The following is a 56,600-nucleotide window of genomic DNA, read 5'->3' on the forward strand; positions in this document are numbered from 1 at the left end:
GCGGGAGTATCCGGCACCGCCGGGGCTGCCCGTGGAGATGAGCGTTCCCGGGAGCAGCGTCACTGACGAAGACAGGTGCGAGACCAGTTTGGACACTGGTCGGATCATCTGCCCGGTCGAGCCGTCCTGCACCATGTGGCCGTCGACGATGGTCCAGATGTGCAGGTCCTGCGGGTCATCGATCTCGTCGGCGGTCACCAGGAACGGACCGGTCGGGGTGAAGCCGTCGAACGACTTGCAGCGGCACCACTGGGCCTCGGAGAACTGGATGTTGCGCGCGGTGATGTCGTTGACCACGGTGTAGCCCCAGACGTGCTGCAACGCTTCGTCTTCGCTCACGTTCTTCGCGGTGCGACCGATGATCACGCCGAGTTCGGCCTCGTAGTCGACGTTTTCGCTCAGTTCACGCGGCCAGCTGGTGGTGTTGTGGTGGCCGGTGAGCGAGTTGGGCCACAGCGTGAACACCGTCGGAGCTGCGTCCGCCTTGAGGCCGAGCTCGCCGGCGTGGGCGGCGTAGTTGAGACCGATTGCGAGGATCACCGGCGGGCGCTGGACGGCGGATGCGAAGACCTGACCCGCCCATGGGAAGCGGTCTGCGCCGGGGAGGGCCTCGCGGATACGGGCGAGAACGTCGTCTCCGCCCTCGATGAGGCGGTTCAGGTCGGACGGCGCGCCGGGAAAGAGCTCGGAGAGGATGATCGCGTCGTCCTCGTCGATGACGCACAGCGTCGGTTCGGGGCTCGCCGGCAGCTGAATGTGGGCGAAGCGCATGTCTCCACGTTACCGGCCGCGCCCGAGAGCCGGGTGAATTCGGGGTATGCGTCGTGCCGGCGCGCGAATGAGCACCGAGGGCATGCTGCCGCGCGGCAGTAACGCCGCGTGGGCCCGACACCCTAGGCTGTCAGCCATGACGTTCGGCCCTGGTCCCCACCAGTCGCCGATGGGGGCGCCTCAGCAATACCCGTCGACGGCTTCGCTCTCTCCTGGTTACGGCGCACCCGTCGGATACGGCACGCTTCCCGCCTACGCCGCGCCCGCACCGCAGGCGGCGGTGCCGCAGTTGCCGGTCCCGACGGTGAAGGGGCGGCACACGGCCGTATGGATCTGGGCGATCCTCGGCTTCGTGCTGCTGCTGGTGGTGGCCTACATGCTGCTTGGGATCGGATCCACCGGTGCCATCGTGGGGATGATTCTGGCCCTCGTTCCGCTCGCGATCGTGGTCACCGCTGCGTTGCTGATCGACCGGTGGGAGCCGGAGCCGCGCTCGCTGGTGCTGTTCGCGCTCGGATGGGGTGGCATCGCGGCCGTCGCGATCTCGTTGATCGTGGGCATTGCGTTCGCGTTCGCGCTCCCGCCCACGGCCGGAGCTGATGCTCTGATGACGGTGATCGAGGCTCCCATCGTGGAGGAGCTGGCGAAGGGTCTCGGCCTGCTCATCCTGGTGGTGATGGGCAAGCGCGCGTTCGATGGTCCGGTCGACGGCATCGTCTACGCGATGCTCATCGCCGCGGGATTCGCGTTCACGGAGAACATCCAGTACTTCGGGCAGGCCCTGGCAGAGGGAGTCGATTCCCTGACTCTGACGTTCTTCCTCCGCGGGATCATGTCGCCGTTCGCGCACGCCATGTTCACCGCCATGACGGGATTCTGTGTCGGGCTGGCGGTGCGTCAGGGCAACCGTGGCAACATCGCCGGGATGTTTCTGCTGGGCTGGCTCGGCGCGGCGTGCCTGCACGCGCTGTGGAACGGGTCTGCGGTGTTCGGCGACCTGCTCGCGCTGTACTTCGCGATTCAGGTGCCGCTGTTCATTCTGTTCATCGTGGGCATCATTCTGCTGCTGCGCGAGGAGTCGAAGCTCACCCGCATGCGTCTGAGCGACTACGCCGCGGCCGGCTGGTTCACGCCGCAGGAGGTCAACATGTTGGCGACGCGCCCGGGCCGACGTGCGGCAATGACGTGGGCCAGGAACCTCACCGGTGGCCGCGGGCGGGAGATGAAGCAGTTCATCGTGGACGCCACCGAGCTCGCCGCGGTGCGCCAGCGCGCGATCTCCGGACGCGACCCACAGGCCGGCGCTGACGAGTGGGTTCTGCTCAACCGTACGGTGGCAGACCGCCAGGCGCTGCTCTCGCGCTGATCCCGAACAGACTCAACGCCCGGGGTCGGGGCGCTGCCTCCGAAACCTGCCGGGCGTTGAGTTGGCGTGCAGCCATGATGCGCTCGTGGCGAACGAGTGTCAAGAGGCTTTGACCGTAGCCGGTCCTCCCGACCAAGATGGAGACATGACTGCAGACCGCACGAAGCCTGAATTCGACGCTCCCTCCGGCCCCGCGCCCAGCGAGCTCGTCATCCGCGACATCATCGTGGGCGACGGTGCCGAGGCGAACCCCGGCGACAATGTCACCGTCCACTACGCCGGCGTGGAGTTCGAGTCCGGCGAGGAGTTCGACTCGTCCTGGGGGCGCGGAGAGTCGATCCAGTTCCCGTTGCGCGGCCTGATCCAGGGCTGGCAGGACGGCATCCCGGGCATGCGCGTGGGTGGCCGTCGTGAGCTGGTCATTCCGCCGCACCTGGCCTACGGCCCCGCGGGAGGACACTTCCTCGGCGGCAAGACGCTGATCTTCATCATCGATCTGCTCGCCGTCGGCTGAGTCGGATCTGTGACGCAGGGCTCGGAGCGCAACGCTCCGGGCCCTGCGGCGTTTCTGGGGCGCGACGTCGCTCTATCGGAGGCTCGTGCGGATGGCTGGGGTATGTCCTCCGCGTCCTGCCCTCTGCCCGCAACTCTCGCGATATCGAGTTATCCACACTCGGGCAAGACTCGTACTTTTGTACCACTGATTCAGTCATGATGAACTCATGACTGGGGAACATAAATCAGAAACTGCGGTGGTTGAGGCGCGCGCCGCGGGGAGCGACGTGAATGAGGGCGCTCATCGGGTGCCCCGCAGCCGCGGGCAGACGACGAGCCAACCGGATATCGATGCGGCGGTGGTGCGGGCGTATGTGGATGCGATTGTGGCGGTGACGCGGTCGCGGGCGGCGACGGATGCGTTGGAGGCGGCGCTGCTCGCGGATCTGGTCGAGCTCTCGGGTGCGACGTTGGGGCGGTCGTCGGAGTCCGATCTGGGGTTGCGGTCGCTTGCTGCGGAGGTGGGGGCGGCGGTTCGTGTGAGTGATCGGACGGTTCAGCGGTGGATGTCGGATGCGTATCAGTTGGTGCATGACTTCCCGGCGGTGCATGCTGCGTTGTCGCAGGGTGATATCAGTTCCCGGCATGTTCGCGAGATCTTGGAGCATGGCGTCCCGATCGAGCCGGGTCCTGCGCGTGAGGAGTATGTGGGGCGTGCGTTGCCGCTTGCTCGGGTGCAGTCTGCGAATCGGTTGAGGGGGATGCTGGCGCGGGTGGCGGAGGAGGTGCGGGATGTGGGCATCACGGGACGTCATCGTGAGGCGCGCCGTGCCCGGGCGGTGTGGGTGACGGATGATCTGGATGGGATGTCGACCCTGCATGCCTATCTGCCGTCCGTGCTCGCGCACGGGGTGAAGGATCGGTTGGATCAGATGGCGCACGCCCTGCGTGATGCGGACAAGGCCGCAGGACGTGCCGGCTCTGATGTGGGCGTCGCTGATGCTGCCCCCGCCTCCACGGATGCCTCCACAGCCACGGCGGCGAGTGCGGGTACGGGTGTGGGTACGGGTGTGGGTGTGGGTGTGGGTGAGTTCCGTGATTCGCGGACGGTGGATCAGATGCGTGCCGATATCTTCGCCGACCTGTTGTTGACGAACACTCCCAGCAGTGTGGACACGGCGATCGGCTCCATCCACGCGACCGTCGCGGTCACGATCCCGGTGCTCACCTTGATCGGTTCCGCGGACGATGGTGCCGAGCTGGACGGTGCGGTCCCGATTGATGCGGACACCGCCCGCCTCCTCACGGGAGGTATGCCGGGGTGGGATCGGATCCTCACCCACCCGATCACCGGTGCTGTGCTCGCCACGGACAGGTATCGGCCGACGGCGGAGATGAAACGCTTCCTCACTCACCGGGATCAGCACTGTCGTCACCCTGGGTGCCGTGTCCCGATCCGGTATACCGATATCGACCACAATGAGGGTTGGGCTGAGGGTGGGAAGACGGACGTCGGGAATCTTGCCCCGTTGTGTCGCCGGCATCACACGTTGAAGACCAGCGCGGGTTGGAAGATCACCCCACACCCTGCCGGGGTTGTGGAGTACATCACCCCGGCCGGATACCACTACATCGAAGACCCCGAACCCCGCACCGTCACCTTCACCACGAACCCCCAACCCGACGGCGGCGGTTCGAGCGGGAGTAGCAGTGGAACGTCACCCGACGGCGAACCACCCTGGTGACCGTGCCAGCGCGGTGCGTAGCGCGGGGCCGAGCTGCCCTCACAGGTGAGGGGCTTCACGGGGGATGCGGGGGAGCGGGATGCTCGCCTCGCCGACAGCGTGCCGGACGGCGCCCGTGACGAGCGTGCGCGGATCGGCACCGTACAGCGGTTCGCCGCGCCAGCGAGCATCGAACGTACCCGCCTCGGGATCCACGACGATACGGAAACGGTGGGGCGTCGACGGGAGCACCACATCGCAGATGAGCTGGCGTTGCGTGCGCGTTGCCTGAGCGGTCACGGCGACAGTGCCTCTTCGGTCGGTGGGATCGGTCGGCAGATCACCCCCACCGAGACCGCCGATTGCACCGGCGATCCACCTGCCGTGTCCAGCGGCTATCGTCGCTGACTCGTTGTCAGCGAAGGTGAGAGTGAAGCGGCGCGCATCGTGATCGGCATCCACACGCAGCGCAGTGAGCGGTAGACGAGCCGGGGAGAAGCCCGTCCACAGGGCGCCGGTGCCGGTGTGGCTCACTGGCGTGTATGCCCGGGACGCGGGGTCGGTGTTGCTGCCGCCGGAGACGTCGATGTCGTTGGCGAGCTCGTCGCCGCTTCGAGGTTCCGGCAGCTCGATGGTGCGCGTGACAGTGCGCTCGACGGGATCCTCGATCACGGGAAGCAGATGTTGCCACACCCGCTCCAGAAGGGCCTTGGTGGTCCCTTCGGTCTGCTCGCTCGTGATCGCGATCACGACGTCTTGCTGGGGAAGGACAAGCACGAACTGGCCATAAGCCCCGTCTGCTCGGAATCCGTGACGTGAACGCCACAGCTGCAGACCATAGCCGGCACTCCAGTCGGGGGAGTCGGGTTCGCCGTTGTCGATCTGGGATCGTGTGAGCTCTGCGACGAGCTCAGCGGACACGATGCGTCGGCCACGCGAAACCCCACCGTCGCGGAGCAGCATGCCGATACGAGCCATATCGGAGATCGTCAGGTGCAGCCCGCTGAAACCCTCGTCATCGCCGGCGGCGCGGAACCACGCGAACTCGCCGATGCCGATCGGCGCGAGTACGCGAGTGCGTGCCCGGTCCGCCAGCGACTCGCCCGTGACATGACGCACCAGTGCACCGAGCACGTACGTGGCACCGCTGTCGTAGCTGAAAGTGGATCCCGGCTCGGTGTCCAGCGGGAGCCGGAACCAGGCATCGACCAGGGGAATGCGCTCCCGCACGGCCAGCTCTTCCATGGGGCCCAGGGATTCGGAGCTGTGCCCGGATGACATCCGCGCCAGGTGGCGGACCGTCAACCGTGCGGCGTCGGGATCGGCGTTTGCGATCCCGAGCACATCGACGGCGATATCGTCGAGTCCGATGAGGCCGTCGTCGATCGCCGTCGCGAGGGCGAGCATCGTCACCGTCTTGCTGACCGAGTACACCAGCCGGCTGTCAGCGAGCGATCGAGGCGTCGCCTCGACCTCAGCGATGACGGCGTCGCCCCGCACGATGAGCATCCCGTGCAGTTCGAGCGCATCGTCACTGAGGCCGGTCAAGAAGTCGTCGAGTGCGGAGTCGAGGTGCGTGGTCGCCGGCATGCGCCACAGTCTACGAGGCTGCGCCACACTGCATCCCAGTCTTGGGTCAGGGCCGGATGGGCTGCGCTGAGAACCTGTCGGGCGCGATTTTCTACGTGATCCAGCGCTAGTTCGAGTTCGAGTTCGAGTTCGAGCTCAAGGCCGGCTCTATGTCCAACTCAAGTTCGCGTGCGCGTCCGCGTTCAGGTCGAGGTCGAGGTCCAGTTCGAGGCCGGCTCTCAGTCCACTCGAGTTCAGGTCGAGGCCGAGGTCGAATTCCAGATCCAGTCCCAGATCCAGTCCCAGTTCCAGTTCCAGTTCCAGTTTGCGTTCGAGTCCGAGTCTGCACCGCGGCGCTGGATCAGGGTTCGGGATGTTCGCCGTCGTAGGCGCGGAAGCGCGGGTTGAGTCGGGCGAGCACCGCGATCAGCACCACGATGATCAGACCGCCGAGCAGCGGCGGGAACCACTCCGCCAGCATGGTTGCGAGCAGACCGCACCACAGTGCGCCCAGACGTGGGCCCCCGGTGACGACGACCGTGAAGATGCCCTGCAGCCGTCCGCGCATGGTGTCGGGAACCGCGGCCTGCATCATGGTGCTGCGGAAGATCGAGCTGATGTTGTCGGCCGCGCCGGAAACGGCGAGCGCCACGCACGCCAGGACGATCAGCACGACATTCGCATGAGCCGCATCCACGGTGGGCGGCGCGAGGAAGCCGACCCAACCGGCGAGCACGATCGCTCCGAACGCCGCGATCGTCACGCCGTAGACGATGATCGAGCGTTCAATGCCACGACCATGCCACCGATAGCGACTGACGGGGCCCGAGAACAGACTCGACAGGAACGCCCCGACAGCGACCGCCGCCGTGAGGATTCCCGTCGTGATCGGACCGCCGCCGAGGATGGTCGCGCCGATGGCCGGGAGCAGCGCCATCGGCTGCCCGAACGTCATCGCGACGATGTCCATGAGGTACTGCAGCCGGATGTTGCCCGCGCGCTTGAGAAAGCGAACACCGTCTTTCAACGACTCCAGGCCAGGGCGAACGATCTCGCCTTCGGGCTTCAGCGCGGGAAGAGTCCACAAGCCGAGGAACAGGCCCAGCATGAGGATGACGTCGATGGAGTACGTCCAGGCATAGCCCGTGGTCGCGACAAGAACGCCGGCGAGCGCGGGACCGACCATCACCATGATCCCGATCGTGATGCCACCCAGGGCGGATGCGGCCGGGAGCAGCTCGCGCGGCAGCAGTCGCGGGGTGATGGCGCTGCGTGTGGCCATCACGATGGAGTTGGCGGAGGCGTTCACGATCGAGAGGCCATAGAGCCACCACTCCGTCTCACGGCCGCTCCACGCCAGAATTGCGAGGGTCACCGTCGAGCAGAACGTGACGGATGCGGCCAACAGCGCCACCTTGCGCCGATCGAACGCGTCAGCGAGCATGCCGCCGTACAGTCCCGCGATCACCATCGGCACGAGCCCGGCGACGGCGATCATCGACACCGCGAACGTTGAACCCGTGAGCGCGAACATGTGCAGCATGACGGCGGCAATGGTGAGCTGACCGCCCAGGCCGCTGAGCGTCGAGCCGATCCACATCCGCGCAAACGCGGGCGAGGTGCGGAATGGCGAGAGATCGATGAAGGCGCTGCCGCTCATGCGCGGCCCGCCCGGTGGGAGGGAATGGGGGCGGCGCACGGCATGATATCCAGCGTATCCGCGCCCACCGACAGGAGGATCAGGTGCGCGGGGAAGGAAGCCCGGCAGTCCCGCAACAAACAGGCGACGGGCGAACCTCGCTGCGACGCTGGAGCGTCCCGACACGGAGTCACGTGAGCCCCAGCGCAGCGGGCGCTTCCGCCGCCGTATCGACAAGGCGAATCCGCTCGCCGAGGGTGCGCTGTGCGCCGAGCGCCCGCAGCAGCGGCCACGCGGGCAGGTCCTGCGTCCACTGCTGGGTGCCGACCAGGACCATCGGGGCGACGTCACGCGCGTCGGCGTAGTAGTTCTCGCACGCGTCCGCGAAGATCTCCGACACCGTTCCCGCGGCTCCGGGGAGGAACACGATCCCGCCATCGCACCGCGCCAAGAGGGTCGCTTCCCGGATGGGATTGGCGAAGTACTTCGCGATCGCGGTGGCGAACTGCCCGGGCGGCTCATGACCGTAGAACCAGGTCGGAATGCCGACCGAACGAGCACCGTTCGGCCACCGATCGCGAACCTCGCGCGCCGTGCGCACCCAGGCATCGATGTCGTCGTGAAAGTCGGGCGCCGTCGCCAGCAGCGCGATGGCCGCATCGAGGACTTGGTCATCTTCTCCGGCCAGATAAGCACCGAGATTCGCCGCCTCCATCGCCCCGGGCCCGCCACCGGTGAGCACGGTGCGCCCGAGACGCACGAGGTCGCGACCGAGCTCCGCCGCGGCCCGGTATTGGCCGTCGCCGCGCTGGACGCCATGCCCTCCCATCACGCCGACGACCGTCCCCCGTGCGCTGCTGGCGAGTTCGTCATCCAAGGCAGCGGAGATCGAATGATCGTGGAGTGCTACCGCGAGAGAGGCGGATACGGTCGAATGCGGAGTGTGGGTGCGCGACCAGGCGTACACGACGCCGTCGAGGCTCGCGGCGTACCCGTTCGCGCCGTACAGCTCGTCCGCCGTGTAGAGCTCGCCGCGGTACGGGTCGAACGGCACATGAGGGATGCGGGGGAACATGAGCGCACCGGCGCGACGCAGCCGTTCAGCCACCTCGTCCACCAACACGCACCCCAGGAACACCGAACCGGAGACGGCGGCGGACAGGAGCTCATCGCTGCGATCACGGAGGTCGAGCGACTCGATCACGCTGCCGCGCAGCGAGGGCCGGCCGGCCACGTCGCTGAACTCCGCATCGAAGGCGGCGAGGGTGTCAATGCGTCGCACGTGCCGGGGCATGCCAGCACCCTAGCCGGTGCGGTATCGAACGAGGGCTGTCTCGGGCGGAGTCTGCGGCGAGGGGGAGGGACACGACGGGCGTGAGTGCGCCCTCGCTGCTGCCGTGCCATCGGCGCATGGCGCCGGTGGCCGGAGTCGCGCTCGCGGTGGGGTAAGCTATTGAGGTTGCCGTTTGATCGGCCGCGGATAAGAGAGCTCACGGATTCACCGATGGGCACCGCGCAACGAGAGAAAGGGGATCGTTTATGGCACTGGAAGCAGACGTCAAGAAGGCGATCATCGAAGAGTACGCGACGCACCCCGGTGACACCGGATCCCCCGAGGTGCAGGTCGCGATGCTGACGCAGCGCATCAAGGACCTCACCGAGCACCTCAAGGAGCACAAGCACGACCACCACTCGCGTCGTGGTCTGTTCCTGCTCGTCGGTCAGCGCCGTCGCCTGCTGGGTTACCTGCAGGATGTCGACATCAACCGTTACCGCTCGCTCATCGAGCGCCTCGGTCTCCGTCGCTAAGCAGCGCTGCCGCGTACAATCGCGCAAAACATTCTTGGAGAGCCGCCCCACGGTGTGGGGCGGCTCTCGCTTTGTCTATCCGGGTTCCGAGAAGCACCACTCCGCTGCCGAACCGCGATGAATGAGCCCGCGTCATCTTGCTTATCGAAAAGTGTTGTCCTGGCCGTGATCGGCATGCTATCTTCTTCGCTACTTCACGAAGTTCATCAACGCTGATGAATGAAAGGGTGACAGGGGCGACGCGCGAGCGGGTTCGCCATGACGGGGACAGGGTCGAACAGGCTGACAGAAAGCGCATACCCTCACACCTCCCGGTAAAAGACGCACCGTCTCTCTCGCGACTCACGTCCCCTCTCAGAAGGTAGACATGTATGCGAAACGTGTATTAGCTGTCATTGCAGTCGTTGCCGTATCGGTGCTGGGCGGCAGCGCCGGCGCATATGGCGCGTCGAAATATCTCTCGTCGCCAATCTATGTGCAGGAGCAACCCAACTGGTGTTGGGTGGCCACGTCGAAGAGTGTCATCAAGTTCCTGACGGGCGCGACACCGTCGCAATGCACTGTTTACAAGTGGGGAAAAGGCACCAGCTCGTGTCCTGACGGAACCGGGAGCTTTGGTGCCGACGTGGCCAACGCTCTGACAAATGGGGGCGTGTGGGTGGGGACGATGCGGTCATCCACGATCTCGTTCGACTCCGTCAAGTTCGAGCTCAACGCCAATCGGCCGGTGATGGCTCGCTGGGCATGGAGCGGCACCGCGGTTGGCCACGTCCTTGTGATTCGGGGATTCAATGACACCGGCAGCGCGCTTTCCTTCATTGATCCGGAGAAGAGCTCGTATCAGGTCGCTTCATATTCGGCGTTCGTTTCGTCCGGGACTCGTTCCTGGACTCACACTCGCGACGGCATCAGTTAGGAGAAGGGCCATGCGTCGGAGAATTGCCTCGAGCATCGCTGCCATCGTTGCCGCGATTGTGCTGGCGTTCGCTCCCAGCGGTGCGGCGACGGCTGCCGAAAACGACATTCCCACGGACATCACGGAGTACGTTGAGTCGGGTGAGCTCGCTCACGTCTCGCAAGCGGTGGTGGCAGAGAACGGGGGATCTGACACGCCGACTCCGGAAAGGACGGAGCTTGTCGGAGGTGGGCTTCCGGACATCCCGGATTTGTCCGGAGATGTCGTATCAGGGAGCATTACCGAGCTCTTCGAATTCACTCCCGCGTTTCTCGCCGGCGAAGACACGAAGGTGATCTTTGCTCCCTTCGAGACGTGGGTGTCTCCCTTGATGCGCGGTGATGAACTCCTCGCCGTCCAGTTCATCACTCGGGAAGCCACTCGGCCCGCCTGGGCGGGTTTCGATGCGGACCCCACCCTGGCCGCTGCGATCGCAGAGCTTCCGGCCGATGCGATCCTCGTCGTGCACTCGGCAAATCGTCAATACTACGCGATCGAGGGCGACACGGTTCGTCCGCTGCCCGATCTGTCTGCGCATCCGCTTCTCACCACGCCTCTCAGCCTGCACGAGGCGCAGAAGGTCTTCGCGCAGCAATGGCAAGTAAATGCTGAGGCGGGCGACGACGGTGAAGCCGATGATCTTGTGGGAGGCGGCGTCGGCGCCGTGCACCAGGAGACGCCCGTCTGGCCGATTGTGGCGGGTGCGGGGTTCGGACTCGTGCTCTCGTTGATTGTCGTGTTCCTCATTCGTCGATCGCGACGCGGGCCGGGAGTCGCGAACACCTGAGGTCTACACCGGCCCCCGCTCGCGAGAAACGCAGGCGGCGGGGGCCGGGATCAGACGTTGACAGACCCCGTCGGCTGGAACAGCGACACGGGGGAGCGGCGCACGGTGATGAGGGTGACGACGGCGAAGGCCAGCGCGAGGGCTGCCAGCACTCCGAGCGTGAGTGCCCAGGAGCCGGAGAGATCATGGACAACTCCGACGAGGAAAGATCCGATGCCGGCCAGGGCGTAGCCGCTTCCTTGCGCGATCGATGAGACTGCGCCAACCGTTTCTTCGTCCACCGCGAGCTGTACGATCAGGGCGAGCGCGAGACCGAAGGCCCCGCACTGAACAGCGCCCAGCAGGCCCACGATCACCAGGTACGGGCCGTCCGCTAGGAGCAGCCACACCATCCCCGCGGCGGTCAGTGCCCCGATTGCCGGAGCGCACCAGAGCAGCAGCGAGCGTCGTCGAGCGATCATCGGCATCGCGAGCGTGGGCAGCAGCCCAGTGATGCTGAACCAGGCCAGGAGCCATCCGGCTTCCGCCGCGTCCAGTCCGCGTTCCAGCAGGATCTTCGGCAGATAGGCCGTCACGGCGAAGTACAGCAGCGCCTGCAGGCCGAACATCGCGGTGACCAGCAGAACGGTGACCGTTCCCGCCGCCGTCCGCGGTGCACGGATGCGCGCGCTCACCGTCGGAGGGGGTCCGCCGCGCATCGCGATCACCATCCCGATGCAGGCCAGCACCGCCGGCACAGCCCAGGCGCCGAGCGCGATCGGGGCGCTGTCGCCGGCTGCCCGAAAGAGGGGCACCACGAGACTTGCGCCGATCGCCGCCCCCACCCCGAAGGACATCCCACTCAGGCCCACCCAGAGGCCTGACGCCGACTGCGCCTTCAGGTACTGCGGCAGGAGGGTCCCTGCCGCCATGATGGCCATACCGGCCAGGAACGTTCCGATCAGCAGCGCCTCGGGAGCCACCACGCGCAGCACCAGCGTGATCGCGAGGACACCCATAGACACGGCGAGGGCTGCCGCCGTTCCGATCCGCCGGGCCAGCAGCGGACCGAGGGGAGCGGTGACGCCGAACGCGATCACCGGCAGCGTCGCCAGGGCGGCGGACCAGGCGGGGGACAGGCCGAACTGCACCGTCGTCTCGTGCAGCAGCGCAGCGACGGACGTGATGGCAGGACGCAGGTTGATCCCGATGAGCAGCGTCACGGTGAGAACGAGGGCGGAAGATCCTCCCGCCCTCGTCGTCACCCTGACTCGCGTGTGATCAGCCGCCGACGACACGAAGTCCCTCGGCCACCACACGACCGTCGTGGATGACCGTGCGGTCCCTGCCGCGGTCCATCACCGCGCTGGTGGGCGTCTCGCCGTCCACCAGGAGCAGATCGGCGCGGTCGCCGACGCCGGTACCCGGGTGCTCCCCGACGCGCGTCAGCCGCGGGGCGTCGTGCGACATGATCGCGGCCCCACCCGTTGTCGCAACGCCCAGGGCCAGCTCTACCAGGTCGTCGCGACGGAAGCCGTTGACGAAGGCGAGCTGCCAGGTGCGATCCAGCATGTCGCCGTTGCCATAGGGGCTCCAGTAGTCGCGCTGGCCGTCCTCGCCGAGACCCACGCGAACACCGGCCTCGGTGAGCGCAGCCAGGGAGAGGTGCTTCGTCGTGGACGGAGCGACCGTCGCCATGGCGATGTCCAGCTCCGCGAAAGTGTCGATCAGGCGTCGACTGGTGGCCTCGCTGACACCGCCGAGCTCATAGGCATGCGACATCGTCACCTTGCCCTGCATCCCCAGCGCCCGCGTGCGCTCGACCACGAGATCGGTGCTGAAGACCCCCAGCTCGCCGGGCTCGTGCAGATGGATGTCGATCTCGACCTGATACTTCTCCGCGAGAGCGAACACGATGTCCAGGTGCTTCGCCGGGTCCCGGTCTAGCTGGCAGGGATCGATGCCGCCCATCACGTCGGCACCCTGCCGGAGCGACTCCTCCAGCCAGTCCACTGTGCCTTCTTCGCGCAGGATTCCCGCCTGCGGGAACGTCATCACCTGCACGTCGGCGTGGTCGGCGAAACGCTCCTTCGCAGCCATGACGGCGTCGAACTTCTCCAGCTTGCAGTCCACGTCCACCTGAGCGTAAGAGCGAACTCGCGTGGTGCCGTGCGCGATCATCTTCTCCAGCGTTCCCGCCACGCGGGTGGGAAGGTCGATCTCCGCATCGCGCCAGTTCCGTCGGTCGTTCATCATCATTCCCCACACCCCGGGCGCGCCCGTGTGCGGTCGGAACGGAAGCCCGATGCGGGTGGAGTCGAGGTGCACGTGCACGTCGCTGAAGGATGGCAGCAGCAACCGGTCCCGACCGTCGACATCACCCTCTGCGAGCGGAACGGACGGGTCGTGTCGGCGGACCGCTGAGATGCGACCGTTTTCGATCAGGACGTCGGAGGACTCGGCACCCCACGGGCGCACGTTGCGGATGATCATGTTCTTCCTTTCGGACGCGGCGAACAGCGCCGCGACGGCATGAGGTGTGTGCTGGTTTCGCGGATGCTGAACGCAGCACGGGGGATCGCGTCAGACGGCGGCGACCTGGGCCGCGGCGGCCGGGAGATGGTGACAGGCGACATCGCCGCGCGGACGCTCATCGATGCACACCTGCTGCTGCGCGGGAGACAGCTGCGCGAAGACGGGGCAGCGCGTGCGGAACACGCAGCCGCTCGGCGGGTTCGACGGGTGAGGCAGATCTCCGGTGAGACGAATGCGGCCGCTGCGATCCGCGTCGGGATCCGGGCTCGGCACGGACGACAGCAGCGCGCGCGTGTACGGGTGCTGCGGCGCATCGAACACCTGATCCCGTGTGCCGTGCTCCAGGATCCGCCCGAGGTACATGACGGCGACATCATCGGCGATGTGCTTCACGACGGACAGATCGTGTGCGATGAACACATAGGAGATCCCGAGATCGGCCTGGATGTCCTCCAAGAGATTGATCACCTGTGCCTGCACCGACACGTCGAGCGCGGACACCGGCTCGTCACAGATCACGACGTCGGGTTCGAGAGCGAGCGCGCGGGCAATCCCGACGCGCTGCTTCTGTCCGCCGGAGAACTCGTGCGGGAAGCGATTCACATGCTCGGGACGAAGACCCACCCGGTCCATGAGGGTCATCACGCGCATCTTCATCCCCTCCTTCGGCTCGATCCGCTGAGCTCGCAGCGGCGCCGCGATGGCAGAGCCGACACTCTGACGCGGATTCAGGGAGGAGGACGGGTTCTGGAACACCATCTGCACCCGGCGACGGAAGGCGTGCAGATCCGCGCCGCGCAGTTCCGACACGTCCGTGCCGTCCACGAGGATGCGTCCGCCCGTGGGGTCGAGCAGACGCATCAGCAGCCGCCCGGTGGTCGACTTGCCGCACCCGGACTCACCGACGAGGCCCAGCGTCTTGCCGCGCTCGAGGGTGAAGGAGACGCCGTCGACCGCCTTCACCGTGGACGTGCCCTTCAGGAATCCGCGTTTGACGGAGAAGTGCTTCGCGAGGTCGTCGACCTGCAGCAGCGGAGCGTTCATGCGGTATCTCCTGACGTGACGACGGTGGGGAGGGATGAGGCGGCGAGCACGGATGAACGAGCCAAGCGATCCACGCGATTCATGAGCTGGTCCCTGAGGCGGCGAGCACCGATGCGGGGACGAAGCAGCGGGCGCGGTGGTCCTCCCCGCCGGCCGGCGCGAGCTGCGGTCGTTCGGTGCGGCACCGGTCGTCGGGAACCAGGTGCGACACCGGGCAGCGGTCGGCGAACAGGCAACCCTGCGGCAGATTCAACAGCGACGGCGGAAAACCGGGGATCGGCGTGAGCCGGCCCGCCGTGTCGGCCATCGACGGCATCGACGCGAGAAGTCCGCGCGTGTACGGGTGTGCAGGGGAGCGGAACGCGTCGCGAACCTCAGCCTCCTCCACGCACTGCCCGCCGTACATCACCACGACGCGCTCGCAGACCTCGGCCACGACACCCAGGTCATGCGTCACATAGATCACCGATGAGCCGGTCTCCGCCTGCAGCGAGGCGATCAGGTCAAGGATCTGCGCCTGCACGGTCACATCGAGCGCCGTGGTCGGCTCGTCGGCGATGAGCAGCTCGGGCTCGCAGATCAGCGCCATCGCGATCATCGCGCGCTGGCGCATACCGCCGGAGAACTCGTGCGGGTAGGCGTCGAACCGGGCCACCGGATCCGCGATGCCGACGCGAGCGAGCATGTCGATGCTCTGCGCCTTCGCCGCTTTCGCACTCACGGCGTTGTGAACGCGGTAGGCCTCGGCGATCTGCTTGCCCACGGTGTAGAACGGGTGCATCGCGGACAGCGGATCCTGGAAGATCATCCCGATGCGCTTGCCGCGATACGGACGCATCTCGTTCTCGCCGAGCGGGACCAGGTCGGTCCCGTCGAAGAGGATCTGACCGCCGACCTGAGCGCGGGTGCCCTTGAGAAGACCCATCAACGCCTGGCTGGTGACGGTCTTGCCGGAACCGGACTCGCCGACGATGCCCACGGTCTCGCCCCGGCCGAGCGTGAGATCCATGCCATTGACCGCATGGACGAGTCCGTCGTCGGTGGGGAAGGCGACACGGAGATCGCGGATGTCGAGGAAAGGTACGGGATCGTTGAGCGACGGAGTCGGGGTATCAGAGACAGGCGCGGTCATCAGTTGACCCTCACTCTCGGGTCGATGCCGGCGTAGGCGAGGTCGACGACAGGTGCGTTGTCGTTGCATGGAAGAGCCATCAGTTGACCCTCACTCTCGGGTCGATGCCGGCGTAGGCGAGGTCGACGACCACGTTCGCCGTGATGATGAAGAAGGCGGCCAGCATCGTGATGGCCATCGTGACCGGGAGATCACCCGCGATCGCGGCGTGCACGGCGGTGAAGCCGAGGCCGGGGACTGAGAAGATCTGCTCGGTGAGCACGGCGCCGCCCAGCAGACCGCCGAGGTCCAGGCCGAGCATGGTGACGATCGGGGTGATCCCTGCGCGCACGCCGTGATGGAAGACGATCCGCTGCGGTGCGAGCCCCTTCGCGCGCGCCGTGCGCATGAAGTCCTCGCCGAACGTCTCGATCATGCTGTTGCGGGTGATGCGGATGTACTGCGCGCTGAACAGGATGGCCAGGGCCACCCACGGCAGCAGGTAGTTGAGCATCCACGCGGCGGGGCCTGCGGGGCCGAACGGCGAGGTGATCTGGTTGCTGGTGAACGGCAGAACATGCAGGGTGCTGACGAAGATCAGCAGGAGCAGCAGACCCGTCACTGGCACCGGCAGGGAGACGCCGACCGACGCGGCACCGACGATGATCTTGTCGGTGGCCTTGCCCTTGCGCAGCGCGGCGAGAAGGCCGAGACCAACACCGACGACGGTCCACAGGATCACGGCACCGACGGCGATCGAGAGCGTGTAGGGAAGGGCGCGGGCCAGGATGTCGGTGACGTTCTCATTGGTCTGGAACGACTTGCCGAGGCACGGCCAGGCGCACAGCTGTTCCGCCCCGGGTGCGCCCACCAGGCGCGAGCCGAAGAAGCCGGAGAGATAGATCAGGTACTGCTCGAGGAACGGCTTGTCCATGCCGAGCGCGATGCGCGCCTGCTCGATGCGATCGGGAGTGCACTCCTGGCCGCAGGCAGCCGCTGCGGGATCGGCCGGGCCGATCTGGAACAGGGTGAAGGTGACGAAGCTGACCACCAGCAGCAGCAGGATCAGCCCGGTCACGCGACGGACGAGGAAGGAGAGCATGGTGTCCTGTACGGGGCCGGTCCGTGGACCGGCCCCGTCCTTTCAGATGAGGCGGGGCGTCAGTTCTCGACGCCGACGGTGGACAGATCGATGCTTCCGAAGAAGTAGCCGACCTGGGCGTTGCGGATCTTCGAGCCGACGACGCTGTTGGTGAACGAGCGCATCAGCGGGACGATCGGGTACGTCTCCATGGCGGTGTTGTACAGCTCGCTCCACTGCGTGTTCAGCTCTTCGGAGCTGCCGTTCGTGTTGCGCAGCTCGTACATCTCGCCCGACAGCTTCGCGTCGTAGTAGCGGGAGATGTTGCTGAAGCCGTACGTGGTGCCGTCCAGGCTCGGGCCGAGCTGCGGATCGACGGTGGTGCGGGTCGAGCCCGATGCCGCGCCGCCGCACCAACCGGAGCGGGCGATGTCGGGCATCTGGTCGCCGGCGAGGGTGGTGTAGTAGTTCGCCGAGGGGATCGCCACCAGCTGAAGATCGATGCCGAGCTCCTTGAGGTTCTGCTGCAGCACGGTGCCGAGGTTCTTGTAGCGCTCGGTGGCGTTGGCGTAGCCGTAGGTGAGCGTCTTCGGCACGTCCTTGCCCTCGAGTAGCTTCTGAGCCTCCTCCAGCTTCGCAGCACCCGACGGATCCAGGTCGATGGTCGGCTCGATCCAGCCGACCTGCGCGTCGTTCAGGTACGAGTTGGTGATCTTGCCGAAGCGCGGGCCGCCGTACTGCACCTGGATGGCCGATCGGTCGATCGCGAGGGCGAGCGCGTGACGCACATCCGGATCGGTGATCGTCGTGGTGTTGAAGTTCAGGATGTCGGTGCAGCCGAGCAGGCCCGCTGCGGTGCGCGGGGCGATGGTCGGGTCCGTCAGGCGACCCGTGTCCGAGGCCTGCAGCGCGCCATTGGAGTCCAGCGTGATCGCCGTGGGGTCGGAGTCGCTGAGCAGCTGCTGACTGATCGTGGCCTGGGCGGTGGACAGCGAGAACGTGAAGGTGTCCGGCAGTGCGGTGCGGTTCGGGTCCGTCTCCGGGTCCCAGTGCGGGTTGCGCACCAGCTTCAGCTCGCGACCGCGATCGTAGGACTCGATCATGTACGGACCGGAGGAGATCGGATGGTTGGTGTAGTCAAGCTGCGTGTCCTTCGCCCGCGGCACCGGAGCGCTGTTGGAGCGTGACGCGAGCGCGGGGAAGTCGGGATACGGCTGCTTGAGGTGGAAGACGATCGTCTTGTCGTCCGGGGTCTCGACCGCAGCGAGGTCGCCCCCGGTGTACGGGCCCGTGTAGGTGTCGGCGTCGAGCACCGCGTTCAGCTCCTGCGGCGCCTGGGTGAAGACGTCGCGGGCGAAGGTGCGCTCGATGCCGTACTTCACGTCGGCGGACGTGATCGGCGTGCCGTCCTCGTACTTCAGCCCGTCCTTCAGCGTGTAGGTCCAGGTGAGCCCGTCCTCCGACACCTGACCGAGGTCGGTGGCGAGGTCCGGAACGATCTCCGGAGGCTGGCCCGCGGTCTCCTTGGCCATCGTCAGCGTGCGGTAGTAGAGCTGCGCCACGTTGGCGGTCTGCACGTAGTTGTTGTTTCCCGGGTCCAGCGTCATGAAGTCCGCGGACATCAGGACGTTGACATTGCCACCGGGAGTGGTGAATCCGGGTTCGACGATCTTCGCCGCGTAGGGGTCGTTGGTCGACGATGCCGTGGAGCCGGCGCCGTTGCCGGCAGTCGAACCGGTGCTGCCGCCGGCGGTGCACCCCGTGATGGCGAGCGCCAATGTGAGGGCTGACGCCGCGAGCAGGGAACTGCGGTGCTTCATGGACTTCTCTTTCATGTGATGGTGAGGGAGGGAAGGGGTCGGGAGCGGTCAGCCGCGCGAGGCCTTGGGATCCAGGGCGTCGCGCACGGCATCGCCGAGCAGGTTGAACGCGAGCACGGTGATCACCAGCGCGGTGCCGGGCACGATGAGGAACCACGGGTCAGACAGGTACCAGTTGCCGGCCTGAGCCGCGTTGAGCATCTGACCCCAGGACGGGGTCGGGTCCTTCACGCCGACGCCCAGGAAGGAGAGCGCGGCCTCGGCGGAGATGTTGGTGGGGATCATCATGGTGGCGTACACCAGCACGACGCCCGAGACGTTCGGGATGACCTGCGTGAAGATGATCGACCAGCGCGAGGCTCCGTACGAGCGCGCGGCCTCGATGAACTCCTGCTCGCGAATGCTGAGCACCTGGCCGCGCACGACGCGGGCGAGGTACGCCCAGCCGAAGAAGCCGAGGATGATCACGAGCGAGGCGATCGGCACGAAACTGCCCTGTCCGAGGGGAGTGTCGCGGAGGCGGGACTGCAGAATCGGCGTGAGGGAGAGCACCAGGAGCAGGTGGGGGAACGCCAGGAACAGGTCGATCAGCCGGCTGATGACCGTGTCGACCTTGCCGCCGAAGTATCCGGCCGCGGCGCCCAGCACGGTGCCGAGCACGACGGATACCAGGGTGGACAGCAGCGCGATGAGCAATGACACCTGCGCTCCGTAGGCCAGCCGGGCGAAGATGTCGCGCCCGAGGCCCGGCTCAACGCCCAGCCAGTGTTGGGCGGACGGATACATGTACTCCGGGAGGGGCAGCCCCGGCGTCATGAAGTTGTCGAGCACGTCGGGACCGGTGTTGGTGGTGTTGGGGTCCTGGCCCTCGATCGCGGTCAGCACCGGTGCCAGCAGAGCGAACAGCACGATGAGCACCACGACGGCGAGGGAGGTCATGGCGATCTTGCTGCGCTTGATGCGCAACCAGGCGGTCGCCAGCAGCGAACGTCCGGTGGCGACCTTCGGGGTGTCGATCACCTCGGTGCGTGGTGCTGTCGTCGTTGTCTCGGTCACGATCGTCCTCTGTGTCGGGGAGCGGATGGTCGAAACGGTATACCAATCTGTACGTGGATGTATACCAAAAGTTCACAATGCGCCGAGAAGTTGCTTTCAGCGCGGCAGAATGCCAGATTTGGGATACCACGCCATGCCAAAGGAGTTCCATGCGCACGCTGCTCACCGCCGACTACGTCCTCGTCCACGCGGACGGGGAACATCGAGAACTGCGTGACGGTGCCGTGGTGGTGGAGGACGGCCGGATCGCCTTCGTCGGCCGACTCGAAGACGCGGTCGGGCCGTTCGACGACGTGATCGCGCTCGGAGCCAGTCTGCTAATGCCGGGACTCATCGACCTGGACGCGCTCACCGACATCGATCACCTGATCCTGGACTCGTTCACCACACCCGAACGGGCACGTCGTCTGCAGTGGTCCGAGGAGTACCTCGCACGGCGGGAGCACGTGTTCACCGCGGAAGAGCGCCGTCGGGTCCGGGAGATCGGCCTCGTGCAGCTGGCGCTGCACGGCATCACCTCGTACATGCCCATCGCCAGCGAGGTCCACTCGGTGTGGGCCGAAGAGGCCGACGATTTCTTCGCGATGGCGGAGTTCTCCCGCACCCTCGGGCTGCGCGGCTTCCTGGGCCCGTCCTATCGATCCGGCGTGAACGTCGTTGACAGCGCCGGTCGGCGCGCGATCCGGTTCGATCCCGCCGAGGGGGAGGTGGGGCTTCAGGACGCGATCCGATTCTTCGACGAGGTTGCGGCCTGGAACGACGACCTACTCACTCCGGTCTTCCTGCCGTGTCGCGTGGAGACGTTGACGCCCGAGCTGCTGCGTGCCACCGCGGAGGCCGCCGCTGAGCGGGGCGCCCTCGTGCGCCTGCACGCGCTGCAGGGAGACTTCGAACGCGACTACATCGTGGCCGAACACGGTTGCACGCCGCTGGAACTGATCGAGCGCTCCGGACTGCTCGGCGACCGCCTGATCATTCCGCACGGCGTCTTCCTCGACGTCAATCCGCGCGTGCACGGCGAGGACCGCGGAGATCTCGCCACCCTGGTGGACGCGGGGGTCTCGATCGTCCACTGCCCGCTGACGAACGCGCGGTACGGCTCCGAGCTGGAGACCTTCGCCCGCTACCGGGCCGCAGGGCTCAACATCTCGCTCGGGACCGACTCCTTCCCGCCTGACCTCATCCGCGGCATCGATACCGGCGTGTCCGTCGCGAAGGTGCAGAACCGCGATCTGTCGGCCGGCGACATCGCGGGGTACGTCACCGCCGCGACCCTCGGCGGCGCGACGGCGCTGAAGCGGTCCGATCTCGGCCGTATCGAGGTGGGAGCGACCGCGGATCTGACCGCCTTCGGCCTCGACGACGTGCGGTTCGGACCGATCGAGGATCCGCTGCGCAACCTCGTCCTCGCGGGTTCGGCGCGCGACGCGCGATTGACCATGGTGGCGGGCCGCGTCGTGATGCGGGACGGGCGGATCCCGGGCATCGACCTGGAGGAGATCCGGCACGATGCTCAGGTACTGTTCAACCGGATGCGGGACGCCTACGCGGGTCGAGACCACCGCGGCGGCACGACCGCCGAACTGTTCCCGCCGGTGTTTCCGCTGGTGAACGAAGGGGGAGGCCGTGTCGAGGACTGACGCCGCCGTGGACGGCAACGCCCTGGCCGATCACGTCTATCGCGCGCTGCTGCGTGGGATCGTCGACGGCACGTACCCGTCCCGAGCCCGCCTGAAGGAGCGGGAGATCTCGGACCGATACGAGGTGTCGCGCATCCCGGTGCGGGAGGCGCTGCAGCGCCTGGAATCCGAGGGCTTCGTCCAGTCGCTGCCCAACCGCGGTGTCACGGTCGCCCCCGTGACACGCGCCGATCTGGAGCATCTGTTCGAGCTCCGGCTCTGCATCGAGCCGTTCGCGGCCGGCCGCGCGGCCGAGCGGATCGCGAACGGCGAGGTCGACCCGGCACCGCTGGTCGAGGTCATGGGGGAGCTGTCCGCGATGCAGGCGGATGAGGCCGACATCCCCAGTCTCGACTTCCACGAAGAGGTGGTGCGGCTGAGCGGCAACGCGCGCCTGGTGCGGAGCCTGGCGCCGCTGCGGGGCCGAATGGAGTGGCAGTTCCGGCTCACGCGCGACGCGCGAGCTGCCGAGCACGCCATCGAGCACCAGCAGATCTTCGAGGCTGTCATGGCGGGGCGTCCGGCGGCGGCGTCGGCGCTGTCGTACGCCCACATCGACCTGGCGCGCGGGCCCATGATCGCCGCCCTCGCCCCGCTCCTGGACGACTGAGGAGGGGCTAGGTCCGGTCCTCGTAGCTGCGCAGGACCCGTGCGCGATACTCCTGGAACCCGGCGTAACCGAGGCTGAGCACCTCGAAGAGCTCATCCCCGCTGCCGACGAACGCCGTGTCCTCCGGGTCTGGAAATGCCTCGAGATTGTGGATACCCGTGATTCCGATGTACATCGGTGAACCTTGCGCGTTCACGATCATCATGCGGCCGGCACGGCAGAGATCGAAGATGAACGCGCACTCGGCTGGGCTGCACGTGGCGTGTGACAAGTACCCCGTGACCGGGTCCGCCTGATCGAGCGGATCCAGGGAGAAGTCACTCGGCGAACCGTCGAAGGAGAGGGGCTCGTCGGTGTCCACGTTGGAGAGCTGTGACCAGCGTCGGTCGATGCGGAGCCGCGAGGCATCGAGGAAGGCGATGAGACCCGCTCGATCGGCATCGATGATCTGGTCCCGGTCGATGACCATGAAGTGCAGCGAGAATCCCATCCGCCGACTCTATTGGACAGGTCCGCCACGCGTCTCGCCACGAAAGGTCGTGACGAGACGCGCTGTGAGCCGGTGTCAGGCGCGGGCGGCGACGAGGTCCGCGTGGTGGCGGGCGGCGACGTCGGGGTGGGCGCGCAGGCGCGACTTCAGGGCGTTCTCACCGTAGAGGGCGTGGATCGGGTTGGTGGGATCCTCCGTCACGCCCCGAGCCTCGGCCGCGAGCTCGGCCGGCAGATCGATGATCGGCAGCCGGGCGTCGAGGGCGGGGTTGAAGAAGAACGGGATCGAGATCCGGTCGTCGGGCAGGCGCGGCGAGACCACGCGGTGATTGGTCGCGATGAGGTAGCCCTGCGTGGCGTACTCGAGAAGTTCGCCGATGTTCACCACGAAAGCGCCCGGCACAGACGGCGCGTCAACCCACTCGCCGTCGCGGTGCACCTGCAGTCCGCCCTTGCCCGGCTCCACCCACAGCAGCGTGAGCACGCCCGAGTCCTTGTGCGCACCGACGCCCTGCTGGGGCTCGGGGGCATCCGTTCCGGGGTAGCGGACGATCTTCAGCAGGGTCGACGGCTCACCGAAGTGCTTGTCGAAGTAGTTCTCCTCGGCCCCGAGCGCCAGCGCCCAAGCGCGAAGCAGCTTGCGCGCCACACCCGTCAGGTGGTCCTGCCACAGCGAGACGACCTCACGCAGCTCCGGCTGTGCCGCCGGCCACAGGTTCGGTCCGATCAGGCGCGAGTACCCCGGTGCCGACTCGTCCGTGATCGCCTCGCGCTCCGGTCCGATGTCGATCTGCTCGCGCCAGTCCACCTGTCCCTGCGTGCGCTCGCCGCCGACCCGCGTATAGCCGCGGAACTGCGGGCTGTTGATGTTCTCGATGGCGAGCTTGTCCGCATCGGGCAGTTCGAAGAACTCGCGAGCCGTGCGGTGCAGGCGTGCTTCCAACTCGGCAGGAATACCGGTACCTGTGAGGTAGAAGAAGCCGACGTCGTGCGTTGCGGCACGGAGCTGATCGCGGAATGCGGCGGCGGATTCCGGGCCGCCGTCCAGCAGCGAGAGGTCAAGGACGGGGAGCGAGAGATCGGTCATGGCATGACGATAGGCGGCTCCGCGGGTGAGGTCATCCTGGCGTGACAGACGGCTTCATCTGGCGTCACGCGGCGTTATCTGACTCGACCGGCAGGAACGACACGGTCGCGCGACACTGCCGATCGGGAGCATGTGCGCGCATCTCAACTTGTCATCAGATGAAAGTAAGGCGTACCTTAGTCACGCCCCCTTCGGGCGCAGTCGTGCCCGTGCCGTCTGCCTGATCAACGGAAGTTTCTGCTGTGCTCGGCTCTCTGCTCATCGGCCTTCGCGAAGGTCTGGAAGCTGCCCTCATCGTCGGCATCCTGGTGGCCTACCTCAGTCGCCTCGGTCGTCGCGATGTGCTGCCTCGCCTCTGGGCCGGCGTCGGCCTCGCCGTGGCCATCTCGCTTGGCATCGGCGCGATCCTGACGTTCGGCGCTTACGAACTGACGTTCCAGGCGCAGGAGATCATCGGCGGCACGCTGTCACTGGTGGCCGTCGGCTTCGTCACCTGGATGATCTTCTGGATGCAGAAGACCGCTCGCACGATGAAGAAGTCGCTGGAGGGCGGCGTGGATCGTGCCCTTGCGACCGGTGGGCTCTGGGGCATCGTGGTGCTCGGCTTCGTCTCCGTCATCCGCGAGGGCGTGGAGACCACGCTGATGCTGTGGTCCGTCGTCCAGTCCGCGGGCAACGCGCCCGCCAGTCTCACCGGTGCCCTGATCGGATTCGCGATCTCGATCACCGCCGGCGCGCTGTTGTCGCGGGGCATGCTGCGCCTGAACCTCGGCACGTTCTTCACGTGGACGGGCGGCATCCTGGTGGTCGTCGCGGCGGGCGTGCTGGCCTACGCGATGCATGACCTGCAGGAATCCGGTGTGCTTCCGGGTCCGTGGGGTGCGCTGGCCCCGCTGGCCGCCGCCGGTGCCGCCGCCGTTGGCGGCGTCGCCGTGGGTCCCGCAGGATTCCCGTTCGGCTACGCGTTCGACGTCTCTGCCGTGGTCCACCCGGGGGAGTGGCTGGCCGTCCTCGGGCAGGCCACGGTCGGATTCATGCCCACGATGACCTGGCTTCAGGTGATCGCCTGGATCCTCTACGTCGCGATCGTCGGCACCCTGTTCGTGCGCCGCGTGAGCCGACGCGCTCCGCGGGCGCAGGCGGCGCCGGTGTCCGCGTCCGCGCCCGTCCCCGCCTGAACCTCCCCGCTACTGTCCTGATCTTTCGCCAACACACCTGATCCCTCACCACCCTCGCCGGCCTCGCCGGATCGGAAGGAACCGATGTCCTCGCTGCGCCCCCGTGCCCTTGCCGCCACTGCCGGCATCGCACTGTCTGCCCTCGCCCTCGCCGGCTGCGTCGCCAAGGCGGACACCGCCGCCGGCGGCAGCCTCTCCGTCGCAGCCGACGATTCGTCGTGCGCGGTCTCGACCGACACCGCGGCTAGCGGCACCGTCACCTTCGAGGTCGAGAACTCCTCATCGAAGGTGAACGAGTTCTACCTGCTCGCCTCGGACGGGCTCCGCATCGTCGGCGAGGTGGAGAACATTGCACCGGGCGCCTCCCGCACCCTCACTGTCGTCGCCCAGCCGGGTGACTACTTCACGGTGTGCAAGCCGGGAATGATCGGCGACGGTGTGGGCAAGACAGCCTTCACCGTCACCGGCGACGCGGTCGCGGCGACGGGTGACGACGCCGAGCAGATGACGCAAGCGGTCGATCTGTACGCCGCGTTCGTGAAGGAGCAGGTCTCCCAGTTGGTGCCGCAGGTGCAGGCCTTCGTCGACGCGTACGAGTCGGGCGACGATGAGACGGCGCGCTCGCTGTTCGCCTCCACGCGCGTGTCGTACGAGCGCATCGAGCCGATCGCTGAGGCGCTCGGCGACCTCGACCCGCGCATCGACTACCGCGAAGTCGACGCCGTCGCCGAGGGGCTGGACTGGACCGGATTCCACCGCATCGAGAAGGACCTCTGGGTGCCGGCGAAGGACGCGCTGAACTCGGACGATGTCACTCCTGCGTGGCAGGACTGGAACCCCTCGACCACCGAGGAACGCAAGTCGTTCGGCGACCAGCTGGTCACCGACATCCAGGAGCTGTACGACTACGTCCACTCCGACGACTTCTCCTCCACGCTTGAGGCGCAGGGCGTCGCATCGCTGTCCAACGGCGCGATCGCACTGCTGGACGAGGTCGCCACGGGCAAGATCTCGGGTGAAGAGGACTGGTGGAGCCACACCGACCTCTCCGACTTCGCCGCCAACGTCGAGGGCTCCAAGATGGCGTTCTCGCTGGTGCAGGACTACGCCGCCACGAAGGGCGACGACGCGAAGAAGCTTGTCAGCGAGATCGCGGACGGCTATGCCAACCTGGAATCCGCCCTCGCGACCTACGGCTCGCTGGACGAGGGCTTCGTGTCCTACCTGGAGCTCACCGACGCCGACCGCAAGACGCTGACCGACGAGGTCAACGCGCTCGCGGAGCCGCTGTCGCAGCTCACCTCGACCATCCTGGAGTGACAAATCTGGAGTGACGTGACGAACATCCCGAGTTCTGGCAGGGTCGTCGTGTCTCTTTCACTGTCATGTACAACAAATCTGGAGTGATGTGACGAACATCCCGTCTGCTGAATCGCCCGACGCCGCGCCGGTGTCGGGCGATTCGGTGCCCTCGACATCGGCTCAGCGCGGGCTGTCCCGCCGAGCTCTGCTCGGACTTGCCGCCGGTGCCGCGGGCCTTGTCGTGGGCGCCGGGGCCGGTGCCGCGGTGGCCACCTCGGTGGCGTCCGGCGGTGCACGCGCTGCGGGCGATGTCCACCCGTTCTTCGGGCCGCACCAGGCGGGCATCGCCACGCCCGTGCAGGATCACATGCACTTCGCGGCGTTCGACATGATGGCTCGCACGTCCCGCGACGACCTCATCGAGCTGCTGACCGACTGGACCTATGCGGCTTCGCGCATGACGCAGGGACTCGACGTGTCCGCCACGGGCGCGGTCGGAGGCTCTCCGGAAGCGCCGCCCGACGACACGGGGGAGGCGCTGGGTCTCCCGGCCAGCAACCTCACGATCACGTTCGGGTTCGGACCCGGTCTGTTCGAGCGGGACGGCGTCGACCGCTACGGGATCGCCGACCGCCGACCGGCATCGCTCGAGCGCCTGCCCGCCTTCCTGAACGATGAGCTGGTGCCGCAGCTGAGCGATGGTGACCTCTGCATCCAGGCCTGCGCCGATGACCCGCAGGTGGCCGTGCACGCGATTCGCAACCTCAGCCGGATCGCGTTCGGCCGCGCGACGATTCGATGGTCGCAGCTCGGATTCGGTCGTACCTCCAAGACGACCTCCGACCAGTCCACGCCACGCAACCTGTTCGGGTTCAAGGACGGCACCGCCAACATCCTCGCCACCGATTCCGCCGCTCTCGACCAGCATGTCTGGGCCGGTGACGATGACCAGCCGTGGATGGCCGGGGGTTCGTACCTGGTCGCCCGCAAGATCGCGATGACGATCGAGACGTGGGATCGCGTGCGCCTCGCAGAGCAGAACCGCATCATCGGTCGCGACAAGGCGATCGGCGCCCCGCTCTCCTCGCCGGGTGGAGCAGAGACGGCGGAGCCGGACTTCGACGCGGCCGATGCCTCCGGCGCACCGCTGATCGACCCCGTCAGTCACGTCCGCCTTGCCCACCCGACATTCAACGACGGTATTCGCATCCTGCGCCGCGGGTACAACTACGTGGACGGCAACGACGCGCTCGGAAAGCTCAGTGCGGGGCTGTTCTTCCTCTCCTATCAGCGCACGCCCGAGCACTTCATCACGCTGCAGCGTGCGCTTGCGAGGGACGCGATGTCGGAGTACATCCGTCACGTCGGCTCGGGCTTGTGGGCCGTGCCAGCGGGTGCGTCGGAGGGCTCCTACGTCGGATCGGCGCTGTTCGCCTAGGAGATGTTCTGACTCGCGAGATCATCGGGAGTACTTCTCGATGGCATGCGTTACGGCGGGCCCATGTGGTGAATCCGCTGTGTTCTCGTGCTCGCTGAAGTCATTGGGAATACTTCTCATGGACATGCGTTACAGTCGATGTATTCACACGCATGGAAAATCGAGGAGCGATCGTGAACGAGAGCACGACTCAGGCAACCCAGACCCCGGGAGCCTGGCCGGGTATGCAGTTCGGCCTGATGTCGGTGTCAGACATCACCCAGGACCCGATCACCGGACGTACGCCGTCCGAGGGTGAGCGCATCCAGGCCGCGGTGACCATCGCCAAGCACGCCGACGAGGCAGGGCTCGACGTCTTCGCCATCGGCGAGCACCACAACCCGCCGTTCTTCTCCTCGTCGCCGACCACGCTGCTGGCCGCGATCGCCGCACAGACCGAGCGTCTGATCGTCTCCACCTCCACCACGCTGATCACCACGAACGACCCGGTGCGCATCGCGGAGGAGTATGCGATGCTGCAGCACCTGTCGGGTGGCCGCATGGACCTCATGATGGGCCGAGGCAACACGGGCCCTGTCTACCCGTGGTTCGGCCAGGACATCCGCCAGGGACTGCCGCTGGCCATTGAGAACTACGCGCTGCTGCACGAGCTGTGGACCAAGGACGTCGTCGACTGGGAGGGGAAGTTCCGCACCCCGCTGCAGGGCTTCACCTCGACGCCGCGTCCGTTGGACTTCGTGCCGCCGTTCGTCTGGCACGGCTCCATCCGCACGCCGGAGATCGCCGAGCAGGCCGCGTACTACGGCGACGGCTTCTTCGCCAACAACATCTTCTGGCCCGCCGAGCACTACCAGCGCCTGATCAGCCTCTACCGCCAGCGCTGGGAGCACTACGGTCACGGTGCCCCGGAGACCGCGATCGTCGGCCTCGGCGGCCAGGCCTTCATCCGCAAGAACTCGCAGGACGCCAAGAACGAGTTCCGTCCCTACTTCGACAACGCGCCCGTGTACGGCCACGGTCCGTCGATGGAGGACTTCACGCGCATGACCCCGCTGACCGTGGGATCGCCGCAGGAGGTCATCGACCGCTACGCCGGGATGCGCGATCTCTTCGGCGACTACCAGCGCCAGCTGTTCCTCGTGGACCACGCGGGCCTGCCGCTGAAGATCGTTCTCGAGCAGATCGACCTGCTGGCCGAGGAGGTCGTCCCGGTGCTGCGCAAGGAGCTCCAGGTGAACCGCCCGGCCACGACGCCGGATGCCCCCACCCACGCGGCCCGTCGTTTCGCCAAGTACGGCGACAACGCGCCTCGCGAGGCCATTCCCAACCCCAACCGCGGCGACAACCTCACCGTCGGCTCGCCCTACCAGGACACCGACGCGGTCAACGCGGCCAAGCCCGGCGCTGCCTTCGGCGCCGCGGCCGTGAAGTGAGCAGGGAGATCAGATCATGACCGACCGTCGAATCGTCGTGGTCGCGGCGGGGCTGTCCAACCCCTCCTCGACTCGGATGCTGGCCGACCGGATGGCGGCAGCCGCCGTCGCGCAGCTTGCCGAGCGGAGCATCACCGCCACCGTCGAGATCTTCGAGTTGCGCGATTACGCGCACCAGATCATTGACAACATGCTGACCGGCTTCGCGCAGAAGGAGCTGGAGTCGATGATCGAGAAGGTCGTTGCCGCTGATGCGCTCATCGTGGTGACGCCGGTGTTCTCCACCAGCTACTCGGGACTGTTCAAGTCGTGGATCGATGTGCTCGATCCCGACTCCCTGTCCGGCAAGCCGGTGTGGATCGGCGCGAACGCCGGTACCGCGCGTCACTCGCTCGCGATCGACTACGCGGTGCGACCGCTGTTCGCGTACCTGCATGCGGACACGATCTCGTCGGGTGTCTTCGCCGCCTCCAGCGACTGGGGTGCCAACGCCGATGAGGTTGCTCCGCTGTCGAAGCGGGTGGAGAAGGGGGCGCGGGAGCTCGCCGAGGCGATCGCCGCACGCGAGCCCGTCACCGATCTCGACCCGTTCGACCCGGCCAACTACCTGGGCGAGGGCAAGAGCTTCGGACACCTCCTCGGAGGCCTCGCGGGGGAGTGATCCTCGCAACACGAATGCCGTCGGCTCCCACCGGCGGCATTCGTGTTTGGCGACTCAGGGTTCGGCGTTCCCTCGGGCTCGATCGCGCCGTCGGTTCACCAGCGTGACGGCGAGATCAGCGATCGCGCCCAGCGCGAGAGCCACGGCGATTGACACGATCACGGCGATCAGCGGCTCGCCCGGAATGAGCCGCGCCACCACGGCGCCCACCACCGCCTGATAGGCACCCCACGCCGCGGCAGCGACGGCGACCACGGGGAAGAACCGCAGCGCGCGAACTCCGGTTGCGCCAGCCGTGATGTTCACGGCAAGTCGTGCGAACGGAACGAATCGCGCTGTGAACACGACCGTAGCGGTCCCTGCCTGAAGTCGGACACGGGCCCACTCCAGCGCAGCGCGGATCCGGTGATGCCTCATCCACCGTCGATTCGAGCTCCCGATCGTGCGCCCGACCCAGAAACAGGATGCGTCACCCGCGAACGCGGCTGCTGCGGCGCACCCGATGATCGCCCACAGCGGTGGTGTCCCGCTCACGGCCGAGACCGCGCCCAGGGCGGTCACCGCGATCTCGCCGGGGATCACGACGAGGAACGCATCGGCGAACACGAGGAGCACCATCAGAGACAGGCCCCAGGGGCCACCGAGCAGGTCGAGGATCTGCGGCACGTTTGAGGGTCTCATCGCGAGGAATCGCGCTGCCGACGCCCAGGTGGAGACTCGATGAACAGTGTGTGAGATCACGCGGATCCGGTGTCCGACGGGGTGCGCGTGTGGCGCGAGAACGGCCGAGTGACCTGTGGTGGGCGGGCGGGTGAACAGTGTGTGAGATTACGCGGATCCGGCCTTCAACGGGGCATGTATGCGTCACCCTCGTCGCGTGAGAGTCGCGATCGTCGCCGAGTCCTTCCTCCCGCACATGAATGGCGTGACCCGCTCCGTCATGGAGATCACCGCCCACCTGCAACGCCAGGGGCACCAGGCCCTGATCATCGCCCCGGCGGCCGTCGGGATGCCCGACGATCTGCATGGTGCTCCCGTCGTCGGCGTCGCGAGTGTGCCGCTGCCGGGGTACGCCGATGTCCGCGTCGCGGCGATCGGCGCGGGAGTGATCGAACGCATCCTCGACCGGTTCGAACCAGACGTGATTCATCTTGCTTCGCCGTTCGCGCTCGGCTCTCGCGCGGTGACGGCAGCGCGGCGGCGGGGCATCCCCGTGGTGGCCGCATATCAGACCGACGTCATCGCCTACGCCGGCCGGTACGGCGTGGGGGTCACGACCGCCGCTGCCGCACAGCACGTCGCGAGACTGCACCGGCGCGCCACGCTGACTCTCGTCCCCTCCCGGGCCTCCGAGGAACAGCTCATTGACCTCGGAATCGACCGCCTTCGGCGTTGGGGGCGCGGCGTGGACACCGCGCGCTTCTCACCCGAACATCGATCGGATGCGTGGCGGGAGCACGTCGCCGGCGACGCGGTGATCGTCGGCTACGTCGGCCGGCTCGCCACGGAGAAGCAGGTGCAGGACCTGGCGGTGCTGTGTGATCTGCCTGGCGCCCGCCTCGTGATCGTGGGCGACGGCCCGGAGCGAGCAGCACTGCAGAAGCGGATGCCTGACGCGGTCTTCCTCGGCCATCTCGACGGGGCGGAGCTCGCCGAAGCCGTGGCCTCGTTCGACGTCTTCGTCCACCCGGGGGAGAGCGAGACCTTCGGACAGACGCTGCAGGAAGCGCACGCCAGCGGGGTCCCGGTCGTGGCAGTCGGGCGCGGCGGTCCGGTCGATCTGGTGCGCTCCAGCATCGACGGCTGGCTGTATCGCCCGGGAGATCTTGCCGATCTCCGGTCGCGCGTGAGCGATCTCGTGGGCGATGCCCGCAAGCGTCGCGCCTTCGGCGCGGCGGGAGCCGAGGCCGTAGGCGAACGCACGTGGGCGTCGGTCTGTGACCAGTTGCTCGTGCACTTGCGAGAGGCGGTGGAGCTCGCCGCCGTCGATTCCGCCGCTCGCGTTCGCCGCACGGTGCGGGCCGAACCGGTGGAGCCCAGCACGCCGCAGCAGTGGCGAAGAGTCGTCGCGCTCGGCGACTCCCTCACCGAGGGGCTGTGCGATCCGGGACCCGACGGCGCATTGCGGGGCTGGGCGGACCGGCTGGCCCTGCTGCTTGCCGGAGCGGGAACGATGTCCTACGCCAACCTCGCGGTGCGCTCCCGTCGCGTCGACGATGTGGCCGGTCGCCAGCTGGTCCATGCGCGCCGGCTGCGACCGGAACTGGTGACCATCTTGATCGGCTCGAACGATCTGGTGAAACTGCGGCCCGACATCACCGCTCTTGCGGCTCGTGTGGAAGAAGCTGTGCTCCGGTTGCGCGCGGATGGTGCGGACGTGCTGCTGGTGACGCCGTTCCTTCCGTCGCGGCCGGAATCACGTCCGTTCGTCCGTGCCTTCGCCGCCTTCGCGACCGCGCTCGCGGGCGTCGCCGCACGTACCGGAGCGCTGCTGCTGGACACGGATCTCATCCCGGAACTGGGACGACGCGAGTACTGGGCCGATGACCTCGTGCACCTGTCGCCGGCAGGGCACCGTCTGCTGGCCTATCGAGCGGCATCGCTTCTCGGCGTCGCGCACGCCGACGAACTGGCCGGGCTGGATGAGACATTCCACGCGGTGGTGAACCAGCTCCCGCGGAGGGAATGGTGGCGCCGACACGCGCTGCCCTGGCTGTGGCGTCGTCTGCGCGGGCGATCGGCCGGGGATGGGCTGGGCCCGAAGCACGAGGAGTACGTGCTGATCGGCGCTCGAGGAACGGACTCTCGCCGTCATCAGGGGGTGTGAAAGGAGAGCGTCGTCCGGATGACTCCGGACGACGCTCTCCTTTCAGTGGCTGAGCGAACTCAGCCGGACTTGCGACGGAACTCGCGCTTGTGGCCAGCAGCACCGTGGGCCTGGCCCACGGCACCCTTGCCGTCCAGGTGCGACTCGCCCGTGCGGCTGTGCGCGTTCTTCTTCTCGAGGGCCTCGCGGAACTTCCGCTTCAGGTCATCCTCGGGTGCATTCTGCTCGGACATGGCGCCAGTCTATGGCGCAGAGCGGGCGATGTGTAGGAGCGGAGTGTCGGCGGGCCGCGGGGGCCTGCCGAATGTCGGAGGTCCGGAGCATGATGGGTTCTGCGCTGGTGACGATGCCGGCAAGGAGGAAGAGATGGACATCAAGATCGAGGTCATTTTCGTTCCGGTCACGGACGTGGATCGCGCGAAGGAGTTCTACGTCGACAAGCTCGGTTTCAATCCCGATCACGACCAGCGCGTCAACGACGACCTGCGTTTCGTGCAGCTGACGCCTCCCGGATCCGCCTGCTCCATCGCGATCGGTACGGGACTCGGGCACACGATCGCGCCCGGCAGGCTGGACGCCATCATGGCGGTCATTCCGGATGCGGACGCCTTCCTCGCCGAGATGCGAGAGAAGGGCGTCGAGGCGGACGGCGTCGACGAGCAGGCGTGGGGACGATTCGTCACCGTGAAGGATCCCGACGGCAACACCTGGACCTTCCAGCAGCTCCCGTCCTGGTCCTGACGGCATCCCTCACCGCGTGCTGGTGAGAGCGGGACTCGTCGTCCGCGTCCCGTTCTCACCAGCCACACGAGTGTCGTCGGCCCGCCGGCGTGCGCGGCACGCCCGACCTGCGTCGTGCATTCGGGCATGCCTGATAGGATCGCGTCGGTGGCACCCATGTGCCACTGGATAACTGAACACAGACTGGAGCAGGCTCGGCAGGAAGCTGGTCCCCTGAAGTGGATTCCCCGCGGTGAACACGGGTGATCTTCTCCTGGTGGCCAGCGCAGGTGAGCGAGATCTTCCCGCGCGCCCATATCTGCCTGCTCTGCTCCTTCGAGGAAACTCGCCCGTCACACGGATGGACGAGTCAAAACAAAGAAGGAGAGACCTCTTGGAAGGTCCTGAAATCACCGCAGCCGAGGCCGTTCTCGACAACGGACGCTTCGGCACGCGCACGATCCGCTTCGAGACGGGTCGTCTGGCGCAGCAGGCACAGGGTGCCGTTGCCGCGTACCTCGACGACGAGACCATGCTTCTGTCGGCCACCAGCGCGAGCAAGCAGCCGCGCGACGGCTTCGACTTCTTCCCGCTGACCGTGGATGTCGAGGAGCGTTCGTACGCTGCCGGCAAGATCCCCGGCTCGTTCTTCCGCCGCGAGGGTCGCCCCTCCACCGAGGCGATCCTGGTGTGCCGCCTGATCGACCGCCCGCTGCGTCCGTCGTTCGTCGATGGTCTCCGCAACGAGGTGCAGATCGTCGTCACCGTGCTGTCGATCGCTCCGGGCGAGTACTACGACGCGCTCGCGATCAACGCCGCGTCGGCGTCGACGCAGATCTCTGGTCTGCCGTTCTCCGGTCCGATCGCCGGTGTGCGCCTCGCGCTCATCCCCGGTTACGGCCAGCACGAGGACCAGTGGGTCGCGTTCCCGAACGTCGAGCAGGTCGCCGAGGCCGTGTTCGACCTCATGGTCGCGGGACGCGTCGTGAAGAACGCCGACGGCACCGAGGACGTCGCCATCATGATGGTGGAGGCCGAGGCCACGGAGAACAGCTGGGACCACATCCGCGGCGGCGCCGTGAAGCCCAGCGAGGAGATCGTCGCGGGCGGCCTGGAGGCGGCGAAGCCGTTCATCAAGCAGCTCGTCGAGGCGCAGGCCGACATGGCTCAGCACGCGTCGAAGGAGCCGGGCGTCTACCCGGTGTTCCTGCCGTACGCGCAGGAGACCTACGACTTCGTCTCGAACAGCGCCTACGCGGATCTCGAGAAGGTCTACGTCATCGCCGACAAGCAGGAGCGCCAGAGCGCCGACGACGAGGTCAAGGACCGCGTCAAGGCCGAGGTCGCAGCCGCTGTCGAGGCGGGCACCCTGCCCGCCTCCGCACTCGGCGAGGTCTCCGCGGCCTACAAGTCGGTCACCAAGGCCATCGTCCGCGGCCGCATCCTCACCAAGGGTGTGCGCATGGACGGCCGTGGCCTGGCGGACATCCGTCCGCTGGATGCCGAGGTCCAGGTGATCCCGCGCGTGCACGGCTCCGCCATCTTCCAGCGCGGCGAGACCCAGATCCTGGGCGTCACCACGCTGAACATGCTGAAGATGGAGCAGCAGATCGACTCGCTGTCGCCCACGACCAGCAAGCGCTACATGCACCACTACAACTTCCCGCCCTACTCGACCGGTGAGACCGGCCGCGTCGGCAGCCCGAAGCGTCGCGAGATCGGTCACGGCTTCCTGGCCGAGCGCGCGCTCGTTCCCGTGCTGCCCAGCCGCGAGGAGTTCCCCTACGCCATCCGTCAGGTGTCGGAGGCACTCGGCTCCAACGGTTCGACGTCGATGGGCTCCGTCTGCGCGTCCACCCTGTCGCTGCTGAACGCGGGTGTGCCGCTGCGCGCTCCCGTCGCCGGTATCGCCATGGGCCTCGTGTCCGACACCGTCGATGGCGAGACCCGCTACGCCGCCCTCACCGACATCCTCGGTGCCGAGGACGCGCTCGGCGACATGGACTTCAAGGTCGCAGGCACCAGCGAGTTCATCACCGCCATCCAGCTCGACACCAAGCTCGACGGCATCCCGTCGTCGGTGCTGTCGGCTGCGCTGCAGCAGGCGCACGACGCCCGCACCACGATCCTCGGTGTGCTGAACGCCGCGATCGACGGTCCGGACGAGATGGCGCCCACCGCTCCGCGCGTGATCTCGGTGCAGATCCCGGTCGACAAGATCGGTGAACTCATCGGCCCGAAGGGCAAGACGATCAACGCGATCCAGGACGAGACCGGCGCGCAGATCTCCATCGAGGAGGACGGCACCGTCTACATCGGCGCCGTCGACGGCCCGTCCGCCGAGGCCGCACGTGCGCAGGTCAACGCGATCGCCAACCCCACCAACCCGGAGGTCGGCGAGCAGTTCCTCGGCACCGTCGTGAACCTGCGCGACGGCCTGGGTGCCTTCGTCTCCCTGCTGCCCGGCAAGGACGGCCTGCTGCACATCAGCGAGGTCCGCAAGCTCAACGGCAACAAGCGCGTCGAGGAGCTCGGCTCGGTGCTGTCGGTCGGCCAGAAGATTCTGGTGCGCATCACCAAGATCGACGACCGCGGCAAGCTGTCGCTGGAGCCGGTCCTCGAAGAGGCCGCCGAGCCGGCTGAGGCTCCCGCCGAGGCCTGATCGGTTCGATCGACGGCCCGTCCCGCGCTGCGGGGCGGGCCGTCGGCGTTCGCCGGACCGTTACGGAAATGTCATCGGGAAGGCCCAGAATGCCGCGGTGAGCGGGAGGGAAGCCCGTACTCTAGCAACAACACGGCCCTGCGTGCGCGCGGGCCAGCCCCTCCGGGAGGGGAACGGGGAACATATTCGGATCCTCGAGATTGGGGGAACGATGGACGCGTCAGCGGTCGGCGCCGTGCCGCAGGACTCCGTTGCCGGCACGCCTCACCCCTCGCGCCTCATCGACGTCCAGGCCCCGGGGGTCGGTGCCGCCGTGCGGGTGCCACTCGGTGAATCGGGACTCACCGTATTTCCCCTCATGCTCGGTGGTGCCGAGTTCGGCTGGACCATCGATCGCGAACACGCGTTCGAGGTTCTTGATCGCTATCGCGCCCTCGGCGGCAACGCTCTGCACACCGCGGATGGCTTCGCGAGCGGTCGCAGCGAGTACATCATCGGCCAATGGCTGGCCGCTCGCGGCTGCCGCGACGAGATGGCCGTCACGGTGCGGATCGGATCCCACCCGGACAACCCCGGTCTCGGCTCGGTCAACCTGGTGCGGGCGGTCGAAGCCTCGCTCACCCGCCTGGGCGTGGATCACCTGGACGTCATGTACCTCGACGGCACGGATTCCCGCGCCAACCTGGAGGACGTCCTCGCCACCTCCGAGTGGCTGGTGGAGACGGGTAAGGTGCGCTCCATCGGTGCGTATGCGTTCTCGCCGGAGCGCCTGGTGGAAGCGCGGATCCTCGTCTCAGCGGGATACCCCCGCATCCACGTGCTCGATGTCGCCTACAACGCGTTGCGTCGCGGCGACTATGAGGGTGATGTCCGACTGATCGTGGGCGCCCAGGGGCTCGCTGTCACGCCGTCTCACGCGTTGGAGCATGGATTCCTCTCCGGTGTGCACCGTTCTCGGTCTCGCCTGCAGGGCACACGCGGGATGCAGCTGCTCAGCAACCTGAATCGTCGCGGCACGAAACTGCTTCGTGTCCTCGACGCGATCGGCGCCGAACTCGGTGTTGCCGACGCGGCCGTCGCCCTCGCCTGGTTGCGAGCGCAGCGCGGCATAGTCGCGCCGATCGTGAACGCGTACGCGCCCGCTCACGTCGACGAGCTGGTGCAGAGTGTCGGTGTATCCCTGGGGCGCGGGCACCTCGCCGATATCGCCCGCGCCGTCGCCTGACCCACGGACCGGTGGGACTCGGCACCCGAGCGTTGTCGCCGGCGCCGGGCACATGTTCACACCTGTCCGCAAGGCCCCACCGCGCGGGAGGGGCATCGGTTAGGGTGGAGGGGAACCTGCCTGACAACGAAGCGAGCTCTGACTGTGACCCACTGGATTTACATGGTGCGGCACGGCGAACAGCAAGACGCGGAGTACGGCCTCGATGATGGCCCCCTCTCCGCGCGTGGTCGTCGCCAGGCCGAGTTGATCGCCGAGCGGCTGTCGGGCGTCCCCTTCGACGCGGTCTCGCACTCGCCGCTGGTCCGCGCGGCCGAGACCGCTCGCGTGATCGCCGACCGGATGCCCGCAATCGATCCGCAGCCGAACGCGCTCCTGTTCGACTGTGTACCCACTGGTATGACGGAGGACACCCCCGCGTCCTACGAGTCCTTCTTCGGGTCCATCACGGATGCGGAGACCGAGGCCGGGCACGCGCAGATGTCGGACGCCGTGGGAGAGTTCCTGGTGCGCAAACCCGGCGACGTCCACGAGCTGCTGATCACCCACAACTTCGTGATCGCCTGGTTCGTTCGTGAGGTGCTGGGTGCTCCCGAGTGGCGCTGGATGACCCTCAACCAGGCGAACTGCGGCCTCACGGTGCTCGCGCAGAAGCCCGGACGGCCGTGGACACTGGTGTCGCACAATGACCTGGCGCACCTGCCGTTCGAGCTGCGCACCGGTCTTCCGGAAAACGCTCTCGTCTGATCTCGTACCACTCACGGAGCCCGCGTCGGATGATGACGCGGTTGGCCAGGCCCGCGAGAGCACCCGCCTAGGATTGAGGCATGGCCACGCGCGTCGCCCTGGTGGGGGCATCCGGAAAGCTCGGCACCGTGATCGGCGGAGTCCTCGCCGACCTTCCCGACTTCGACATCGTCCACTCCCTCGGCTCGAAGGACGATCTCGGCGTCATCGCTGACGTCGATCTCGTTGTTGACGCGACGACTCCCGAGGTGAGCGCCGAGGTGGTCCGGCGTGCCACCGACGCCGGCGTGAACGTGCTGGTGGCCACGTCAGGGTGGTCCGAGTCGCGCCTCGCGGAGATCCGCCCGCGCGTGGAGGCCTCCGGGATCGGCGTCGTCGTCATCCCGAACTTCTCGCTCGGCTCCGTGCTCGGCACGGCGATCGCAACCGTTGCCGGACGCTTCTTCGACTCCATCGAGATCATCGAATCGCACCGTGACACCAAGATCGACTCGCCAAGTGGCACCGCCGTGCGCACGGCTGAGCTCATCCAGGCCGCCCGGACGCTCCCCGTGGACGCTCCGCACGTGGATCAGCAGGCGCGTGGCGAGCAGGTGGCCGGCATTCCGATCCACTCACTGCGTCGCCCCGGCGTGATCGCCCGCCAGGACGTAGTGCTGTCCGGCCCCGGCGAGAGCCTGACGATCACCCACGACACCGTGGATTCGGCGTCGGCATACGCTCCCGGCATCCGCATCGCCGCCCGCGCCGCCGTGTCGGCCCGCGGCATCATCGTGGGGCTGGATTCGTTCATCGACCTCGGGATCTCCGCCCCGGCGGCCGCGGAGGCGACCGAATGAGCGCACGCATCGGCGTGATCGTCATGACGATCGCCCTGGTGCTGTACTTCATCCTGGCGGGGCAACGGGCCTGGCTGTGGATGATGTCTGGCGAACCGATCGCCGTGGCCATGGGTGTGGCGATGTTGTTCTTCCCCGTCCTCGCGGCGTGGGGGATCAGCCGTGAACTGATGTTCGGCGTCAGCGCGCAGCGCCTGGGACGCCAGCTCGAGGCGGAGGGGGCGCTGCCGGAGGAAGAGGTTGCCACCTACGTCTCGGGAAGGGTGCACCGCGACGAGGGGGATGCGCTGTTCCCGAAGTACCGGGCCGCGGTGGAGGCGGCGCCCGAAGACTGGCGCGCGTGGTACCGCATGGGTCTCGTCTACGACGCCGCTGGTGACCGGCGCCGGGCCCGGCAGGCCGTGCGGCAGTCGATCGCGCTGGAGCGTCGACAGCGACGGGAACACCGAGCCCGCTGAACGCAGGCTGTATGGCTGAGTCGCGGGGTTCTGGCTTCGGTGAACTGTTCAGGGACGCTCGGGACGTGTGATCGCGGCGTGTTGGTGAGCTGTGGGTCGTCGCTCGCGGGGAGTGGAGAGCTGTTCAGCGGAGTTCAGGACGTGTGATCGCGTCGATCACGCGCTCGCGTCCGTAGCGGTAGGCGGCTTCGAGATCGCCTCCGAGGGCGAACCCGTCGGCTCGCGCACGGCTGATGAAGCCGAACAACCAGGACGTCACGGTCCGAGCGGCGTTCAGCGCATCATCGTCGCCGGCCAGCTCCGCACATGCGCTCAGCAGGGGAGCGGCGGTGGACGCCGTGGCGGGGTGGGGCACGGCGCCGGCGGATGCGGGATCGGACAGGGGACGGAAGATCAGATCGTAGGTGTGCGGGCGTTGATCCGCGAACGCTCGGGTCGCATCGGCGAATCCGGCGATGCGTTGCCGGGGGTCGCTCTCCCGGACGGTGAGGAGCACCGCGCTCAACTCGCTGAAGGCCTGAGAGCGCACCAGCGCCACGAGGCCGTCGCGATCACGAACGTGCTTGTACAGCGACGGGGCGCGAACCCCGAGACGGGCGGCGACAGCGGCCATGGTGAGTGATGGCAGACCGCCCTCTTCCAACTGTGCGCTGCCTGCGGCGATCAGCTCGTCGCTGCGGACCTTCGTCGGTGCGGGCATGATTCCTCCGCGATCAGTATAGCTATTGACAGTAGCCATGAAAGCTACGTATCGTAGCTTTCATGGAGATCGCACCTGGACTGCATCGCGTCGGCGACGACGTCATCGCCGCCTATCTCATGGTTGATGACACGGGAGTGACGGTCGTCGACGCCGCCCTCCCCGGGTATCGTCGTGAGCTTCGCCGCGAGCTCGCCATGATCGGACGGACCGAGGACGACATCCGAGCGATCCTGCTCACCCACGCAGACGCGGACCACGTCGGTTTCGCGGAGGCGGTTCGCGCTGCTAGCGGGGCGACCGTGTACACCTCAGCTGAGGACGTGGCCCGTGCGACCGGAAACGAACAGGCGCCGAAGACGCGGATGCCCCGGCCGAAGCTCCTGCCGACACTTCGATTCGTGTGGACCGGCCTCACTCACGATGGGCGTTCCCTGCCCATCGCCGCGGTGACGGCGGTGGCGGACGGAGAGGCTCTCGCGGTGCCCGGCCGCCCGCGGGCCGTCGCGGTGCCGGGGCACACTCCGGGAAGTCTGTGCTGGGTGAGCGAGGACTTCGACGCCGTGTTCGTCGGCGATGCGCTCACCACACGCCACGTGCTGACGGGGCGCGTGGGCCCGCAGGACGCGCCGTTCTCGGAGGACGAGCGGAGAGCTCGCCAGTCACTTGACCGCCTGGGCGAGCTCGAAGTTCAGTATGTTCTGCCCGGGCACGGTCCCGTGTGGTCGAACGGAGTTCCGCGACTCCTGGCAGAGATCGAGGCATCGCGCAGCGCGGGGACGCGCTGATGGGTGCCCCAGCCGCGTCGGCGTCAGCGCGTCGAGGTGTCAGTCGTTCGCTGGCGTGAGCGCATCCCGGACCGCAGACTCCGCGGTCCGATGCCGCCACTCGAACCCGCTGTCCGTGAGAACACCGGGCGCGATATCCGCGTCCACGAGAAGCAGATCCTCGGCCGCCGCTCCGAGCGCGAGACGCAACGCGAACGCGGGAGCGGGGATCAGATACGGGCGATTCAGCTCGCGTGCGATCGCGAACCCGATGTCGTTCTCCGACGCGCGCTCCGGCCCCACCACATTCACGGGACCGGTGAGGTCGTGCTCGATGATGTGGCGAAGTGCCGCAACCGTGTCATCCAGTGACGCCCACGGCCAGCTCTGCCGCCCGGAGCCGAGCGGCCCCGCGACGCCGAAGCGCGCCAGGATCATGAGCGGCTTCAGCACTCCGTCCGGGTGAATCACGGGGGATAGCCGCGCGTGTGCCACGCGCTGCCCCGCGTGATCCGCTGCCGCCTCCCACTCGGCGCACACATCGGCCAGAAAGCCCTCACCGCGCGTCTGTCCTTCGTCGATGCGTCGTCCCGGCCGGCTGCCGTAGTAACCCGACGCCGACGCCGACACGAACAGCGGGGGATCGTCGAGTCTGCGCAGCGCGTCCGCCAGCGTGCGCGTCGGCGTGACGCGGGACCACAGCAGCTCGGAGCGGTAGCGGCGCGTCCACGGCAATCGACCGATCGAGGCGCCGTTGAGCCCCACGACAGCGCGGGCGCCGTCGAGCACAGCGGGATCGAGCGGTCCGGCAGGATCCCAGCGGGTCTCATCGGGGGTGGCGGGCTCGCGACGCACCAGCTGCGTCACCGCAGTTCCCGTCTCCCGCAGCGATGCGACGAGGGCGCGCCCGATCAGACCGGACGCGCCCGCGACGACGACCCGGTCGCCCGGGCCCAACGACTGGTCAGCCAAGCGTGGCTTCCAGGGTGATGTCGATGCCGGACAGCGCCTGCGAGACCGGGCAGCCGGCCTTCGCCTCAGCCGCCAGACGCTGGAAGTCGGCCTCGGAGAGCCCCGGAACCGATGCGTTCAGGTTGAGGTGGCTGCCTGTGATGCCGGTGCCGGGCTGGAAGGTGACGGACGCCGTCACATTGAGCTTCTCGGGCGGGGTGCCGTTGCCGGACAGCGCGTGCGAGAGCGCCATGGCGAAGCACGACGCGTGCGCGGCGGCGATCAGCTCCTCCGGCGTGGTGGTGCTGCTGGAACCCTCGCTGCGGGCCTTCCAGTTCACATCGAAGCTGCCGATGCGCGAGCTGTCGAAGGTGACGGTTCCCGACCCCTCGGTGAGAGATCCGCTCCAGACAGTGGTCGCTTCGCTCGTGACGGACATGGTGTCTCCTCCCGGTGGGTGTTTCGAACGCCAGCCTAGTGTCCGTACGCGCAGGGCGCGACGGTCAGGCCGTGCGCGGCTGGCGCAGGCGAGCCAGCGCGAGATACAGCATGCAGCCGAGGCAGACGCCGAACACCGCGTTCAGGAACGCGGCGGCGAAAGCCGCGGCTGCCGCGATCGGAAGCGCCCACGGAACACCCGACAGGTGCAGCAGGAGTCCGGCTGTCACCACGAAAAGGCCGACTCCCTGTGCGAACCGCGGCGGGCGCGGATCCTCGAGGTCCGTGGGCGGGGCGAGGCGCGGCGCGACGACGCGGCGGTACAGCTGACCCCAGGGCGCGGTCGCGGGCGACACGACACCCCAGAGGAAGAGCGCGGCGATCACGATCAGGAGCAGCGCCCCCGGATCGAGCAGACGAGTGAGGACCGGCACCTCCGTGATCACCCAGACGTTGGGCGAGAACGTCGCTCCGGCGGCCGGCTGCACCGCGAACCAGCCGGCGGTGCCACGCTGCGTCGAGATTCCGAGAAGAGCGAGCACGACGGCGACGGCGAGCAGTACCGCGGTGATCGAGGCCGCGAAGCGCGGGCCCCGCGGATCGATGGGGCGTGGGGTGGGTGCGGACATGGTGCTCTCGATTCTTTGGGCGAGGCCAAGATGCGGGAGAGGGACGGGACGGGAACTGACCTGGGAACAGACGACGATCCTGCTGGGGCTGCGGATCAGGCAGGTAGCGAGCGTGACGGCGGAGACGAGTCCAGCAGCCGGGTGAGCTCCTTGACGTACGACGATCGGGGAGCGGCGCCGCTGAGACGTGACACCGGCACGCCGTCCCGGTCCAACAGCAGCACGGTCGGTGTCTGCAGGATGTGCAACTGCGCCGCGACGTCGGGGCGGTCGGTGATGTCGACCTCGACGTGCACAACACCTGTCCCATCGTCGGCGAGCGCGCTCAGCGTCCGCGCCACGCCCGGGCAGGAACCGCAGAACTTCGTGCTGAACTGGACGAGCGTGGCCGCCTCGCCGCGGGCGTCTGAGGGAACGATCTCGTCCGCTATCGCATCCGCCCGCGCGGCACGCGGTGCCGCGGAACGCGCACGGCCCCAGAGACCGATCACGGTGACGATGGCCACCAGACCGACCAGGATGAGGAACGCGATGAGCGGGGACATGATTCCACGGTAGGCCCGGGGGAGGTGGCGAAGGTCGTTTACGCAATCCGCGGTCACAAAGCCCGAGAGGACTGTGTTACGAGCGCGGGGTTCTTTCGTAGGTGCGGCGGGTGCGCGCCTGCGTGCCGATTCGACTGGTGCCTCGGGTGCGCCGGTGGGCTGTTCGGCTGTGATGGAGGGTCTGGTTGGTCACGATCGATGCACGGCTGTTGAGGCGCTCCGAGAGTTTTCGGGCGACGATGGCACGATGGGATGATGGCGAACCGGCACCGATCCTCCCGTCTGATCGCCGTCGCGGTTGCGGGGGCTTTTCTGCTGACGAATACGGCGTGCACCGCGAGTGACAGCACCACGGAGGCAACGCCGAGCAGCTCGGCATCGGACACGCCCACCCCCACCCCGGAGCCGCAGCCCACCAGTCTGCCATCGCCCACGCTTGCGGCATTCCAGCCCCCGGTGGCGTTCGCCGAGACGGGTTCGGTATTGCTCCTGCCGAGCGGGTTCACCCCCAACACCCGCGGCACCATCGCCGATGCGCCGGTCACCCTGGCGGGGACCAACCTGTTCGTCACCGGTGCGGCGGTGACACGGGTCGATGTGGAATCGGGGCGGACACTGTGGCAGGACGACCTGTCGAACCTCCGTGGCGAGTCGTCCGCGGCACCCACGAAGCCGATCGTCACGGCCGACGGCACGACGGTCTGGATCGCGATGGCGACGACCTCGGTGTCGGCAGCCCAGACGACCGAGGGCGACGAGGCGCACGCCATCCCCGTTGCCGTTCCGGGCAGCGACGCCACCCCCGCACTCACTGAGCCGACTGCGGAGCCGACCAACTCGTCCGCCGTCGACGATCCGGGTGTCGTGCTCATCGGATACAACGCCGTGACGGGCGAACGGCGAACGGTCACAACCGCTGTCCCGACCGCATCGGGTGCGTCGGTTCTGGATCAGCGAGTGACCCTCGACCAGCTCTCCGACGGCTCCCTGATGATCGGTTTGGCGCCGCGCGGCGGAGGCGTGGACTGGACCTGGTCGGTCGACGAGGACGGTGTGACGCGGTGGTCGGCGGACGGGAAGTTCGCGGGCGAGGCCGGTGACGTCATCATCATGCGGCTGTCCGGTCTGGCAGGTGAACCGTATCCCCAGGTGGGCGGTCTGGATCGGGTCACCGGCAAGATTCTCTGGAATCGCGTGGGCGAAGACGAGGCGGCCACCGATGCCTGGGCGTTCCCGGTCGGCGATGAAACCGCGCTGACCACTGTCTCCTATGCGACGACGCGAGCCACGACACGGATGATCGATCCGCGTACCGGTGAAGACCTCGGCGCGGCGGCGAGCACGGTGGAGCTCCCCCTCAGTCAGGGCGGGCGCCTCTACGACGCTCAATCGGGCTTCCGCTCCCTCGACCCGGTGACCTTGAGCACCGAGTGGACACGGCGCGTCTCCGGCTATGGATCTCTGCGCGGCGTCGTCCTGGCGCAGGGCCTGGTGTACGGGGTCGACTCGGCGGACGAGGGCGTGATCCTCGACCCGCAGTCCGGCGATCGCATCGCGGACGAGTTCGCGTGGGAATGGCTGGCGGTCAACGAGTACGGCGCGGTTGTCGTGAACACGGCGGGAACCCTCACCGCGGCCGACGACACCTACTGGTTCCACCCGGCTGTGACGCCTCCGGCAGAGTGAAGCGTGAGCACAACGGGCGTGGTCACGTCAGCGGCCGACGGTGAACTCCACCCCGACGTCCTATGTGAGACGTTGCTGGCGGAGCAGGACGTGTGAACGTCAGCGGCCGAAACTGAACTCCACCATGAGGTCCTGAGCGAGATCCTCGAGGGCGGTCCGCAGTGCGCTCTCGTCGCCGTCGATGCGCACCGTCGCGTTCGCGGTGAACAGGAGGCCTCCCGCCATCGGCGCTTCGGTGACACCGGTGGTCAGGGTTTCGATGCTGCCGCCGCCGCGGTGGATCGCATCCGTCACCTGATGCACGATGCCCGGGTGGTCATCGCCGACGAGGTCGATCTGCAGTCGCTCACCGGTGGGGGCGGCATCCTCGCGGCCGGGCTGAGCGGTGATCTCCAACAGCCCGGAGAGCGGCTCCAGCGCGCGGGTGAGCTCATCGACACGCGAGGGGTCGACCTCCACGAGCACGATGCCGGCGAACTTGCCCGCCAGTTCACTCATCCGCGACGTCGTCCAATTGCCGTCGTGCGCCGCGATCACCTCCGAGAGAGAGCTGACCAGACCGGAGCGATCGTCACCGATGACCGTGAGCACGAGAGTCGTCATGTCGGCGATCATACGTGCCGTGCTCGCTGGACGGGAGAGCAGGGCGGGCGCGTGGAGAAACGGCGCGTCTCGCGACGGGTGCATGATCGTGTTGACAGCGCAACCGCACATGCGCCCCACCGGACGACGCAGGGAGAGACCGATGAGCAAGACCGCCGTGATCACCGGAGCCAGTTCCGGACTCGGAGCCGAGTACGCCCGTCAGCTCTCCGCCGCCGGAGGCGACCTCGTGCTCGTCGCTCGCGACAAGGAGGCTCTCGGAGAGCTCGCCGATGAGCTGCGCGCTCGCGGCAGTGACGTGGAGGTCATCGTCGCGGATCTCCTCAAGCCGCGTCACCGCGCGCGCGTCGAGGAGCGGCTGCGTGATCGCTCTCGCCCGGTGGACATCCTCATCAACAATGCGGGCTTCGGTCTGCCGTTGTCTTTCGCCGACGTGGACATCGAGCGCGAAGTGGATCACCTCCGCCTTCACGTCGAGGTCTCGATGCGCCTGATGCACGCGGTGCTGCCCGTGATGCGCGAGCGCGGTGGACGAATCCTCAACGTGGCGTCCGTGGCGGCCTTCATCCCGCGCTCGACCTACGGGGCGGCGAAAGCATGGCTGCTGAGCTTCAGCCGTTGGGGGAACGGGTACTATCCGGGCGTCACCGTGACCGCGGTGTGCCCGGGCTACACCCACACGAACTTCCACGAGCGGCTCGGCCTTCCGCCCGGCGAGGAGGGCGTCGCCGGATGGATGTGGCTGAGCCCACAGCGTGTCGTTCGGGAGTCGCTTCACGATCTGGCGCGAGGTCGGTCGGTGTCCGTGCCGTCGCGGCGATATCGCGCGCTGACGGCCCTGACGAAGGTGGTTCCGGACTCGGTGCTCGCGCGCATCGGCTCACGCGGGCGCTGACTCGCGGAGCTCAGCGGGACACGGGTGCCGTTCCCGATCTGGAAAGATGGGGGAGTGGCAGCTGTGAACCCGCCGCGCGGTATGCGCGATTTCCTCCCGTCCGAGAAGACCCGTCGCGAGCGCGTGCTCGCCGTGATCCGCGACCGCTATCGCGCGCACGGTTTCGACGAGATCGAGACCCCGGTGATGGAGGATCACGCGCGCCTGCACGCGGGCATCGGCGGAGACAACGAGAAGCTCGCCTTCAACATCCTCAAGCGCGGCCTGGACGCGGATGCTGTCCGCGCAGCCGCGGACGACCAGGCCGCGCTCAGCGATCTCGGCCTGCGATACGACCTGACGGTTCCGCTCGCGCGGTTCTACGCGACGCACCGCGCAGAGCTTCCCACGGTGTTCCGCTCACTGCAGATGGCGCCGGTGTGGCGCGCCGAGCGTCCGCAGAAGGGGCGCTACCGCCAGTTCGTGCAGAGCGACATCGACGTCATCGGTGACGCCACGTTCCGCGCCGAAGCGGAGCTCATCACGGCAACGCTGGACGCGATCGACGCGCTGGGCCTGCCCGGCGTGTCTGTGCGGATCAACGACCGCCGGATCCTCGACAGCCTGCTGGACCACTTCGGTTTCGCCGCAGAGGAGCGTCCCGGCGTGCTCATCACGATCGACAAGCTCGACAAGGTGGGGCCGGCCGGGGTGGCGGCCGAGCTGCGTGACCGGGGCGTGACACCCGCGGCCGTGGACGGGTTTGAGGCGTACCTCGCAGCACTCACCCCCGCAACCGAGTTCTCCGGCGACGCCATCCGTGCGGTGCTTCCGGACGGCGTCGGTGCCGAAGGCGTGGAGAACCTGCTCGCCATCGCCGAGGCCGTGCGTGCGGGACGCGACAGCGTGCCCTTCGAGTTCGATCCGTTCCTGGTGCGCGGCATGGGGTACTACACGGGCACGATCTTCGAGCTCGCGCACCCGAGCGTCGGCTATTCCCTGGGTGGCGGCGGTCGCTACGACGGGATGATCGGTCGCTTCCTGGGTCAGGATGTGCCGGCGGTCGGTTTCTCCATCGGCTTCGAGCGCATCGTGGACCTTCTCGAGCAGGACGCCTCGGACGTCGCGCCCGCCGTGGTGCTGGTGCACGACAAGGATGTTCCGGTCGCCGAGCTTGTGGCGCTCAAGACCGCCCTGGTGGGCGAGGGCACCCGTGTGCGGCTGGAGCAGCGCACGAAGAACCTCAAGGCGCTGCTGGAGCGTGCCGCGGCCGATGGATACACGTCCTTCGCGACGGTCTCCGCGGGCGTCGGTCGCGATGGGCTGGAGATCAAGCCTCTCGGCTGAACCGATACGTCGGGCCTGTGCACACTTCGTCTCGCTGGCGCTCGCTCAGCAATCCCTGATGCGCTCGTGTCACGCGCGGGAGTCGGTGACGCGGCGCTTCTCGCGGATGTAGACCTCGCGCCGGACACGGGCGACGACGTCGCCGGACCGGTCGGTGATCACCGTGTCGAACCATTCGAGCACCTTCGCGCCGCCCTCGGCACGGCGGCGGATGTCGTCGGCGCGCTCGCGGGGCACCTCGAATCGAGCGGTGAGGACGCCGCGGCCCGGATTCACGAACTCGATCTCGCCGCGCGTGTCCCACACCACGTAGTCCCGCCCCAGCTGGTGCATCACCAGCATGAAGAAGTACGGGTCGGTCATCGCCGACATCGATCCGCCGAAGGCCGTCTTCACGTAGTTGCGGGTCAGCAGGTTCACGTGGAGTTCGACGACCGCGACGGTCCAATCCGAGCTGAAGCTTCGGACGCGGATGCCGCTGCACAGATTCGGAAGCCAGAGACTCATGCCCCAAGCGAGGCGACGGGGAGTGATACGCACCAGGCGAGTGTGGACGAGGACTGGTCGCGAAGCGAATCGCTTGGAGGAAGTCACCAAATTCCGCGGGCGGTCGAGGAGTTTAATTCTAATAGAACTAGAATAAGAGCATGTTGGTGACGATAGATCCGGGGAGCGAGGAGCCGCTGTTCGAGCAGCTCGCCGCGGGCATCCGACGAGAGGCCGCGACCGGCGCGCTGCGGCCGGGTGAGCGCCTGCCGACGGCGCGGGAACTGGCCGCATCCCTGGGGATGAACCTGCATACCGTGCTCCGTGCCTACCAGGACCTTCGCGAGGAGGGGCTGATCGACATGCGGCGCGGACGCGGTGCCGTCGTGACGGATGCGGCCGCACACTGGCAATCGCTCAGTCGCGAGATCGACGACCTGGTCGATCGCGCTCGCACCCTCGGCGTCTCCGCCGACACCCTCAGCTCGCTTGTGAAGGAGGCCTTCCGATGACCGACCGACAGCCCGATGAGAACGGTGTCGAATCCGCTGTCCGAGACCGTGCCGCCCTCGAGGCGGCCCAGCGACGCTACCTGATCGTCGGCGTCGTACTGCCGATTGCCATCGCCGTTGTCAGCGGCATCCTCGGGTTGCAGTGGGCTAGCCGACTGCCGGATCCCGCTGCCATCCACTGGGGGTTCTCCGGCATTCCCGACGGATCCGGTGCCGGGTGGGTCCTGCCGGTGTTCGCCCTGGTGTTCCCCGTCGTCTTCGCCCTGGTGCTCTGGCTCGCTGTTGCGATGTCCGCCCAGCGCGGAGGATGGAACGGGAACTCCCGCGGATCCGCGGCGATGGCGCTGGGGCTCGCCGTGCTTCTGGCGACGGTGGCGCTGCGGAGCACCGGAGTCCAGGTGGACGCCTCGGACTGGCGCGATGCGGTCCTGACGCCTTGGGATGTCCCGGCAGCCATCGGTGCGGGCATCGTCGCTGGACTGGCGGGATGGTTCGCGCAGCCCGGCCTGGTGCTTCGCACTGGGACGGACACCGCGGCGAAGGCCATCGCTCTCCCCGAGAACAGTCGCACGCTCTGGACTCAGCGAGCGCGGGTGTCGCGCGGAACGGCCGTCGTATTGGCGATCCTGCTCGGGGTGACGCTGCTCCTGTCGATCCTGATCGCCGTGGCGGGCTCCGCCGTGGCATGGGCGGTGCTGGGCGTGATGGCGCTCGCAGCAGGTTTCGTGGCGGTCGCCACCGACTTCCATGTGCGCGTCGACGGCACCGGATTGACCGTGCGTGCGGCGGCCGGCTGGCCGAAGGTGCACATCCCGCTGGCCGATGTCGCCTCCGTCGAGGTCGCACAGATCAACCCGCTGTCCGATTTCGGCGGCTGGGGCCTGCGATACACCCCGGGCGGGCGGTTCGGCGTCGTCGTGCGCCGTGGGGAGGCGATCGCCGTCACCCGCGCCGACGGACGCGAATTCGTGGTGACGGTGCCGGACGCCGAACGCGGCGCCGCGGTGCTGGCAGCCCTCGCCGACCGGGCGAGCGAAAAAGACAGCTGATACGGAACGAGGAGAGCATGACCGACATGATCCACAACCCCGCAGCGGGCGATTCCGCCGTCCTCCCGCACCGTGTGCCGTGGCGCGCGGTCATCGTCTTCGTCATTCTTGCGTGTGGGCTCGCGTGGGCTGTCGCCCTGCCGCTCTGGCTCGACGGCGGACTCGCCAATCCGATCTCCGGGCTGCTGCTGCCGGTGATGATGTTCACCCCGACGATCGCGATGCTCGTCGTGGTGCTGGTGCTGCGCAGTCCCGCTCAGCACCGGCTGCGCTTCCTCGGGATGTGGCCGCTGCGCCCCGCCGGACGGACGATCCTCTTCCTGGTGCTCGGTCTGTTCGGACCGTGGGTGCTCTCCCTGATCATCGCGGGCGTTTCAGCGCTGTTCGGATGGGCGATCATCGACCCCGAGAACTCGGTGGTCGCTCAGCAGCTCGCGGCAACGCTGCCCGGGGACGTGGATCGCGAGCTCATCATGACCGTGATCATCGTGCAGATCGTGGCGACGCCGTTCAACGCGATCCTGTCGTCGCTGCTGGCGGTGGGGGAGGAGCTGGGATGGCGCGGCTGGCTGACTCCGGCGCTGCGGCCACTCGGCACCTGGGCGACGCTGCTGCTCACCGGCGTCATCTGGGGTCTCTGGCACTCGCCGATCATTCTGCTCGGCTACAACTTCGCGCGCCCCGATCTGTTCGGAGTCCTGCTGATGGTGGTGGGCTGCGTCGCCTGGGGCATCCTTCTCGGCTGGATGCGACTGCGCACGGCCTCGGTGTGGCCGGCGGTGCTGGCTCACGGCTCGCTCAACGCGTCCGCCGCGGTCTTCCTGGCCCTTTTCGATGCCGGACAGCTGGACCTCGCTCTCGCCGGCCCGCTGGGTGCCGCAGCGTGGATCGTCCTTGCCGTCGTGATCGCGATCCTGCTCGTCACGGGTCAGTTCCGGCGCCAGCCGGCGCCGCTGATGCCCGTCGCGTGGAGCCCGGCTCCGGGGGCCGTGCCCGCACCGCCGGCGTCGTCCGGAAGTCATGTTGCAGACATCGGTGACAGCCGATCGGACACGGACGGGCGCGCTGGATAGACTGGCGGCGGACCGACGTCGCTCCACCCAACCTTTTTCCACGAGCAAGGAGCATCCAACGTGGCATTGATCGAGGCTGTAGGCGCCCGCGAGATTCTGGATTCGCGCGGCAACCCGACCGTCGAGGTGGAGGTGCTCCTCGACGACGGCATCGTCCAGCGTGCCGCCGTTCCCTCGGGCGCATCCACCGGTGCTTTCGAAGCGTACGAGCTGCGCGACGGCGACAAGTCGCGCTACGGCGGCAAGGGCGTCCTCAAGGCTGTGGACGCCGTGCTCGATGAGCTCGGCCCGGCCATCGAGGGCATCGACGCCAGCGAGCAGCGCGTCATCGACGAGGTGCTCATCCGCACGGACGGCACCGACAACAAGCAGCGCACCGGCGCGAACGCCATTCTCGGCGTCAGCCTGGCGGTCGCCAAGGCTGCTGCCGACTCGGCCGACCTGCCGCTGTTCCGCTACCTCGGCGGGCCGAACGCGCACGTGCTGCCCGTTCCGCTGCTGAACGTCATCAACGGTGGCGCTCATGCCGACACCGGTGTCGACATGCAGGAGTTCTTCCTGGTCCCGCACGGTGCCGAGACGTTCGCCGAGGCACTGCGCTGGGGTGCGGAGACGTACCACGTGCTCAAGAGCGAGCTGAAGTCGGGCGGCTACGCCACCGGCCTCGGCGACGAGGGTGGCTTCGCCCCCGACCTGCCCAGCAACAAGGGCGCTCTCGAGTTCCTGATGGCCGCCATCGAGAAGGCCGGCTTCAAGCCCGGTGTCGACATCGCCGTGGGTCTGGACGTCGCCTCCACCGAGTTCTTCTCCGACGGCAAGTACGCCTTCGAGGGCAAGCAGCTCTCCAGCGACGAGCTCATCGCGTACTACGCCGACCTGGTCGCGAACTTCCCGCTGGTCTCGATCGAGGACGGTCTGGCCGAGGACGACTGGGAGGGCTGGAAGGCTCTCACCGAGGCTCTGGGCAGCAAAGTGCAGCTGGTCGGAGACGACCTGTTCGTCACCAACCCCACGCGTCTGGCCGACGGCATCAAGAAGGGCGTCGGCAACTCGCTGCTCGTCAAGGTGAACCAGATCGGCACGCTCACCGAGACGCTCGACGCTGTCTCGCTGGCGCAGCGTTCGGGCTACACCGCGATGCTGTCGCACCGCTCGGGTGAGACCGAGGACACGACGATCGCCGACCTGGCCGTCGCCACGAACAGCGGCCAGATCAAGTCGGGCGCGCCGGCTCGCTCGGACCGCGTCGCGAAGTACAATCAGCTTCTGCGTATTGAGGAGGAGCTGGGCGAGGCCGCTGTCTTCGCCGGGCGTTCCGCCTTCCCGCGTTACCAGGGCTGAGTCCTGACGCACTGACGCACGCATAAGCACGAGAGGGGAGATCATGGCCAAACGACCGGATCTCCCCTCTCCGCGTTCTCGCACGACGTCGGCGGCGCGGCCCGGAGCGCAGAAGAAGCCCACGCTGGCATCGGCACGATCGAGACGAGATTCCGGCACCGCGCAGCGCGTGGATGTCCGCGACTGGCTCGGCGGGGTCCGGCTGTCGATCTTCATGATGATCATGTTCGGGCTCGTGATCTTCGCGGTCTTCATGCTGGTGCCCACCGTCGGCACCTACATCGGCCAGGTGCAGCGCATCGACGCGCTGGAGCACTCGGTGCAGGTCGCGCAGGACAAGGTCGATGCGCTGGAGGCCGAACGGGATCGCTGGAACGACCCGTCGTATGTGCTCACCCAGGCCCGGGAGCGGTTGTTCTACTACCGTCCCGGGGAGGTGGTCTACCTCGTGGTGGATGACCTCGACCCCGCGACATTGCCGGGGGAGCAGAAGCCGGTGAGCGACTCCGTCGAGCAGGCTCCCAACGACTGGATGGGCGCGATGCTCCGCTCCGTCACCGAGGCCGGTCTCACGCAGAGCGTCGCGGGCCAGCCCGGGGATGCGCCCACCGACGCGCCCTCCACCGACGCGACCCCTGCGGGCTGACGCGATTCAGCCGCGCGGTCGTCGCGGGTGCTGCGCCCCGGCCGGGGCCGCCATCGCCCGTTAGGCTGGAAGGGTGAGCACGCCGCCCTTTGAACCTCTTCGCCCCACCGATCTCGACGTCATGAGCTCGCAGCTCGGTCGGCCGGTGCGCAACGTGGTGGGCGTTGCCGCGCGGTGCGTGTGCGGAAACCCGACCGTGGTGGCCACGGCTCCCCGACTCGAGGACGGCTCGCCGTTCCCGACCTTCTACTACCTCACCCACCCCGCGGCGACCATCGCGATGTCTCAGCTGGAGGCGGAGGGCGTCATGGCCGAGTTCACCGAGCTGCTCGCCGGCGATGAGGAACTGCAAGCGCAGTACCGGCGTGCACACGAAGCCTTCCTGGCGGACCGCGCGCAGTTCGGAGAGGTCGAGGAGATCGCCGGGATCTCATCCGGCGGAATGCCCACCCGCATCAAGTGCCTCCACGCGCTCGCGGGCCACGCGTTGGCGGCGGGTCCGGGTGTGAACCCCATCGGCGATCTTGCGCTCGAGCGCAGCAGCTACTCGCCGGATCGCTGCCAGTGCGCGCAGCCCGGTACGGCATGATCCGCTCGGCGGTCGGGCTCGTGGCCGCGGCGGTCGCCGTGGCCGGTCTCGCCGTCCTGCCGTCATCGGCCGCCGCGATCGAGTCGTCTCCGGCTTCGACTGCCGTTCTCGCCACCACAGCGACCCCCTCGCCGACACCGACCCCCACGCCCACCGTGGACCCGGTGCGCGCCGCCGAGTACTGGCTGCGCGACTACGGCATCGAGGAGGCGTGGAAGACCACGCGCGGTGCCGGGGTGACCATCGCCGTGATCGACACCGGCATCGCCCGCGTGCCCGAACTCGACGGCGCCGTCATCGACGGCACGGACGAATCGGGGATGGGCAGCGACGACGGTCGCACGCCGGTGGGCGTCGTCGACAACAACCACGGAACCTGGGTGGCCTCGCTGGCCGCGGGCCGGGGGACGGGGGCAGACACCGGCATGGTCGGCGTCGCTCCGGAAGCCGATCTGCTCTCGATCTCCGTGGGCTTCGGTGCCACCGCCACGGTGTCTGCCGTGGAGCAGATCGCATCGGCCGTGCGGTGGGCGGTGGACCACGGTGCCGACGTGATCAACCTCTCGCTCACCACCAACACCCTCACCTGGGACGAGTCCTGGGATGAGGCGTTTCAGTATGCGTTCGATCACGACGTCGTCGTGGTCGTCGCGGCGGGCAACCGCGGCAACGGCACGGAGTCGGTCGGAGCTCCCGCCACCATCCCCGGCGTGCTGACCGTTGCGGGCGTGGACCCCGAGGGTCGCGCCAGCGATCGCGCCTCCACCAGCGGCATCACCATCGCCGTCGCCGCCCCCAGCGAGAAGCTGCTGGGCGTGTCCTCGGACGGCAAGGTGGTGGAGTGGGCGGGCACGAGCGGCGCGGCCCCGATCGTCGCCGGCATCGCCGCCCTGGTCCGTGCGGCTCATCCCGACCTGAACGCCGACAACGTCATCAACCGTATTCTGACGACGGCGCAGCATCCGGCGGACGTGGATCAGGACCCCGACCCGCTCTACGGCTACGGCCTCGTCAACGCGGAAGCCGCGGTGAACGCAGATGTTCCCACCATCGACCACAGCCCGCTCGGTCTGACCCTGAAGGAGTGGGTGCGCCTGTATCGCCGTGGCGCGGATGCCGATCCGGAGGTGTCCTCGTCGCTGGCCGCGCCGGTGGCGATCGAGCCGCTCCCGGCCGCCGACGTGCCGGTCAAGGCGAGTGCACCGTTTCTTCCCACCAGATCCACGATTCTGTACGGTACCCTGCCGCTCGTCGCCGCGACCGTCCCTGCTATTCTGGTAGTGCTCGGCGTCAACGCAGCTGCCCGACGCATCCGATCGGCGCGTTCTCAACGCACGCCGAGACAGTGATCATCCAAGGAGTTTTCTTCTCGTGCCCAAAATCCTGATTGTCGGCGGTGGATACGCGGGCTTCTACACCGCGTGGAAGCTGGAAAAGCACCTTCGCAAGGGCGAAGCCGAGGTCACGCTGGTCGACCCGCTTCCCTACATGACGTACCTGCCGTTCCTCCCCGAGGTCGCCGCCGGATCGATCGAGCCGCGTCACGCCGTGGTTGCGCACCGTCGTCACCTGAAGAAGACCAACGTCATCAACGCGAAGGTCACCAACGTCGACCACGCGAACAAGACGGCGACCATCACCCCCGCCGACGGCGAGTCGTACGAGATGACGTACGACCAGATCGTCGTGACGGCCGGATCGGTCTCGCGCACGTTCCCCATCGGTGGCATCGCCGACCACGCGATCGGCATGAAGTCGATCGAGGAGGCGGTCGCGGTGCGCAACCGTCTGATCGAGAACTTCGGTCGCGCTGCGGCGCTTCCGGCCGGTCCCGAGCGCGAGCGTCTGCTCACGGTCGTGGTGGTCGGCGGCGGCTTCGCCGGTATCGAGACGCTCGCAGAGCTGCGCTCGTTCGGCTCCGCCCTGCTCAAGGACTACCCGCAGCTCTCCTTCGACGAGACCCACTTCCACCTCATCGAGGCGATGGGTCGCATCATGCCCGAGGTGTCCCTGCCCACCAGTGAGTGGGTGCTGAAGGACCTCGCCAAGCGCGGTGCGTTCGTCCACCTGGACACCCAGGTCAAGGACGCCACCGACGGCAACGTGCTGCTGTCCACGGGCGAGGTCATCCCGTCCGACCTCATCATCTGGACCGCCGGCGTCATGGCCAACCCGCAGGTCGTGCGCTCCTCGGGCCTGCCCGCGGACGAGCGCGGCCGCATCACGGCGCAGGCCGACCTGCGTGTGATCGACGCCGACAAGAACGTCGTCGAGGGCGCGTGGACCGCCGGTGACGTCGCCGCGGTCCCCGACCTCACCGGTGGCGGCGTGGGCGGGTTCTGCGTGCCCAACGCTCAGCACGCCGTGCGTCAGGCCAAGCGCCTCGCGAAGAACCTCGTCGCCGTCCTGCGTGGCGACGCTCCCGTGGACTACATCCACAAGAACCTCGGCGCGGTGGCCGGTCTCGGCCTGTACGACGGCGTGTTCCAGTCCGGCAAGATCGCGATCAAGGGCTTCCTGGCCTGGGTCGCCCACCGCGGCTACCACGGCCTGGCGATGCCGTCGTGGGAGCGCAAGTGGCGCGTGCTGTGGGGCTGGTGGCACAACCTCTGGCTGGGTCGCGACATCGCTCCGCTGTACAACCTGAACGAGCCGCGCGCGTTCTTCGAGGAGTTCGCCTCCCGTCCGAAGCCGGCTCCGGTTGAGGCGCCCGCTCCGGCGGCCGAGGCAGCGCCCGCGAAGGCCGAGAAGGTCGACGCCGGCAAGTAAGCCGATGACGAAACGGCGGCGGGTGATCCCGCCGCCGTTTCGCATAGCCCCCATAGCCCAACGGCAGAGGCAGGCGACTTAAACTCGCTTCAGTCGGGGTTCGAATCCCCGTGGGGGCACCGGAGTATCAGAATCACGACGCTCTGCGTTCAGTCCGGGAGCTCGGCGCGGCGGTGCATGCGGCCCTCGCCGTCCAACTCGATCACGACGTCGATGCCGAGGCTCGCGAGGAATGCGTAGTCGTGGCTCACGATGAGCAGCGCACCACGGTAGGCCTCTAGCGCCTCGACGAGCTGCTGCACGCTCGCCAGATCGAGATTGTTGGTCGGCTCATCCAGCACGAGCAGCTGTGCCGGCGGGTCCGCCAGCAGCAGACGAGCCAGACAGACACGGAAGCGTTCGCCGCCGGACAGCGTCCGCACCGGGCGGTCGACGCTGTCGCCGCGGAGCAGAAGCCGGGCGAGCTGATTGCGGATCGTGCCGCTGGGCGTGGCCGGAG

Annotated in this window: 55 protein-coding genes and 1 tRNA gene (2 of these 56 running past the window's edge); 33 read left to right on the forward strand and 23 right to left on the reverse strand. The window is 67.7% G+C overall.

Features of this window, described 5'->3' with window-relative positions; all coding sequences use genetic code 11:
• A protein-coding gene (locus ABTV68_RS06520; RefSeq protein ID WP_433676800.1) for a fumarylacetoacetate hydrolase family protein crosses the window boundary here: on the reverse strand, positions 1–771 show its 5' portion. The gene continues 93 nt to the left of window position 1, outside the view; 771 of the gene's 864 nt are visible here — the first part of the coding sequence; it begins with the start codon at positions 769–771; its stop codon lies beyond the left edge, outside the window.
• A 136-nt stretch (positions 772–907) separates the two neighbouring features.
• On the opposite strand from ABTV68_RS06520, the gene ABTV68_RS06525 reads away from it, so the two are divergent.
• The 3 genes from ABTV68_RS06525 to ABTV68_RS06535 all read left to right on the forward strand — a co-directional run bounded on the left by ABTV68_RS06525 (position 908) and on the right by ABTV68_RS06535 (position 4,377).
• A complete protein-coding gene (locus ABTV68_RS06525; RefSeq protein ID WP_433676801.1) occupies positions 908–2,137 on the forward strand; it encodes a PrsW family intramembrane metalloprotease in 1,230 nt (409 codons plus the stop codon).
• Positions 2,138–2,282: 145 nt separating this feature from the next.
• Positions 2,283–2,651, forward strand: coding sequence for an FKBP-type peptidyl-prolyl cis-trans isomerase (locus ABTV68_RS06530; protein WP_433676802.1), 369 nt, complete (start codon positions 2,283–2,285; stop codon positions 2,649–2,651).
• Positions 2,652–2,859: 208 nt separating this feature from the next.
• The gene (locus ABTV68_RS06535) at positions 2,860–4,377 is read left to right on the forward strand and encodes a DUF222 domain-containing protein (protein WP_433676803.1); all 1,518 of its coding nucleotides are present in this window, start codon (positions 2,860–2,862) and stop codon (positions 4,375–4,377) included.
• 39 nt (positions 4,378–4,416) lie between these two features.
• On the opposite strand, the gene ABTV68_RS06540 is transcribed toward ABTV68_RS06535, so the two are convergent.
• The 3 genes from ABTV68_RS06540 to ABTV68_RS06550 all read right to left on the reverse strand — a co-directional run bounded on the left by ABTV68_RS06540 (position 4,417) and on the right by ABTV68_RS06550 (position 8,858).
• Positions 4,417–5,946 (reverse strand): serine hydrolase domain-containing protein, encoded by a 1,530-nt coding sequence (locus ABTV68_RS06540; protein WP_433676804.1) that lies wholly within the window; start codon positions 5,944–5,946, stop codon positions 4,417–4,419.
• A gap of 340 nt (positions 5,947–6,286) precedes the next feature.
• Positions 6,287–7,585: an MFS transporter gene (locus tag ABTV68_RS06545; RefSeq protein ID WP_433676805.1), complete on the reverse strand. Its 1,299-nt coding sequence runs from the start codon at positions 7,583–7,585 to the stop codon at positions 6,287–6,289.
• Between the two features lie 169 nt (positions 7,586–7,754).
• Entirely contained in the window at positions 7,755–8,858 is a 1,104-nt protein-coding gene (locus ABTV68_RS06550) for an LOG family protein (protein ID WP_433676806.1), read from the reverse strand.
• 245 nt (positions 8,859–9,103) lie between these two features.
• Between ABTV68_RS06550 and rpsO the strand changes: the two genes are divergently transcribed.
• The 3 genes from rpsO (at position 9,104) to ABTV68_RS06565 (ending at position 11,115) form a co-directional block, all read left to right on the forward strand.
• The gene (gene rpsO / locus ABTV68_RS06555; RefSeq protein WP_018187174.1) at positions 9,104–9,373 is read left to right on the forward strand and encodes a 30S ribosomal protein S15; all 270 of its coding nucleotides are present in this window, start codon (positions 9,104–9,106) and stop codon (positions 9,371–9,373) included.
• Positions 9,374–9,740: 367 nt separating this feature from the next.
• The gene (locus ABTV68_RS06560; protein WP_433676807.1) at positions 9,741–10,289 is read left to right on the forward strand and encodes a papain-like cysteine protease family protein; all 549 of its coding nucleotides are present in this window, start codon (positions 9,741–9,743) and stop codon (positions 10,287–10,289) included.
• A gap of 10 nt (positions 10,290–10,299) precedes the next feature.
• A complete protein-coding gene (locus ABTV68_RS06565) occupies positions 10,300–11,115 on the forward strand; it encodes a hypothetical protein (protein WP_433676808.1) in 816 nt (271 codons plus the stop codon).
• 50 nt (positions 11,116–11,165) lie between these two features.
• Here ABTV68_RS06565 and ABTV68_RS06570 read toward each other — a convergent pair whose 3' ends face one another.
• The 7 genes from ABTV68_RS06570 to ABTV68_RS06600 all read right to left on the reverse strand — a co-directional run bounded on the left by ABTV68_RS06570 (position 11,166) and on the right by ABTV68_RS06600 (position 19,741).
• Positions 11,166–12,317: an MFS transporter gene (locus ABTV68_RS06570; RefSeq protein ID WP_433676809.1), complete on the reverse strand. Its 1,152-nt coding sequence runs from the start codon at positions 12,315–12,317 to the stop codon at positions 11,166–11,168.
• A gap of 58 nt (positions 12,318–12,375) precedes the next feature.
• On the reverse strand, positions 12,376–13,587 hold the full coding sequence (locus ABTV68_RS06575; RefSeq protein ID WP_433676810.1) for an amidohydrolase family protein: 1,212 nt from the start codon (positions 13,585–13,587) through the stop codon (positions 12,376–12,378).
• Between the two features lie 90 nt (positions 13,588–13,677).
• Positions 13,678–14,673, reverse strand: coding sequence for an ABC transporter ATP-binding protein (locus ABTV68_RS06580; RefSeq protein WP_433676811.1), 996 nt, complete (start codon positions 14,671–14,673; stop codon positions 13,678–13,680).
• Between the two features lie 79 nt (positions 14,674–14,752).
• Positions 14,753–15,805: an ABC transporter ATP-binding protein gene (locus ABTV68_RS06585; RefSeq protein ID WP_433676812.1), complete on the reverse strand. Its 1,053-nt coding sequence runs from the start codon at positions 15,803–15,805 to the stop codon at positions 14,753–14,755.
• Between the two features lie 79 nt (positions 15,806–15,884).
• Complete coding sequence (locus ABTV68_RS06590) at positions 15,885–16,886, reverse strand: ABC transporter permease (protein ID WP_433676813.1); 1,002 nt, start codon at positions 16,884–16,886, stop codon at positions 15,885–15,887.
• 59 nt (positions 16,887–16,945) lie between these two features.
• Positions 16,946–18,685, reverse strand: a complete 1,740-nt coding sequence (locus tag ABTV68_RS06595; RefSeq protein ID WP_433676814.1) for an ABC transporter substrate-binding protein — start codon at positions 18,683–18,685, stop codon at positions 16,946–16,948.
• A 48-nt stretch (positions 18,686–18,733) separates the two neighbouring features.
• A complete protein-coding gene (locus tag ABTV68_RS06600) occupies positions 18,734–19,741 on the reverse strand; it encodes an ABC transporter permease (protein ID WP_433676815.1) in 1,008 nt (335 codons plus the stop codon).
• Positions 19,742–19,890: 149 nt separating this feature from the next.
• Between ABTV68_RS06600 and ABTV68_RS06605 the strand changes: the two genes are divergently transcribed.
• Together ABTV68_RS06605 and ABTV68_RS06610 are read left to right on the forward strand one after the other, a co-directional pair.
• Positions 19,891–21,381, forward strand: a complete 1,491-nt coding sequence (locus ABTV68_RS06605) for a chlorohydrolase family protein (RefSeq protein WP_433676816.1) — start codon at positions 19,891–19,893, stop codon at positions 21,379–21,381.
• Positions 21,368–22,030, forward strand: coding sequence for a GntR family transcriptional regulator (locus tag ABTV68_RS06610; protein ID WP_433676817.1), 663 nt, complete (start codon positions 21,368–21,370; stop codon positions 22,028–22,030). The genes ABTV68_RS06605 and ABTV68_RS06610 overlap by 14 nt, the downstream gene beginning before the upstream one ends.
• 7 nt (positions 22,031–22,037) lie before the next feature.
• Here ABTV68_RS06610 and ABTV68_RS06615 read toward each other — a convergent pair whose 3' ends face one another.
• Both ABTV68_RS06615 and ABTV68_RS06620 read right to left on the reverse strand, forming a co-directional pair.
• Complete coding sequence (locus tag ABTV68_RS06615) at positions 22,038–22,520, reverse strand: hypothetical protein (RefSeq protein WP_433676818.1); 483 nt, start codon at positions 22,518–22,520, stop codon at positions 22,038–22,040.
• A gap of 75 nt (positions 22,521–22,595) precedes the next feature.
• Positions 22,596–23,606 carry an isopenicillin N synthase family dioxygenase gene (locus ABTV68_RS06620; RefSeq protein ID WP_433676819.1) on the reverse strand — a complete coding sequence of 337 codons (1,011 nt, stop codon included), beginning with the start codon at positions 23,604–23,606 and terminating at the stop codon, positions 22,596–22,598.
• A gap of 242 nt (positions 23,607–23,848) precedes the next feature.
• Between ABTV68_RS06620 and efeU the strand changes: the two genes are divergently transcribed.
• The 5 genes from efeU to ABTV68_RS06645 all read left to right on the forward strand — a co-directional run bounded on the left by efeU (position 23,849) and on the right by ABTV68_RS06645 (position 29,618).
• Positions 23,849–24,784, forward strand: a complete 936-nt coding sequence (gene efeU / locus ABTV68_RS06625) for an iron uptake transporter permease EfeU (protein ID WP_433676820.1) — start codon at positions 23,849–23,851, stop codon at positions 24,782–24,784.
• 84 nt (positions 24,785–24,868) lie between these two features.
• The gene (gene efeO / locus ABTV68_RS06630) at positions 24,869–26,104 is read left to right on the forward strand and encodes an iron uptake system protein EfeO (protein WP_433676821.1); all 1,236 of its coding nucleotides are present in this window, start codon (positions 24,869–24,871) and stop codon (positions 26,102–26,104) included.
• A gap of 88 nt (positions 26,105–26,192) precedes the next feature.
• Positions 26,193–27,524: an iron uptake transporter deferrochelatase/peroxidase subunit gene (gene efeB, locus ABTV68_RS06635; protein ID WP_433676822.1), complete on the forward strand. Its 1,332-nt coding sequence runs from the start codon at positions 26,193–26,195 to the stop codon at positions 27,522–27,524.
• A gap of 224 nt (positions 27,525–27,748) precedes the next feature.
• Complete coding sequence (locus ABTV68_RS06640) at positions 27,749–28,957, forward strand: LLM class flavin-dependent oxidoreductase (RefSeq protein ID WP_433677564.1); 1,209 nt, start codon at positions 27,749–27,751, stop codon at positions 28,955–28,957.
• Positions 28,958–28,973: 16 nt separating this feature from the next.
• Positions 28,974–29,618, forward strand: a complete 645-nt coding sequence (locus ABTV68_RS06645; protein WP_433676823.1) for a CE1759 family FMN reductase — start codon at positions 28,974–28,976, stop codon at positions 29,616–29,618.
• 54 nt (positions 29,619–29,672) lie between these two features.
• Here ABTV68_RS06645 and ABTV68_RS06650 read toward each other — a convergent pair whose 3' ends face one another.
• Positions 29,673–30,299 (reverse strand): DedA family protein, encoded by a 627-nt coding sequence (locus tag ABTV68_RS06650; RefSeq protein ID WP_433676824.1) that lies wholly within the window; start codon positions 30,297–30,299, stop codon positions 29,673–29,675.
• A gap of 196 nt (positions 30,300–30,495) precedes the next feature.
• Between ABTV68_RS06650 and ABTV68_RS06655 the strand changes: the two genes are divergently transcribed.
• On the forward strand, positions 30,496–32,445 hold the full coding sequence (locus ABTV68_RS06655) for a GDSL-type esterase/lipase family protein (protein WP_433676825.1): 1,950 nt from the start codon (positions 30,496–30,498) through the stop codon (positions 32,443–32,445).
• A 59-nt stretch (positions 32,446–32,504) separates the two neighbouring features.
• On the opposite strand, the gene ABTV68_RS06660 is transcribed toward ABTV68_RS06655, so the two are convergent.
• A complete protein-coding gene (locus tag ABTV68_RS06660; RefSeq protein WP_231089564.1) occupies positions 32,505–32,678 on the reverse strand; it encodes a DUF5302 domain-containing protein in 174 nt (57 codons plus the stop codon).
• A 133-nt stretch (positions 32,679–32,811) separates the two neighbouring features.
• Here ABTV68_RS06660 and ABTV68_RS06665 point away from each other — a divergent pair, with 133 nt between their 5' ends.
• The 6 genes from ABTV68_RS06665 (at position 32,812) to ABTV68_RS06690 (ending at position 39,096) form a co-directional block, all read left to right on the forward strand.
• Entirely contained in the window at positions 32,812–33,186 is a 375-nt protein-coding gene (locus tag ABTV68_RS06665; RefSeq protein WP_433676827.1) for a glyoxalase superfamily protein, read from the forward strand.
• 373 nt (positions 33,187–33,559) lie between these two features.
• Complete coding sequence (locus ABTV68_RS06670; protein ID WP_433676828.1) at positions 33,560–35,827, forward strand: polyribonucleotide nucleotidyltransferase; 2,268 nt, start codon at positions 33,560–33,562, stop codon at positions 35,825–35,827.
• Between the two features lie 211 nt (positions 35,828–36,038).
• On the forward strand, positions 36,039–37,052 hold the full coding sequence (locus ABTV68_RS06675) for an aldo/keto reductase (RefSeq protein ID WP_433676829.1): 1,014 nt from the start codon (positions 36,039–36,041) through the stop codon (positions 37,050–37,052).
• Positions 37,053–37,196: 144 nt separating this feature from the next.
• Positions 37,197–37,799 carry a histidine phosphatase family protein gene (locus ABTV68_RS06680; RefSeq protein WP_433676830.1) on the forward strand — a complete coding sequence of 201 codons (603 nt, stop codon included), beginning with the start codon at positions 37,197–37,199 and terminating at the stop codon, positions 37,797–37,799.
• A gap of 80 nt (positions 37,800–37,879) precedes the next feature.
• Positions 37,880–38,638, forward strand: coding sequence for a 4-hydroxy-tetrahydrodipicolinate reductase (gene dapB / locus ABTV68_RS06685; protein ID WP_433676831.1), 759 nt, complete (start codon positions 37,880–37,882; stop codon positions 38,636–38,638).
• Entirely contained in the window at positions 38,635–39,096 is a 462-nt protein-coding gene (locus ABTV68_RS06690; RefSeq protein WP_433676832.1) for a hypothetical protein, read from the forward strand. The genes dapB and ABTV68_RS06690 overlap by 4 nt, the downstream gene beginning before the upstream one ends.
• A gap of 124 nt (positions 39,097–39,220) precedes the next feature.
• On the opposite strand, the gene ABTV68_RS06695 is transcribed toward ABTV68_RS06690, so the two are convergent.
• Positions 39,221–39,796, reverse strand: a complete 576-nt coding sequence (locus ABTV68_RS06695) for a TetR/AcrR family transcriptional regulator (RefSeq protein WP_433676833.1) — start codon at positions 39,794–39,796, stop codon at positions 39,221–39,223.
• 62 nt (positions 39,797–39,858) lie between these two features.
• Between ABTV68_RS06695 and ABTV68_RS06700 the strand changes: the two genes are divergently transcribed.
• Positions 39,859–40,584: an MBL fold metallo-hydrolase gene (locus ABTV68_RS06700; RefSeq protein WP_433676834.1), complete on the forward strand. Its 726-nt coding sequence runs from the start codon at positions 39,859–39,861 to the stop codon at positions 40,582–40,584.
• Positions 40,585–40,623: 39 nt separating this feature from the next.
• On the opposite strand, the gene ABTV68_RS06705 is transcribed toward ABTV68_RS06700, so the two are convergent.
• The 4 genes from ABTV68_RS06705 to ABTV68_RS06720 form a co-directional block, all read right to left on the reverse strand.
• A complete protein-coding gene (locus ABTV68_RS06705; protein ID WP_433676835.1) occupies positions 40,624–41,535 on the reverse strand; it encodes a TIGR01777 family oxidoreductase in 912 nt (303 codons plus the stop codon).
• Positions 41,528–41,953, reverse strand: coding sequence for an OsmC family peroxiredoxin (locus ABTV68_RS06710; protein ID WP_433676836.1), 426 nt, complete (start codon positions 41,951–41,953; stop codon positions 41,528–41,530). Before ABTV68_RS06710 ends, ABTV68_RS06705 begins: the two co-directional genes overlap by 8 nt.
• A 64-nt stretch (positions 41,954–42,017) precedes the next feature.
• Complete coding sequence (locus tag ABTV68_RS06715; RefSeq protein ID WP_433676837.1) at positions 42,018–42,581, reverse strand: DUF4395 domain-containing protein; 564 nt, start codon at positions 42,579–42,581, stop codon at positions 42,018–42,020.
• A 95-nt stretch (positions 42,582–42,676) separates the two neighbouring features.
• Positions 42,677–43,126, reverse strand: coding sequence for a thioredoxin family protein (locus ABTV68_RS06720; RefSeq protein ID WP_433676838.1), 450 nt, complete (start codon positions 43,124–43,126; stop codon positions 42,677–42,679).
• A gap of 255 nt (positions 43,127–43,381) precedes the next feature.
• Here ABTV68_RS06720 and ABTV68_RS06725 point away from each other — a divergent pair, with 255 nt between their 5' ends.
• Positions 43,382–44,812, forward strand: a complete 1,431-nt coding sequence (locus ABTV68_RS06725) for a hypothetical protein (protein WP_433676839.1) — start codon at positions 43,382–43,384, stop codon at positions 44,810–44,812.
• Between the two features lie 99 nt (positions 44,813–44,911).
• Here ABTV68_RS06725 and ABTV68_RS06730 read toward each other — a convergent pair whose 3' ends face one another.
• Positions 44,912–45,415 (reverse strand): glycine cleavage system protein R, encoded by a 504-nt coding sequence (locus ABTV68_RS06730; protein ID WP_433676840.1) that lies wholly within the window; start codon positions 45,413–45,415, stop codon positions 44,912–44,914.
• 142 nt (positions 45,416–45,557) lie between these two features.
• On the opposite strand from ABTV68_RS06730, the gene ABTV68_RS06735 reads away from it, so the two are divergent.
• Both ABTV68_RS06735 and hisS read left to right on the forward strand, forming a co-directional pair.
• Complete coding sequence (locus tag ABTV68_RS06735) at positions 45,558–46,310, forward strand: SDR family NAD(P)-dependent oxidoreductase (RefSeq protein WP_433676841.1); 753 nt, start codon at positions 45,558–45,560, stop codon at positions 46,308–46,310.
• A gap of 81 nt (positions 46,311–46,391) precedes the next feature.
• Entirely contained in the window at positions 46,392–47,636 is a 1,245-nt protein-coding gene (gene hisS / locus ABTV68_RS06740; protein ID WP_433677565.1) for a histidine--tRNA ligase, read from the forward strand.
• A gap of 69 nt (positions 47,637–47,705) precedes the next feature.
• Here the strand turns inward: hisS and ABTV68_RS06745 are convergent, their stop codons facing one another.
• Entirely contained in the window at positions 47,706–48,176 is a 471-nt protein-coding gene (locus ABTV68_RS06745) for a DUF4442 domain-containing protein (RefSeq protein ID WP_433676842.1), read from the reverse strand.
• Between the two features lie 107 nt (positions 48,177–48,283).
• On the opposite strand from ABTV68_RS06745, the gene ABTV68_RS06750 reads away from it, so the two are divergent.
• From ABTV68_RS06750 to ABTV68_RS06790, 9 genes are all read left to right on the forward strand, one after another.
• On the forward strand, positions 48,284–48,634 hold the full coding sequence (locus ABTV68_RS06750; protein ID WP_433676843.1) for a GntR family transcriptional regulator: 351 nt from the start codon (positions 48,284–48,286) through the stop codon (positions 48,632–48,634).
• Positions 48,631–49,683, forward strand: a complete 1,053-nt coding sequence (locus ABTV68_RS06755; protein ID WP_433676844.1) for a hypothetical protein — start codon at positions 48,631–48,633, stop codon at positions 49,681–49,683. Before ABTV68_RS06750 ends, ABTV68_RS06755 begins: the two co-directional genes overlap by 4 nt.
• A 17-nt stretch (positions 49,684–49,700) precedes the next feature.
• The gene (locus ABTV68_RS06760) at positions 49,701–50,756 is read left to right on the forward strand and encodes a lysostaphin resistance A-like protein (RefSeq protein WP_433676845.1); all 1,056 of its coding nucleotides are present in this window, start codon (positions 49,701–49,703) and stop codon (positions 50,754–50,756) included.
• A 60-nt stretch (positions 50,757–50,816) separates the two neighbouring features.
• Positions 50,817–52,097, forward strand: a complete 1,281-nt coding sequence (gene eno, locus ABTV68_RS06765) for a phosphopyruvate hydratase (protein WP_433676846.1) — start codon at positions 50,817–50,819, stop codon at positions 52,095–52,097.
• A gap of 43 nt (positions 52,098–52,140) precedes the next feature.
• On the forward strand, positions 52,141–52,743 hold the full coding sequence (locus tag ABTV68_RS06770) for an FtsB family cell division protein (RefSeq protein WP_433676847.1): 603 nt from the start codon (positions 52,141–52,143) through the stop codon (positions 52,741–52,743).
• Between the two features lie 73 nt (positions 52,744–52,816).
• The gene (locus tag ABTV68_RS06775) at positions 52,817–53,332 is read left to right on the forward strand and encodes a DUF501 domain-containing protein (protein WP_433676848.1); all 516 of its coding nucleotides are present in this window, start codon (positions 52,817–52,819) and stop codon (positions 53,330–53,332) included.
• Complete coding sequence (locus ABTV68_RS06780; protein WP_433677566.1) at positions 53,302–54,681, forward strand: S8 family serine peptidase; 1,380 nt, start codon at positions 53,302–53,304, stop codon at positions 54,679–54,681. Before ABTV68_RS06775 ends, ABTV68_RS06780 begins: the two co-directional genes overlap by 31 nt.
• 22 nt (positions 54,682–54,703) lie before the next feature.
• Positions 54,704–56,101, forward strand: coding sequence for an NAD(P)/FAD-dependent oxidoreductase (locus tag ABTV68_RS06785; RefSeq protein ID WP_433676849.1), 1,398 nt, complete (start codon positions 54,704–54,706; stop codon positions 56,099–56,101).
• A gap of 46 nt (positions 56,102–56,147) precedes the next feature.
• Positions 56,148–56,220 (forward strand) — tRNA-Leu (locus ABTV68_RS06790).
• A gap of 30 nt (positions 56,221–56,250) precedes the next feature.
• Here ABTV68_RS06790 and ABTV68_RS06795 read toward each other — a convergent pair.
• Positions 56,251–56,600, reverse strand: the end of a protein-coding gene (locus ABTV68_RS06795) for an ABC-F family ATP-binding cassette domain-containing protein (RefSeq protein ID WP_433676850.1). 1,258 nt of this gene lie beyond the right edge of the window; only the last 350 of its 1,608 coding nucleotides appear in the window; its start codon lies beyond the right edge, outside the window — the gene reads right to left on this strand; the stop codon is at positions 56,251–56,253.

This window comes from Microbacterium gorillae, assembly GCF_050990725.1.
Lineage (GTDB): Bacteria > Actinomycetota > Actinomycetes > Actinomycetales > Microbacteriaceae > Microbacterium > Microbacterium gorillae_A.

Coding starts and splice junctions, on each gene's coding strand:
- ABTV68_RS06525 (WP_433676801.1), top strand. CDS start 908: ATGACGTTCGGCCCTGGTCCCCACCAGTCGCCGATGGGGGCGCCTCAG.
- ABTV68_RS06530 (WP_433676802.1), top strand. CDS start 2,283: ATGACTGCAGACCGCACGAAGCCTGAATTCGACGCTCCCTCCGGCCCC.
- ABTV68_RS06535 (WP_433676803.1), top strand. CDS start 2,860: ATGACTGGGGAACATAAATCAGAAACTGCGGTGGTTGAGGCGCGCGCC.
- ABTV68_RS06540 (WP_433676804.1), bottom strand. CDS start 5,946: ATGCCGGCGACCACGCACCTCGACTCCGCACTCGACGACTTCTTGACC.
- ABTV68_RS06545 (WP_433676805.1), bottom strand. CDS start 7,585: ATGAGCGGCAGCGCCTTCATCGATCTCTCGCCATTCCGCACCTCGCCC.
- ABTV68_RS06550 (WP_433676806.1), bottom strand. CDS start 8,858: ATGCCCCGGCACGTGCGACGCATTGACACCCTCGCCGCCTTCGATGCG.
- rpsO (WP_018187174.1), top strand. CDS start 9,104: ATGGCACTGGAAGCAGACGTCAAGAAGGCGATCATCGAAGAGTACGCG.
- ABTV68_RS06560 (WP_433676807.1), top strand. CDS start 9,741: ATGTATGCGAAACGTGTATTAGCTGTCATTGCAGTCGTTGCCGTATCG.
- ABTV68_RS06565 (WP_433676808.1), top strand. CDS start 10,300: ATGCGTCGGAGAATTGCCTCGAGCATCGCTGCCATCGTTGCCGCGATT.
- ABTV68_RS06575 (WP_433676810.1), bottom strand. CDS start 13,587: ATGATCATCCGCAACGTGCGCCCGTGGGGTGCCGAGTCCTCCGACGTC.
- ABTV68_RS06580 (WP_433676811.1), bottom strand. CDS start 14,673: ATGAACGCTCCGCTGCTGCAGGTCGACGACCTCGCGAAGCACTTCTCC.
- ABTV68_RS06585 (WP_433676812.1), bottom strand. CDS start 15,805: ATGACCGCGCCTGTCTCTGATACCCCGACTCCGTCGCTCAACGATCCC.
- ABTV68_RS06590 (WP_433676813.1), bottom strand. CDS start 16,886: ATGCTCTCCTTCCTCGTCCGTCGCGTGACCGGGCTGATCCTGCTGCTG.
- ABTV68_RS06595 (WP_433676814.1), bottom strand. CDS start 18,685: ATGAAGCACCGCAGTTCCCTGCTCGCGGCGTCAGCCCTCACATTGGCG.
- ABTV68_RS06605 (WP_433676816.1), top strand. CDS start 19,891: ATGCGCACGCTGCTCACCGCCGACTACGTCCTCGTCCACGCGGACGGG.
- ABTV68_RS06615 (WP_433676818.1), bottom strand. CDS start 22,520: ATGGGATTCTCGCTGCACTTCATGGTCATCGACCGGGACCAGATCATC.
- ABTV68_RS06620 (WP_433676819.1), bottom strand. CDS start 23,606: ATGACCGATCTCTCGCTCCCCGTCCTTGACCTCTCGCTGCTGGACGGC.
- efeO (WP_433676821.1), top strand. CDS start 24,869: ATGTCCTCGCTGCGCCCCCGTGCCCTTGCCGCCACTGCCGGCATCGCA.
- ABTV68_RS06640 (WP_433677564.1), top strand. CDS start 27,749: ATGCAGTTCGGCCTGATGTCGGTGTCAGACATCACCCAGGACCCGATC.
- ABTV68_RS06645 (WP_433676823.1), top strand. CDS start 28,974: ATGACCGACCGTCGAATCGTCGTGGTCGCGGCGGGGCTGTCCAACCCC.
- ABTV68_RS06650 (WP_433676824.1), bottom strand. CDS start 30,299: ATGAGACCCTCAAACGTGCCGCAGATCCTCGACCTGCTCGGTGGCCCC.
- ABTV68_RS06660 (WP_231089564.1), bottom strand. CDS start 32,678: ATGTCCGAGCAGAATGCACCCGAGGATGACCTGAAGCGGAAGTTCCGC.
- ABTV68_RS06665 (WP_433676827.1), top strand. CDS start 32,812: ATGGACATCAAGATCGAGGTCATTTTCGTTCCGGTCACGGACGTGGAT.
- ABTV68_RS06675 (WP_433676829.1), top strand. CDS start 36,039: ATGGACGCGTCAGCGGTCGGCGCCGTGCCGCAGGACTCCGTTGCCGGC.
- dapB (WP_433676831.1), top strand. CDS start 37,880: ATGGCCACGCGCGTCGCCCTGGTGGGGGCATCCGGAAAGCTCGGCACC.
- ABTV68_RS06690 (WP_433676832.1), top strand. CDS start 38,635: ATGAGCGCACGCATCGGCGTGATCGTCATGACGATCGCCCTGGTGCTG.
- ABTV68_RS06695 (WP_433676833.1), bottom strand. CDS start 39,796: ATGCCCGCACCGACGAAGGTCCGCAGCGACGAGCTGATCGCCGCAGGC.
- ABTV68_RS06700 (WP_433676834.1), top strand. CDS start 39,859: ATGGAGATCGCACCTGGACTGCATCGCGTCGGCGACGACGTCATCGCC.
- ABTV68_RS06710 (WP_433676836.1), bottom strand. CDS start 41,953: ATGTCCGTCACGAGCGAAGCGACCACTGTCTGGAGCGGATCTCTCACC.
- ABTV68_RS06715 (WP_433676837.1), bottom strand. CDS start 42,581: ATGTCCGCACCCACCCCACGCCCCATCGATCCGCGGGGCCCGCGCTTC.
- ABTV68_RS06720 (WP_433676838.1), bottom strand. CDS start 43,126: ATGTCCCCGCTCATCGCGTTCCTCATCCTGGTCGGTCTGGTGGCCATC.
- ABTV68_RS06725 (WP_433676839.1), top strand. CDS start 43,382: ATGGCGAACCGGCACCGATCCTCCCGTCTGATCGCCGTCGCGGTTGCG.
- ABTV68_RS06730 (WP_433676840.1), bottom strand. CDS start 45,415: ATGACGACTCTCGTGCTCACGGTCATCGGTGACGATCGCTCCGGTCTG.
- ABTV68_RS06735 (WP_433676841.1), top strand. CDS start 45,558: ATGAGCAAGACCGCCGTGATCACCGGAGCCAGTTCCGGACTCGGAGCC.
- hisS (WP_433677565.1), top strand. CDS start 46,392: ATGCGCGATTTCCTCCCGTCCGAGAAGACCCGTCGCGAGCGCGTGCTC.
- ABTV68_RS06750 (WP_433676843.1), top strand. CDS start 48,284: ATGTTGGTGACGATAGATCCGGGGAGCGAGGAGCCGCTGTTCGAGCAG.
- ABTV68_RS06755 (WP_433676844.1), top strand. CDS start 48,631: ATGACCGACCGACAGCCCGATGAGAACGGTGTCGAATCCGCTGTCCGA.
- ABTV68_RS06760 (WP_433676845.1), top strand. CDS start 49,701: ATGACCGACATGATCCACAACCCCGCAGCGGGCGATTCCGCCGTCCTC.
- ABTV68_RS06770 (WP_433676847.1), top strand. CDS start 52,141: ATGGCCAAACGACCGGATCTCCCCTCTCCGCGTTCTCGCACGACGTCG.